Here is a 57671-nt window from a genome sequence, read left to right as displayed (position 1 = left end):
CTTTACCTCAATTTTCTCCTGAGTGGGGTTCTCGTTGACGTTTGCCTCACTCTTCTGCTCCTTGTTTCCACAGGCGGCTATGAGCAGTGCGCCTGTCAGCACGAGGGCTGATGATTTCATAAATTTCTTCATACCTTTATTCTTTTATTTCTTGTATTTTTCGATCATAGCCCGCAGGGTGGCACCATGATGGCCTTCCTGTTTGGCAAAGACCTCCATCTCATCGGCAGCCTCGTTCATGCCTGCAGCCCGGAATGCCTGGGCAAACTGGTTTACCTGTTCCTCTCCCTTTTCCTCTCCGGCTGCAAAGTTCTCTGCAATCTGCCAGATGTCGGCATTATACTTGCCGGTGAGCGTAGCATAGAATCCTGCATGGACGGCCTCCTGATTGGCCATCTCTATGAAGGTCTTTGAGACCTCTTCGGGATAGCCTTGCTCCTTTGCCATACGTGCCAGGGCATAGTACGTCATCACTCCTGCGGCTTCAGCCTTGGCGGCTCCGTCGCATAATTTCTCAAAATCTGTTCCTTTTGTAAGTCCGTAAATCATATTGTACTGTCTTATTTATTGCTTTCTGAATTTATTCCGTAGCCGTTTATAGCCTTCAACGCCTAGGATCGTCAGACCTCCATACTGGCAGGTCTTGGCCAGTCCGAAGAGCACAGCCCAAAGCACACCTTTTGCTGTTGTACTGATGGGCAGTAGCATCTGGGCGAAGGACAGGATATAGAAGGGTATGCAGCACATCAGGACGATGACACCAGTCCTGAATGAAAGGGATTGCAGCCACTCTTTGATCTTCATACCCATTCGAAGTTACTATTTTCTCCAGATGTTACAGAGTTTCTTGCAATACTTCCAGCCACCTGTTGACCAAAGGGCGAGGAAGATGAGTACCGGTTGCAGGGGAAGCCGATGATGACGAGCCCCTTGTCCTTATACTTCTGGTTCAGCTCCTCCAGTCCTGCAAACTGAGGGGTGAATCCACACTTGCTGGCTGTGTTAACAATCAGCAATACCTTACCCTGAAACTGTGAGAAATCAATCTCCTTACCTTTGCTTGAAAAAGCCTTGAAATCATAAATCTTTTGCATACATTACTTATATTTATTAATATTGAATCCCTGCATTCTTGCGTCCCGATGGTAGCAAGCGTCACCCTGCGGGATGCCGAGCGATAGCCGTCCCTTATCAAGGGACTCTAAATATTTCTGTCGTTTGCGATGCAAAGGTAAGGATAATAGTTTGTATCGCAAGCGATTTATCTGAAACTTTAAGAGAGTTTAACAAAATATCGCGAACGATATGTCTTCTGTCTATTGAAAAAAGATGCATTATTTCAAATTCTTCTTGTTTTTCTTGCAATTTTTTCCTAATTTTGCAGCGGTGTAAAACTATAAACCAAAATGTTATGAGCGAGAAGTTTCCATACGGCTATGATTTGAATGCCTATATCGACAAGGCGTTCGAGCAGATGAAGGCAGATTTCCCTTGGGCAACAAGGGACATGATAGCGGAGCACACCTGTTACGGTATCGAGAAAGTGGGGGATGACTATCAGTATGTCAGGTATTACTCGTTTTGTAGTCCAGACATTCTCAATGTGGGCTGTGAAGAGTTTATCCGTAGGCTGACCAAAGACCATGACTGGGAACTGGAAAAAGCCAATCCCGTGAAGGAACGCATCGATGTGGAAGCCTCCAACCGATGCAGCGGCGACTGGTTTCTGGAGTGCTATCAGATTCAGAAGCATGAGAAGGGCGGCTATTCGGTTTATGTAACGGCTGGCAACCGCTCGGCAGGCGGGTCAAAGACGGTATTTATTCCTGCCTCCTATTTCAAGCTGAGTTGGGAAGAGTTTCTTGACAAGTATCTCGATCTGGCTACCCCCGGCTCTTTCTACGTGGGCAGGGCAGATCTTGAGCGTGACCCTCGCATTAAAGAGTTCTTGGGCTTCTGAGGAGAATAATTGTAATGTTCTGGTACGGTCATCAAGGTCTGCGCCACTAATCCAAAGGCGGAAGCTCTGTGGAATAAGATGAGTGGCAAGGATGCCGATGGTGTTAGTGTCGCTCTTACTCAGATCGCAGCTGCCGATAAGGCCATGATAGCCCCAGGTGATGTGAGCAAGGTGATTGTTGAAGGCTGTCCCGACGGGCGCAATATCTGGACTTACATCATCGATCCCTATCAAGGTACGGCTATACAACTGCCTTCTACAGAGGGCGTGATGAGTCTTGACTGGGAAAAGAAGGAAATCGTGGCAGCTTCCTATGGTTACGACGATGATGGCCGCTATTCGGTGAACAAGGCCTATTCCCTCGATGGAAAGTTCCTCCGTGAGGTTGGAGGGAAGGTAAGAGAATAATCCAAGTAAGAGTGGAAAGATCTGCTCAACCCCGAGGTCCATCCTGAAGACCAGACCGTCACAGCCAACTATCGCAGCGATGCCAACGAGAGGACGTACGATACCTATAAGTGGACTGACGGCAACAAGCTTGAACTTATCAAGACCCGTAAAGGAGCATTCTTTGGTGACGATCCTATGGAAGATTAAAAGTTATCATATGAAAAGACTATCATTAACAATCATTTTTGCCTGTTGTACGCTGGCCATAGTGGCACAGGAAGATGGCTTCCGTGTAAACTATCAGGGAGCGAAACCTACTATCAAAGACTTTGCCTTGGCCTATATCACCTCTCTCATTTCTGAGGCTGAAGAGTGTGATGAAGAGGGAATGTCTCTGTACGAGAACTTGCAAGACGCCATCAAGTGTCAAGCCAAGGGATTGCCACTCGAAGCAAACAGAACACTTACCATCGACCAGAAGAACGGCTTCCTCGTCTATGAGCATAAATATATTGAACACCTCGGCAGGATAGAGATGTGCTACTGGAACGAAGCCGACGGAAAACACAAATTGTTTGCCTGTAACAGATGGAGTTTCGAGAATGGAAAACCTATGATGGGGCAATACGACGTTCTCAGCTTTTATCGCTACGATAATGCCACGAAGAAGATGAGCTGGTGTGAATCGCCTGGCTTCGACGTGGAATATTTCAATAAATCCTATGCCCTGCCTCGTACGGGGAAGGACATCATCGTCACGACGTGGCATGAAGATGGCAAGAAGACACAGAAGACGCTGAAGTGGAACGGTCACGGATTCAGCTACTGAACGTTTGCAATCTTTTCGGCAGAACCCTGAGTGATGTGTATGTGCGTTTATGCTATGAATTGGCCGATTCGTTGAATAGTTTTGGCAGAATAAAGGTATCTCCGTACCTTTGCTCCGCAAATTCAAAAAAACAAGTATGATGAAACAGACAAGAAAGATGTTGCTGCTATTGGCCCTGCTGATTCCGGCAGGAGCAATGGCACAGGATAATGAGCAGGCAACCCAGATGAGCAGACCTGCAAAAGTACAACGTATGACGTATGAACAGATGACGGAGAAGATGGTCAGCGAACTGCAGCTGGACGAGAAACAGGCGAAGAAGGTGACGAAGCTGAACAAGAAGTACAAGACGTTGATTGAGGGACAGCAAATGGAACGTCCGCAAGGGCAGCGTCCGCAAAATGGCAATCACCCAACTGGCCGACCCAGCGGAGGCGGTGGTATGCCTGGTGGTATGGGTGGCCGTGGAGGTGGCTTCGGTGGAGGCATGCCTGGAGGCGGCATGGGAGGCCATGGCGTTGGTATGCAAGGTGGGCCGCGTGGTGGTATGCCTCAGGGTGCTCCTAAAGAGCAGAACAGCTACGACTACGACAAGCAACAGGCGAAATATGATGAGAAGATTAAGAAGATACTCTCCGATGAACAGTACGAAGGATATCTGAAATTGAAACCCCAGTTTGCTTCACAACGCCGGATCCGAGAATTCTTGCTTGGTGCAAGCGGCGGAGCCGAGCATCTGATGGGAGGGCAGCAGGACTTACTGAGTGACCAAGGTGCTCCTAACGGTATGGGCAGACCTGGAGGGCCTGGCTCTCGCAATACGAACATCACCTATAAAGGAGCCACGGAGCTGAAGACTGGCTCAACAGAGGACAGCCATACTTATCAGAGCAGCAAGACCGATGAGAATGCGCTGCTGATATCCACCAAGGAGGCAGTGGCCCTCTCTCAACCCACCATCAGCAAGACAGGCAGTTCCGATGGTGGCGACAATTGCAGCTTCTATGGCGTGAATGCAGCCATGCTTGTAAAAGGTGGCAGTGTAACTACCATCAAGGGCGGCAAGATAACCAGCAATGCCACGGGTGCAAACGGTGTCTTCTCTTATGGAGGAAATGGTGGCAGAAACGGCGCTCAGGGCGATGGCACGACAGTCATCATCGAAGATACAGAGATTATCACTACTGGCGATGGTTCTGGCGGCATCATGACCACAGGCGGTGGCGTGACAAAGGCCAAGAACCTGTCAGTCTGTACCAGCGGAAGGTCTTCAGCTCCCATTCGTACAGATCGTGGTGGCGGCATAGTCACCGTTGATGGCGGCAGCTACACCAGCAACGGACTTGGCTCCCCCGTTATCTATTCCACAGCCGATGTGACGGTATCGGATGCCACACTCACCTCTAACAAGTCAGAAGGTGTCTGCATCGAGGGCAAGAACAGCATCACACTGAACAACTGCCAGATGACCGTCAGCAACACGCAGCGCAATGGTCATGCTCAGTTCCTCGATGCCATCATGATCTATCAGTCGTTCTCAGGCGATGCCGACAGCGGCAACTCCCACTTCACGATGAACGGCGGTTCGCTGACAAACAAGCAAGGTCATCTGTTCCATGTGACCAATACCAATGCCATCATCACCCTGAATGGTGTCACACTGAAGAATGAAGATGCGGCAAATGTGCTGTTGTCAGTTTGTGCCGACGGCTGGCAGGGAGCCGGCAACAAGGCAACCCTCACCGCAAGCCATCAACAGTTAGACGGTACCATCCTTGTAGGCAGCGACTCCGAGTTGACTCTGACATTATCCGACGGTTCCACTTTTATCGGCTGCATCTGCGGCAACATCACCAACGCAGCTGGCAAAATCGTATCAACAGAAACGGGGAAGGTGAATGTCATTCTGGGCGATGACTGCACATGGACACTGACTGCCGACACCTATATTACCTCATTCAAAGGTGAAGCTTCACATATTAAAACCAACGGCCATCGATTGTTCGTGGATGGCAAGGAAATGAAAATATCCCAATAAGACAATTATAATGTATAGGGACTATTCCCCTTATTCAATCTTTCCTGCCAACCACATGCAGTTTCCTCATCTTAATACACATTCTACATTACTCTTTATACTCCAAGGCAAGTCCACCTTCGCTTGTCTCCTTGTAAAGCGAGGGCAAGTCGTGGATGGTAATCACCAATTAGGTGGCAACACAATATTTTCTACCTCGTGTGCCTCTTCAAACAGCGGAGAGATTTCATCATCAGTAAATCCGGCTATGCCGCAACCGATGCGGGTCACGAGGAAGGTCAGTTCGGGGTGCTCCTTGGCAAACCAGATGAATTCGTCCACATACGGACGAATAGTTTCTACTCCGCCCTGCATGGTTGGGATGGCATAGCTTTGGCCTTGCAGACCAACGCCCTGTCCCATGATGGCTCCGAACTTGCGGTAGGCGATATAGGCCGCACCACCGCCGTGCATACCTTTAAGATTGCTGCCGAACACAAATATCTCGTTCGGCTCCAACGATGTAATAAACTCTGGTGTTGTTCTTTTCTCCATAACCTCTTCTTTTATGAAATCCATATCCTCGCACGACCTTGGTGCATACATATCTGCCAAAGAGCCTGGCATTGTGGGTGCTGGCATTGAAGCCTCTCCCATCATAGCCTCGCGACTGAGAATTGCCCTCTCGTCCATCACCTCCACCATATCCAAGTCCATGTCGAAATTCTTCTTGAAATATGGTATGATGATTTCTTCCTTCAGTTTCTTGTATTTCTGCGAGATGGCCGATGGAGTCATCCCCATTTGAGCTGCAATCTCTTTTCCCTTGAAGCCACGTAACAGCAGCATGTCGATAAGTAGTCTCTCCTGTCTGTCAAGTGGCGCATGGTCGCAGACATCTTCCACCATCCGATTGAACTGCAGCCGCAAATCGCTCGTCACGTCAAACGATCGCAGATAATCCTCAAACGTGATGCTGCCATACTCTTTCTTGTACCATTTCAGCGCGTCGAGCACCACATATCGGAACCCGTTGATGAGCCAGGTCTTCAGACTGACATTCGGTGAGTGATCCTCCAGCGGCTTCCAGTCATGCTCCATCAAGTATATGGCATACTGATGAGCCAGTGACATAAAATCCAGATTCTCCTTCTCACTCAGCTGATAACGCTGGTCAAAGATATAATAGCCAGCCTGACAATATCCGTAGAAATACTCACGGATAATGTCGGCATCGCCCTCGCGGAAACCGCTCAGAATCTCTTCGTCTGACAGTCGCTGATAGTACATAACTCGATAATTTTTGGCAAAATTACAAAAAAATCGCTTCATCGCTTAATTTTTCTGCAAATTCTTCTTTAAAGAGATAAAGACTAGTCAAAAAAGAAGTATTCACCATTTAAAATGTGACGATTATGCAAACGAATGATGTTAAGACTAAGAGAGTCCACAACCTGATTATTGTCGATGAGAGCGGTTCTATGGAAGTTATCCGCAAGCAAGCCTTTGTAGGCATGAACGAGACCCTGCAGACTGTCCGCAAGATGCAGGAGAAATTCCCCGATCAGGAGCAGTATGTTACCCTGCTTACCTTCGACAGCGGCCACACCACCTGGCATTACGACAACCTGCCCGCTGCACAGACTAAGGATTTGGACTGGAAAGCCTACTGCCCAGGTGGCGGCACACCTCTTTACGATGCCATCGGCAAGGGTATTTCCAAGACCAATGCCCAAATTGAAGACGGCGACCACGTACTCGTCACCATCATTACCGACGGCGAGGAGAACAGCAGCGAGGAATGGACGCTGAAGATGATCCGCACGATGATTGAGAAGCTGAAGAAGCAGAGTTGGACCTTCACGCTCATCGGTACCGACAACCTTGACGTAGAGACCATGGCCCATTCCTTCGCCATCGACGAGCACTTGGAGTTCCAACAGGACGAAGCCGGCACCAAGGCCATGTTCGCTCGCGAACGTCGCAGCCGCGAACGTTACAACTGCTGTGTTGCCGAAGATGCCACCATGCCTGTAGGCTCGTTCTTCAATGAAGAATCATGATTTCCTCCTTGTTCTGTCTGCTTCTGTTTATCCGCAGGAGCGGACAGAAAACGTTTTTCAAAAATAAGAAACGGCAGAATTTAGAAGTTTTGCCGTTTCTTTTGTAATTTTGCAGCCGATTTCAGCAATTGTGATTTAGGATGATGATGACAGAAGAAAGAATTAATGAGTTTCGCAATGTGGTGCCGCTTCAGATACGTTTCAACGACGTTGACAAGTTCGGACACGTGAACAATACCATATATTTTCAGTTCTATGACTCTGGTAAGACTGACTATGTCTCTACCGTGTGTAAAGGCTTTGACTGGAATCAGTATGCTATTTTCGTGGTGAAAATCGAGGTGGAGTTTTTTGCCCAGATAAAAGGTGAGGACAGGATTGCCGTTCGCACTCGTACAGTACACCTAGGCAACAAGAGTTTCCGTCTGGAACAGGAAATCTTTGACATTGACACGCAGGAAGTAAAGAGCCGATGCCTGTCGATATTGGTACTGTATGACCTGAAGCAAAAGCAGTCCATACCGTTTCCCGATGAATGGCGCCAAGCCATCAGAGACTATGATGGTATTCTATAGAAGTATATTACACTTTTTCCAATGACTTTATTGCTTCTTAGTGAAATTGCTGCACAAATCCTGTACGTGGGCACATTGCTCACGTATCTGTTTGGATAGCTCATGCATTCTTTCCTTCTGCTCCTTAAACCGGTCATGCTGTGTTTTCTCACTTTCTTCCACAACCTGAGCATAAAGCCTGATAGCATCCTGCATGATGTCATAATGGTCGAATGCTAGATGGGGCCGCTCGGCTATGCCGCTTGGCTTGTCCAAGAAGTCCGACAGTGGCCACCATTCAGCTTTGGCGGCATCATCCTGACCAGTGACAGCAATAGGCTCATCGATGATGGCCAGATAAGCAACAGTAATGGTTCTTCCCCTTGGGTCACGATCAACCTTGGAATATGCTCCAATCTGATGCACATCCGATACTCGAAGCCCTGTCTCTTCCTCTAGCTCTCTAATGGCGCACAGCTCTGTAGTCTCGTCCATATTCATAAAACCACCTGGAAATGCCCAGCCGCCCTTGAAAGGTTCATCCCCTCTCTGAATCAGTAGCACCTTCGGCTCTGCCTCCCTCGTTATCACGATGCAGTCTGCTGTAACTGCAGGTCTTGGATATTTATATGTGTATGCCATATTTTACAAGTTTATCTACTAACTCCTTACAGTTGCTTTATTCGTTACCATTCTCTCGTTCTTTCAAAAACCGCTTCAGCAGGAAGGTGAGGAAATACGGGAAAGTGTAAAACTGCCCGTTCCACCCGATGTTCTTGTAGCCCAGTTTGATGCCGTACTTCACGTCGGAATAGGAATCCCACTTAATGAGATTGTTCAGCGAGGCCGTGGCGTTGTCCTTTGCCTTCACCTCCACCGGTATCAACGAATTGGCATCACGAACAAAAAAGTCCATTTCCAGTGCGGGATTCTCGCGCTTGTAGAAATACAACTGCTCGTAGCCCGACTTGCGCAGCATCTCACCGACAATGTTTTCGTATATTGCCCCCTTGTAGGTACCGAAGTTCTTGTTGGCACGCAGGTCTTCCTGTGCCTCCTCGTCTAATGATGCTATGAGCAGGCCCGTGTCGTGATAATACAACTTGTAGTAGTCGGCCATGTAGTTGCCCTTCAGCGGCAGCTCCACGTTGTTCAGACAGTAGCACACATTGATGACACCCGCTTCCTTCAGCCAATCGACGGCACCCACATATTCCCGGTTCCTCGCGCCCTTGGCAATCTTCGTGATCTGGTACTTCTTGTTGTCTTTCGCCAGGAAGGTGGAGATGTGGCTATAGACGGCCAACAGCTTTGCTTTGTCCGTCTGCTTGGCGTACTTCGTGATGTCCTCCTCGTAGTCCTTCAGCAGTTGCCGTTGCAGTTCCAAGGTGCCTCCGAAGTGGCCGTTGTCGATGTACATCTTCACCACTTCCGGCATCCCGCCCAGGCTCATATAGTCGCGGAACACATCCATAATGGTGTCCATCTCCAGTTGTGAAAATGGCTTCAGCTCCACCATGTGGCGGTACATATCTTCAATCTGTTTTGGCTGATAGCCCTTGGCCCAAAGAAACTCCTCGAAGTCCATCGAGAACATGTCGAAGTCATCCTTAAAGCCCACAGCGTTGCTTTCTATTTCCTCATAATAGATGCCCATCAGCGAGCCACTACAGATGACGTCGTACCTTCCGTCCTGGCAGAACGACTTCAACGAGGTGGCGCAATCGGGACACTTCTGCAGTTCGTCGAAGAATATCAGCGTCTTCTGTGGGATAAACCGCCACGTTGGCTCCATCAGCGAGATGTTCTTGATGATGGTCTCTACCTCGTAGCCAGCGTCAAAGATAGCCCTGAATTTCTTCTGTAGCACAAAGTTAATCTCGATGACCGACTCGTAGTTGGCCTTTGCGAATGCCCTGATGCTCTCCGTCTTGCCAATCTGTCGGGCACCCTTCACTATCAGCGGCTTCCTTTTTGGGTTGTTTTTCCAATCCAAAAGATATCTGTCAATCTTTCTTTTAAGCAATTTCATATCGCAAAATCACATTTTCGACTGCAAATTTAAGAAATAAATCACATTTTTCGACTATTTCTTAAAAGAAAAATCACATTTTTAGTATTTCTTTACGTATTAGGCATACCTTAGTTCCAACCTTCTTCGTCATTATTCTCAATTCGCCATGCAGGTGAATCACCTCAGTAGAGCCAGCGCGTTCATGCAGATTATCCACATTCTGCGTGATGACCGTTACTTTATGCTCTTTTTCCAATTCTGCAATCATCTTGTGAGCCTCATTCGGCTCTACTTCTGACAGTTGCTTTCGCCTCCAGTTATAGAAGTCGAGACACTTCTGCGTTTCATTATAGAGTGCATCCGTACTTGCCAAGTGAACCCACTCTTCGTTAGTCCACATACCATCCTTGCCACGGAATGTACTCAATCCGCTTTCAGCACTAACGCCCGCACCTGTCAGAAATACTATATGTTGTCTTACCATAGTCCATCCTTGATATAACGACTATAAAAACGTGTTACCACTTCCTTCATATCTGACGGAAGATATTCCAATGCTTGCAGCTTCATTTCTCTGGGTATTCCCCAAATTGCTTCAGCGATGCTTCCAACAATGGCTCCCAAGGTATCGGCATCAGCACCAAGAGCAACAGCTTTTCTGACAGCATCCTCAAACGATGTGCTTTGTCCTATAATCCATAGAGCCACAGGAACAGTTCCCTGGCATGTCTCATCAAACTTGTTGATGACATTCTCCTTCTTGATATTAATGTTATACTTGGCAAACTCTGCGCATTCTGTCAGGATCTCCTTAATATGTTGCGAAGCCTCACTGCCGAATTGCAGCGCACGGAAGATAGCAAGTACGACTGTCTGAGCACCTTTGATGCCTTCATCATGATTATGTGATGGCTTGGCTGTTTCGGCAGCAGCAGCAAGTACCTCGTCAATATACTTATACGAGTATGCCACAGGGCTGGGACGCATTGCCGCGCCGTTACCGAATGAGTTATACGGCTGGGGGGTATCACTGCGAACCCATTGGGCAAATCTGCCACCATAACCTCCCATGGGATGAGGGTAGCGGTTACACCAATCATGAATTGATTCACCAAAATCTCGCCCATTTAGCAAAGCATCAGCTACGGCCACCGTACAAATAGTGTCATCGGTAAAGCCATTTTGATCTGACAGCCACTCAAAGTTATAGTCGTTGGTTGAGTTAAATTCCCAACGGCTACCTACAATATCACCAATTATTGCTCCTAACATCTCAATTACCAATTAGGTGGCAACACAATGTTTTCTACCTCATGTGCCTTTCCAAATAGTGGAGAGATTTCATCATCGGTAAATCCTGCTATGCCGCAGCCAATGCGAGTCACGAGGAAGGTGAGGGTAGGGTGCTCCTTGGCGAACTGGATAAACTCGTCCACATACGGACGAATAGTTTCTACTCCGCCCTGCATTGTGGGGATGGCATAGCTTTGGCCTTGCAGACCAACGCCCTGACCCATGATGGCTCCGAACTTGCGGTGGGCAATATATGCAGCACCGCCTCCGTGCATACCTCTCAAATTGCTGCCGAAAACAAAGATCTCGTTCGGCTCCAACGATGTAATAAACTCTGGTGTTGTTCTTTTCTGTTCCATAACCTCTTCTTTTATGAAATCCATACCCTCGCACGACCTTGGTGCATACTTTCTGCAAAAATACAAAAAAAATCTCATTTCAACTTAATTTTTTCCGAAAATCTTCTTCAAAAAAACTGGCAGCGACTTCTTTGAGTGCTGCCAGCCTTTTCGTTAGTAAGTGCGTATCATTGTCAGAGTATAATTGGGCCGTGACCCATGCACGAGGTAGTGCCGAGGGCAGTCAAGGCTGCCGTGAGGATGCTGACGATGACCTGCAGGACGGTCTTCCAAGTTTCTTTCTTCATGGTGCTATAAGTGTTAAGGTGTTAGTAACTTGGGGCTCACCTCGCTATCGAAGCGAGCCCCGTTAGGTTAAGGCTCGTTGGTTGGGCTGTCGCCAGAGTCAGAATTACCGCTGCCATTCTCGTCCTCGGTCTTCAGGAGGCTGTCCACGTTGATGAACTCGGCCTTCTTGATGAACTCACGGCTGGAGATGTTCTCCTCGGTGGTCTGCTCGGGCAGGAATCGGATGTGCAGCGCCTTCATGTGCTTGTTGGGATTGTACTCCTCCTTCTTGCTGGCACCGTTCTTCTGGTTCTCGAGCGTGGTGTAGAAAGTGCCGAGGCCCTCAATCTTCACCTTCTTCGACTCTAGGAGCATCTCCACCAGACAGCTGCGGAACTTCTCAAGCACGCCATAGACCACGTCGGGGGTGTAGATTGAGCCGTGCTCAGAGATGTGGTTGGCCAACTTTCGGGTGTTCAGCGTCTCCAGTGCCCTCACCTTTGCGTACCACTGGCCGTAGCCTGCATTGTACTGGTTCTGGTTCTGTTTTACTTCATACAAAATCTTTGCCATAGTATTAAATTTTTATTTACCCTGCATTATAGCCGTCCCTTATTAAGGGACTCTAAAGGTATTAGACTTAATTTCGGCCAGCTACATCGGGTGGCCGAATCCCGCTTTTGTCATTAGATCTTTTGACACTGCAAGGGTGGTGCAAGGCGAACGCAGAGCCGAGCTCGCTCGAGCTATGCTGAGCCGCAGCCCACACTCGCAGAGCATTTCCCTAATGCTCTGCAAAGGTACAACATTTTTCGTGCGATTCCAAATTTCGGGCATCTATTTGACATCATTTTCAGCACAAAATCGCTGAATTGAAACGAACCGTAATATCGAGGCCTCGAAGCCGTAAATATCGGCCCTCGAAGATTACTTTTCGCCGCTTTCGTACAGGGCACAATGTGTGTATGTCACAATGTAACAATGTAACTTTGTAACATTAAGCTCATGCCGATGTACAGACCACTAATTAATAAATATATAATAATTATAATTATTATATATTCTTATATCCCTACATTCGCAATTTGAAAATCCTTAATGTTACATTGTTACAAAGTTACAATGTGACGTTTGAAAAAATAGTTGGCCAAAATGGTACACAATTCAAAATTATTTGTATCTTTGCCCCCAAGAAATCAAAGATATCTCCTTATTACCGCTGCGACATCACAGACAGGATACACAGGTGCCTGACCCCTTTGTGTCTTGTTACCTTTAGAATTTTTAACTACAGATTATTTCCCGTTCATGTAGGATTGAGCGGGATTTTTAGTACCTTTGCGACTCTAAACAAAAAAGAGATGACAGAATACGAAGTAACAGGAATAACACATCGGATAGGCCGCGGGCTGCCAAGAGAGGAGGCAAAGACTGCGGCACATGAGTTTATAACTGCATTGAAGCCTGGCACACCTTTGATACTGATGGCTGAGCCTAGCAATACTCACGACGAAAATGCCATCGCCGTGTATTTGGACTATACCAAGCATATCGGATATATCAAAAGTTCAAGATGTCTGGAACTGAAGGCTCTGCTCGATGAGAATGGGCAGTGTGATGCTGTGGTTTCGGGCAACGACGGTTGGATAACCATGTTTATCACCATTCCTGACGCTCCTGAATCATTAGCCACAAGCATCAAGCGGGAACGTGTTCTGCCTCCGAATCCGCTTGAAAAAGAGTTGAGAATGGACTTCACTGATGAGGAAAAGGCACTGCAGGTGATTGCTCTAAGAATCATAAAGACGAAGGTAACTGAAGAAAACATCGTGGCGTTTCTAACGATGGTTGAGCATTATCTCCCCTTTGCCACATATTCAATCTGCTATGATGACTGTGTTTGGCGTGCTCAAATATTGGGCATATTGAGGTCTGCATGCCAGCTTGACGTAACCCCTGAGACAAAACGACATTTGGAAGCGTTGAGAGACCAACTGCATGAAATCGAAGGTGACATGACCGACAGGCATTGTCGCAGAAAACTGAGGCTGATGGAGCAGCAGCTGCAGCAGCTGCAAGGATTGGCTGAGGCAGAGGACGGCCTTTTTGTTGATTTCGAATGCCACATTGCCAATAGCGGTCATGGGTTAAAAGAAGAATTGAACAAACTGGATGGTTGGTTTAAGTTGATGCCCCACTTGAATCTTCGAGATTACAAGATACACGAAAAGTTGGTTGAAGGCTTAGGCTATCAACGTGTATCGCGAAAAGAACTATATGAGGTTTATGCTTCCTTGTTAATATTAAGTAGGTACGCACGTGAGGCTGATGCCATCGATACGGACTTTTCGGACATAAAGGAATATGTTGGCAGAGTGAAGGGTCTGCTTTCTGCCGATTGGAAAGAAAAAACATACGATGAACTATGGGATGCTATTCTGGCATTGCCCGCAGTCAAAGCGATAGCAAAGAAAACAGGTAAGCAACAAAACACTACCTTCAACCGCAATCTGATAGCCCACATCCTGCATTTGATGATGAATAAGGGTGTATTTGGCACTAAGACTACTAATCAGGCGATGGCTGAGGCCTTAGAGGGTAATAAAGACCATTCCGTCAGAGATGCTGTAAGCAAGAGTATGGAAGATAGAGTGATGAAATCCGCCATCGATAATCTGATAGAAGAAAAAAGAAAATAATTCACATAAGACATAATTGGCTGAATTTCAGCAATGTAAGAAGAAAGAAAGTTGTACGGACTTTCTTTCTTTTTTTCTATATCCGAATCTTCCGACCTTTGCATCGTCTTCCGAGATATGCAGCCGATAAGTGAGCGGGCTATCCTTAGAGAAGCGGGAGCAAAGACAATTGATATGTATAAGAGAATGATTGACAAAGACAGGTATTGTGCAGACATGGCCAAGATGGCCCGACGTCAGTTGGCGCTGATCAACCAGTGCAGGATGCGCAAACAAGGAGGAGGCAAAGGAGTAGCGGACCAGCCTTTCTACGTAACATTTCTTAACCGCTAACAAACATTATTAATCTGAGACGACAGCAGGATGCGGGAAGTCTCGCGAGTGAAAAGGATCCAATTTCAGCACTTGCCGAATCTCGCTAAAGTTTCAGAAAACAATGAACACAACAAGATTCCAAGAACAGATTTTGAACAACGCAGTCCAGATGGACGCGAGTGTTAACTTCCAGTTGAACGGCAACATGCTGATAGTGCCGTGCCCGTGGGAGGATGAGAAGCAGGTGACTAACGGTGAGCGTGTACGTTATCGTGGTGGCATCGAGGTGGATGCCGACGGTCGCACCAGAGTGAAGCGTTACAAGGATGGCAGCAAGGGACCACTCCACGAGACTCTTTACGAGACAGCCCATGGAGCGGTGAAGATGACTCGTCCGCAGATACGTCCTTACAACGGTCGACGCCGTATTGACGAGGAATACGTCTATGTCACCTTCAAGTTCCCTAAGAAATATGGGCTGGCACTGACCAAGGCGCTCTATGAGGAGGAGGCCGACGAGATTATGTCTTACTTTAAAACACGCAAGGAGGAAACGATATGGAAATGATTTTGGAGCGATTGATAGCACTCAACACACGTCAGACCAAGGAGCAGACAAGGGCATTCATCAAGGAATGCCCGCTCCGAGACTACGACGAACTGACTCGGTCGCCTCGGCTGAAACAGATGGCAGAACGTATCAATTCGACTACCGATGATGAGGAGCAGAGGAAGTTGAAGTCGTGGTTGCCGTTCCGCTGTCCGCACTATACCCAGTTCCGTGATGACTACCGTGATCGTGAGCACATCGTGGCTGAGAGTTTCACTTGGCAGACTTGCATTGATATTGATGACCCAGAGTTGGTGGAGAAGGCCAACGAGATGTCTGAACGGCTCGATATCGAGGCTGGTGGCCAGTGGCAGGGGCTGATGCTGCACAAGGATTATTCCATCCGTCGCAAGCTGCACATCGATATCCGACTGCCGATAGGTATGACGGTTCCCGAGGCTCAGCGTGAATATTGTAAGGCGCTTGGAGTGGAGTGTGACACTTCGTGCTTCACGCCTGAGAGGTTCATCTATATTTCGCCAGCCGATTTTGAAATCTATCGTGCCGATGGTTGGTATCAGCAGCTTTCGGAGGATGAGATTGCACTGCGTCGCAAGGCTTATACAGATAGAGGACTCTCGATTGATGGCCGTACGGAGGATGGAAGCTATTATGATCCCGAGGGCGACACATGTGTCGCTGAGGCCACCGAAGGCCGTTACCCAGGCGAGTTCAAGGGCGTGGCTTATACCTCTCTTATCAGCGAATTTTGGCGCAGGACGGGCGGCGAACCTGCTGAGGGCGAGCGTAATAAAAGGCTGCACCAACTGGCTGCTAATCTTCGAGCCATCTGTGATAATTCAGAGGAGTGGTTGCTGGAGGTGATGCCTCGATTCGGACTGTCGGAAGCAGAAATGAAGAGCATTATCCATTCAGCCTGCAAAGAGCCAACCAAGGGTTCACGACTGATAGACCAGATAGTGAATGCGCTCGAAATGGGTATTTCCTCAGATGAAATTGAGGATGCCGAGGCTGTGGCTGCTGAGACTGGCGTAAAAGTTAATGTCAAAGCCCTGCCAATCGGTTTGAAAGAATCGCTGGCAGGTGTGCCAGTGTCGATGCACATGCCTGTGCTCTGCGGGGTTCTGCCGATAGCAGCGGCTTATGCCGACCAAGTGCAGATTCAGTATTGTGACGGCAATTTGCAGCACCTTGGCCTCATGTCTATCATCCGAGGTGAGCAGGCTTCAAACAAGTCGGTTGTCAAAAATGCCGTTGATGTCTGGAAACGCCAGTTCGACGAGGAAGATGCCCTGGCACGCAAACGTGAAGAGGAATGGAAGGAGCGCAAGAAAGGCCGCAAGGCCAACGAAAAAGCTCCTGAAGACCCGAAGGTATTGATAAGAATGGTGCCAGTGACGGTCAGTTGTTCAACCCTCTTGAAGCGTTTCAAGAATGCCCAGGGGCACACCATCTACTCGTTTGGTGAGGAACTCGATACGCTCCGAAAAACGAACGGTGCCGGCTCATGGAGTTCGAAATATGACATCTATCGCCTGAGCTTTGACAAAGGTGAATGGGGTCAGGATTACAACTCGGATGCCGCAGAGTCGGGAGTGGTGAAAGTAGCTTACAACTGGACGATGCTCGGCACGAACGGGGCCATGCGGAAGTGCTTCAAGTCGGATAATATCGAGAACGGTCTTTCTAGCCGAATTCTCGTGGCTGAGATGCCAGACAGCAGCTTCTCGAAGATGCCCAAGTTTGGCCGTCGTTCGACAGAAGATGAGGCTCGAATCCAAGAGGCAGTCACTCGTTTGCGATCGTATTCGGGTTTGGTTGACACCCCTCGTTTGCGCAAAGCCATCGAAGAGTGGGTAGAGCAGAAACGCATAGAGGCAGCAAAGGACATCGACCATGTAAAGGATACTTATCGTAAGCGTGCTGCTGTCATCGGCTTCCGTTGTGGAGTCATCTTCCATCTGTTATCGGGTAGGGATAAGGAAACGAAGGCCTGTCTGGAGTTTGCACTGATGATGGCCGATTACTGCCTTTCTCAGCAGATAAAAGCATTCGGCGAGGCATTACAGAATCAATATGTTGATGCTCATGAAGAGTGCCAGCGATATGGAGCCAATCACTCTGTGTTTGACCAGCTTGCACCAACCTTCACTATCGATGACCTCCGAGCCTTGAAGCGCGGCTACTGCTCAGAAACAGCCATGCGCGTGATCATCTCTCGTTGGATGCGTGACGGATGGATTAGCAAGACCGACCGCCACCACTGGACAAAAAACGTAACAAAGTAACTTTGTAACATTAAGCACATTCAAGATTATGGAACTGATATTAGAACGTATAGCAAAACGTAAGACCTATACGATAGGGCATTTGTATATTGCAAAAGAACCCGATGGGAATAACCCTGGCTTAGGCCAGCCCCTTACCAAGGGGCTTCAAATCTGCGACACACTGGAACCCACTTGGCGCGACTATGCCAACGGTGCCTACAAGGTGAAAGGCCGTTCGGCCATCCCCGAAGGCCGCTACGCAGTGGTGATCTCATTCTCGCCCAAGTTCAAACAGTGGCTTCCCATCTTGCTCGGAGTGCCAAAATTCGAGGGCATCCGCATCCATGCGGGCAACACGTCAGAAGACACAGAAGGTTGCATCCTCGTAGGTCGCAACCTGATAGTAGGCCAAGTCGTCGACAGCCGCATCTGGGTTCATCGGCTGAAGCAGAAGATCGTTGAGGCTAAGGGTAGGGGTGAAGCCGTGTGGATCACCATCCGTTAACTCTCAATTTCTTTTCAATTGCCCGGATATGACTCGTCTCGTGTCCGGGCTTTTTCAACCGTATCAGAAACTGGAATGACTATCAGGCCATCGATGGGGCAGGGAACGTCATCCATATCTTCAAAGAACCGCATAAAACGTAAACGGTTAAATGAGAAAAGATGCAATATTTCCGATTCTTCTTGCATTTCTCGTATATTTTTCCTATTTTTGCAGCGGTATAAAACTATAAACCCAAATGAAGAAGATTATTTATACGTTAATTCCCATGATTCTGATGCTTGCCTTTTTGGCAATAGCATCCTGTGGTAACAAGACAAACAGTGCGGCTTCTGATGCCGATAGCACTGTAGTAAATGAAGTGCCTGACACGCTGAACACTGTTGAGGCTGTTGAGAAGCAAGTGGATGCTGTCTACGCCTACTGGAATGAGTTGCGGCAGCATTATGATGAGAATAAACCATCGTTAGACGAACGCTTCGGCAGCAAGGAGTGGCAGCGGGTACGTAATGAAGTGGCGGCCATCGACCGCGAGTGTGAGTGTGGCGGCTTCTTCGATTTCGGTGAGGAGGGACCGTTGGATCCTTGGACATATGACTGCTATGAAGGAGCTGTCAGTGCTAATGATATTCAGGTTAAGCTGCAACCAAATGGCACGGCTGAGGTCAGGTTCCTGGTGAAGGATGCCGTCACCATTGAGGGCATCCCCATGCGCTGGCTGATGCGGGTGGAGGATGGCCAATGGCGAGTTGCTAACATCTTTTTCGAGAAGGATGACAATTTCGACATCCTGACGAATATGCGTGCCTATGCAGATGACGGGAAGTCCAACAAGAACTCTGACATGCCCAAGACTGAAGAAGAGGCTCCTGCTGAAGATATAAACCTCTCAATTTACGCAGAGTGATATTGTCAGATGTCGCTCATAACGGGTGGGCTTGACCTGATAGCCTGGTAGGACATAGCAGGCTGTGCAGCCTACACCTGTGGTGTTGTAGTCCAGGTTCAGGGTGATGCCGTCCTGCTTTTGCAGCTGGTAGGTATATACCGCCTTCGTCAGGTTTTCTGTGCTGTAGTGGTAGGCGTTGAAGTTGAACGGCTCGTCCATCGCGAAGCGCAGTCCTTGTCCTTTGCCGTTGCTCATGTTCAGCCAGCGATTGTCGCACCGCAGTCCGCAGTCCTGTGGAATGAGGTAGGGTTCGAACATATCGTCCACACTGTTCTCATAGATGCCGATGGCATAGCCGGTCTTGCGGTCTGGATAGTTCTCCTCCGGTCCACGGCCGTACCACTTCACCTGTTGCAATGGGTCGATGAGCGTCATGGTCAGTCCGATGCGGGGCAGGAGAGCAGGCATCGGACCTTCGGGTTCAAGGATGTGATGCAGTGCGATGGTTCCGTCGCCGTTGATGCGGTATTCATAGACCTCAGAGAAGCCTGAATAGCGCAGGCCGGTGATATAGGCATCGAGCGATGTGTTGACGGGTGCCCCGAATTGTGAGAAACAGCGTACGTTGATATACACCTGACCGTTGGCTTCGAAGGCCTGACAAGAGATGGGGATGCGGGTGATGGCATCCAGGTTGTTGCTGTAGAACTCGTTGGCTATCTGCCCGCCGTTCCAGGGATTGCGGTTGTTGTAGGTGATGTTCCACTGGTCCCAGCCGTCGAGCTCGAGAGCTAGCGGAGCGCGCCACACGTTCATCTGGAGCGGCGACTTGAGCAGTTCCTTGCCAGATTGCTTGATGCTGAATAGCTGGCCGTCGGGGGTGAATGAGTAAGAGAATCCGTCGCCGCTGACCATAATGGTGTCGTTGGTCTGGATGAGCACGGCCTTTCCAACGGTCTTGTCAGAAGGCATGGCCAACTGTCGCCAGGGGAGTTCCAACTGGTCCCAGGCAGCCACGTGACCCTTCTGCGCCCATATCTCGTCGGCCTTCAGCGCGCTGGTTATCATCAGTCGGTATTCGCAGCCGGGGTTGAGGACGGGACGGCTGTAGGGTATGGTGATGACCTTCTTGGCCAATGGCTCCACATCAGGATTGAGTGTTCCCTGCTGCAGACAGACGCCATCCTCATAAAGTTCCCATTTCATGTCGTAATAAGAGGTATTGAGGAAATGGTTCCTGTTCCAGATCTCTACCGTACCATTGTCGGCACTCAGCAACCGGCATGATACGGGCTGGGCCGATTTCTTCATCTGATAGATTTCCGGCTGTACGGTTCTGTCGGGCCATATCGTACCGTAGGTGCGGGCGCCGATGCCGTAGCTGAAATAAGTACCCTCCTGCTGCTCTGTCTCGAAGTCGAGATTCAACAACTGGCCCGAATTGTCGGCAATGACGACATTATCCATCAGCGCATCGCAGATATACACATGGGTGTCCTGTCCATGGGTCTGTTCGTTGCGGCCGATGTTTACAGGGAACGGGGCGTTGATGATGTTGCCCTGTGCCTCCATCTGTGCCACCTCTGTGTTGTCGATGCTTACTGTCATCTTCTTACCGTCGTAGCAGGCTTCCACATGGTGCCATTTGTTCTCCCAGTCGGCGGGCAGTGGTGCCGATAGTTCGTACTTATGGTTGGTGGCCGCAGGTCTTCTACCGAAGGGGAATGCCTTGGGCTCGCCTTCTGAGGCTGGTGCCTTGTCGGTGTTGATGTAGAACACCAGCTGCTCCTTACCGTTCTGCTGAACGCCGAACTGCCATTCACCCTTGGTCACGAATGAGCCGCAGGAACTGATGAGCTTGCGGGGATAGACATCGAAATGGACGTTCAGGGTGTTGCCGGTCAGTTCCAGACAGTCATCTCGATACACCTCCACCCACTCATCGTGGCCGCTCAGGTCAATCACATGATTTTTACGGTTACGGCTGTCGGCCACCAATTTGGCATTGCCCATGATATGCGCCATGACATCGTGGCCTGATTTGTCCTTAAGCCTACGTGCAGGCTGGGTAAGTCCAGGCGACACGAAGTCCCAGACGGCACCGCCGATGCAGCGCTCGTGCGTATAAATAGCGCGCCACATCTCGTCGAACATACCGCCACTGTTACCGGCCACCGAGATATACTCATCCATGAACGACGGGCGCACGTCACCGTCACCGTGTTTTCCCACCCTGAGGTCAAGAGCCAGGGCAGTAGGGTAGCGTGGACCGATGATATCCTCTGCGGGATGACTGTAGGCATTGCCACCGTACATCCACCAGCGGGTGTGGTCGTATTTGCGCCCTTCGGCAATCACCTCGCCGATGTTAGGCCCCTCGCCGCTCTCGTTGCCAGCGCTCCAGAAGAGTACCGCAGGCTGGTTTCTGTCACGCAGCACCATGCGGCGCACACGTTCACGATACATCGGTATAAATCGTTTGTCGCCAGAAACCCATTCGGTGGCATGCGCCTCTACGCCTGCCTCGTCGATGATGTAAAGTCCATAGCGGGCGGCATATTCCAGATAGCGCGGTACGGGGGGATAGTGGCTGGTGCGCACACCGTTGAAGCCAAACTGCTTCAGGATGGTCATATCCTTCTTGACCAGTTCGTCGTTCACGGCATGGCCGTTGTCGGGATCCTGCATATGTGAACACTGGGCATTCACCTTCAGCGGCTTACCGTTGAGATAGAACACGTTGTTGCGCATCTCAGTCTCCTTGAAGCCCACGTCCTGACGGGCATCCTCGGGCGTGTTTTCTGATAGCCGCTTGCCGGTGGCAGCATCCACGAGGTACATCTTGAGGTTATACAGATTCGGTGTCTCTGCCGTCCATTTCAAGGGGTTGCTGATATGCTTGCTCATGTTCAGCGTCAATGTGCTGCTGCCGTTGGCGAATGTTGCCGCCTGACTTTCCAGTCGTGCCACCTCTTTTCCATTGGCACCGGTCAGCACGGCCTGCACCTTAAGGGGAGTCGTAATTGGCTGCTTGTCATAGCTTCTGACGCTTACCTCGATGTTCAGGTCGGCATCTCGGTAATCCTTGTCCAGATCGGTGGTCACATACCAGTCGAACAGACGGGTCTTGGGCGTGGCATAGAGATAAACATCGTCGAAGATGCCCGCTAGGCGCCAGTAATCCTGCCCCTCGAGATAAAAGCCGTCGCTGTATTTGATGACCTTCATAGCCAGCGTGTTACGGCCTTTCTTCAGATACTTTGTAATATTGTACTCGGCAGGCTCCTGAGCTCCCTCGTTGTAGCCCACTTCCTGACCGTTGATCCACAGAAACGATGCCGATGCCACCTTCTCAAAACGCAAAAAGATCTCCTCTCCATTCCAGTCGGAGGGAATAGTAAAGGTGGTGCGGTAGGCACCTGTTGGGTTGTAGTCGCGTGGTGTCTTGGGTGGGTCGGCCTTGAATGGCGCCGACACGTTGCGGAACAGCGGGTCGCCGTAACCCCTCATCTCCCAGTTTGAAGGCACATCGATGGTGCCCCACTTGGCATCTGGGAATTTCTCCTCGAAGAAGTTGCCTGGTATCTCCTGAGGTGTATTGCCGTAAAAGAACTTCCACTTGCCGTTGAGCAGAACGTGATGTCCCGGGATGTAATAGGCACGCGATTCTTCCTGTCCGTATTCAAACACGTCAAGGTTTTCAATGTAATAATACAGGTCGTCAAAGCCTCTTGTCTTTTCTGTCTGTGCCATTACTGCCACCATGGCAGGTATCATCAGTAATGTCGTGAATAGTTTTCTCATAAGTTGTTAATATTTTTATATCGTTAATGTTTCGTGCTAACAGGAACTACCAACCGTAATCCTGCCATCGGATGACGTCGTTCCACTGGAAACTTCGGATTTCGGTATTCCAGTTTCCATTCGTTGACTTGAAGATGGGGTTCGGGAAAAACATGCTGACCATACCGCATTCGTCTTCCTTCATGTTGTATTTGTCCATGTTGTTTTTCAGCCATGGAAAGATGGTTAGCCATTTTTGTGAAAAATGACGGTGTGGCACAGCCCTTAAAAAGGCGGACTTCCAGTTGTTGAAATCGCTCTCTGCTGTGTTCAGGCTAAAGAGGTGAAACATGTCGATGTGATACTTGACGTCCCACTGACAGCCATATGCCAATGCGTCGGAACTATTGAGGGAACCTTCGGGTGTCAGCTTGTCGTAAATGGTGCCGAGCAGACGGGCTGTTTCTTGGGCGAGATTGTCGAGTTCGGCACTTTTGATAACGGAAAGAGGCACGCTATAGCCTGCTAAATCGCCAGGAGTATCATTGTAGTAATAGCCGGGATGCGCAATGAATTCTTCGCTGTAAAAATCGTAATACGTATTGATAACCGACTCATAGAAGGTTTCACTGGTATTGAACAAGGTGGGTACGATGAGTTGATAGGGTGCGCCAGGATCGGGAATCTCAGCAGGAGAGCCTATCAGGTAGTCGGTCACGTTGCGCAGCTCATAGGCCGATTCAATACAAGCGAAGTTACAACAGTCGGCAAAGATAAAGCGCAACTTGTCGTTGCCCATGCCGTTGGCAATGGCGCGTGCCATCGATGGGATGTTCATCCAGTAACTCTTGCTTTGGCCATCATCCTGTCCGTAGGCTCTGGATCTCGCATAGGTCACAGTGTCTTTGACCATGACCCAGCCATTAGAATGGCCCCAGAGGCCGAGTCCGTAACTCTTGGCGGGATATGTCTCACGTATGTAGCGGAGCATCTCCTCCAGTATGGCAGGATCAGCAGCGTTTATTCCCGTCATGGAAGTGGAGTCAAGCAGCACCCCATCCTTGATGCGGGCGATATAGGATAACGTCGTGTTTGCCAAATCAACAAAGACAATAAGGTTTTGCTGTTTGCTGAGCTTCTTGGATCCTTCCTTCAGTTCTTCTAAGTCTAGGTCTGCAAGCGGCGAGAGGTTATTGTCTGCAGCTATATAGATGAGCACGGTGCGATCTGCCTCCTTTGGAATCTCATCATTGTCGTCATTGCTTCCACAGGCTCCGAAAAGAAGTGCGGTCGCTAACAGAATCATTAATTTCTTCATTTTATTTTCGCATTTTGATATTGAGAATGTTTTGATGGTCGGTACGCTGGTAGCTGAGGTCATCGCTCATCTTTCGCATATACATGATGCCCAATCCTCCGGGCTCCCTATCTTCAACGGGCATATCCAGATCGGGTTCTGGTGCTGCCAGCGGGTTGAATGGCTTACCGTTGTCGGTGATGGTTATGCTCAGCAGACCATTGCTGATGTCAGCACTCAAGGTCATTTCCGTAGCACCGCTGTAGTCGATGATGTTGCCTACGGCCTCTTCCACCGCCAGTCGTAGTCTGTTGGCATGATGGTCGTCGAAATGGGCCTTGTCGGTGGTAGCCAGCAGATACTCCTTCATTCTGGGATAGGCCGATTCAGAGACTTTCAGTGTGATGGTGTCAGGCATCAGCCGTTTGATGGCCAGCATCGTCAGGTCGTCGCTCTGCACAGCGTCTCCCACGAAGCCTTCCACGGCCTCTGTCATCCTTTGTATCAATGATTCCGGCGACACGTTGCCTTCGGCCATCGCATCATGTATCACATCGATGATGCGCTCCTTGTTGAACATCTGCTTAAACTCGTCCTCCGCTTCGTTCAGACCATCGGTGAAGAGGAACAACAAATCGTTAGGCTTGATCCAGATTTCCTTATTCTTGTAGATAGTATCGTCGAATGTCCCCACAGGGAAGGCGGGTTCATAGGGTAGGGGGAAAACGTCTTTGTTGACCAGTATTGGTGGCTCATGACCTGCCGAACAGTATTGCAGCCGCCCGGACGGTAGATGGAGCACACCCACAAACATGGTCACAAACATCTGCGCATCGTTGCTCTCACTCATCGTCTCGTTGATGTGCGTGACGATAATCTCTGGACTGTCTTCATTGGTGGTATAGGCGCGGAAGAGGCTTTTGGTTACCGTCATCAGCATGGCGGCTGAGACCCCTTTGCCCACCACATCGCCGATACAAAAGAAGAGCTTTTCATCGCGGATAAAGAAATCGAACAGGTCACCGCCCACAGCTTTGGCGGGTTTCACACTGCCATAGATGCTCAAGTCGTCGCGCTGAGGGAAGTTGCTGGGCAACATCGACATCTGGATGCCGTTGGCGAAGTTGAGCTCACTTTCTATCTGCATCTTCTCAGCGGCAGCTATCTTCAATTGTCTGATGGTAATGCGGCAGATGAGATAGACCAAGAACAATCCCAGACTCATCATCACCAGTATCATCACACTCATCAGAACGGCTGGCAGTTTCCTCACCGTCTTTGGCACCACGAAGCCCAAGGTCCATCCAGTCTTCTTCACTGGGGCATAGAATACATAGGCCTCTTGGCCGCGTACCTTCAGTTTTTTGTAGCCTACCTGCTTGGCTGCTATCTCCTCCATCAGCAGATCGTCTTCCATGTCTTTGGTCTGCTTCACGTCATCGAAGAAGTTCCGGTTCAGGACAAAACTCCTGTTAGGGTGGGAGATATAGTTTCCCTTTTGGCCGATGACAAAGGTGTAGGATCCTTCTTTGGTGGCCTTCTCAAAATCCAGGCCAATGAGTTCCTGGTTGGTCTCGAGATCTATCTTACGCAGCTTCCGGTGCAGCCATTCAAGCGACACGTCGGCACCAAAGACACCCACTCTGTTACCTTGCTTGTCGAAGAACGGCTGCACATAGGTACATAGTGTCTCCTGTGCGCCATCCTTGTCATGATAGGGCTCCGACCAATAGCCTGTCTTGGCTTTGATACCCTCCTGATACCATTCGCTTTTCAGATAGTCGTGTTGGGCCGATCCCACCTGCATCTTCTCTATTTTTCCGTTGCGCCACACGGCATAAGGCTCAAACCAGCGGCCCTTGTCAGGAAAGAAGTCGGGCTCGAAGGCCACAAAGAATCCCCTGATTTTCGGATTTGTCGACAATACATTGGCCAAGGCTTCGGAAATCTCCTCTGGATCCTCTATCTTCGTTTCCACCTCTCCAATGCTGTTTGCTGTGACAGTCTCTACATCTTTGAGCAGCATCCTCAGCGACTGACTCTCCACCTCCAGCATACTGCGGAAGGTGTTTTCGATTAAATGGCTCATGGCGGCATCTACTATGTAATAGATGCCGCCATTGATGACCACCAGCATCAGTGCCAGGGCTATCAAGATGCGCCGAGTCAGTTTTTGAGAGAGCGAGGTGGTCTTTCTTTTTCTCATTCTATCTCTTCGTAGATATTCAGGAATCCGCCAATCTCGAGAGCCTCCTTTACATTTTTGTTCATCTTACAAATAAAAGCCTTGTGCCCTGTATCGCGAATGTGCTTATAGAGCGTTACGAGCAATCGGAGGCCCTTTGAGGATATATACCTCAGATCGGTGCAGTCCAACAGGATATCGTACTCATCCTGCATAAACACGCGCGTCAGTTTCTTTTCCACCTCTGGTGCTGCCTCGTTGTCAAGGTCACCACAGAAAGCAATGGTAAGCCTTTCTGCCTGTTCTGTAAATCTTAATTCCATTGTATGTATCAGTTGATGATTATTCCTTATTCATTATTCATCCGCATGCTTGTCAAGGTGTTGGTTCCCATGGCATCCTCCTGCTCCATGCGGGCAATCTCCTGCTGTCCCATCTTACCGAGCCACTTGTTGTAGGCCTCGTCGATTTCCTCAATCTTTTGTTGGTAAATGGCCTCACGTTTCGACTCCCAGTCTTCCGAGAGTTGCTCAAAGGCATCCTTCACTTCGTTGGTCTCGTCTTCAGTCATGCCGGCCAGCACCCCTCCCACTTCACCAGTAGCCTTGACCTTGGCAGTTTCCATACGTATCTTACAGTCATCGTAGATCAGGTCGGTGGTCTCCTTCAGAAGGTCGTAGCGGTCGTCGTTCACCTCAGGCATTGTCAGCTGAATAAAGGGCACGTTTCTCATGACCTTTTCCTGTTTCTGGTTAAACGATTCCACCTCCCATTTGTCAAAGGTCTGCTTAAACTCGGGATGCATCATGGCTATACTCTGTGCTATATTGTCCATGTCGTCGGTATAGTTGGGCACAACGATAAACTCGTAGTCGTTTTTCTTGGCCAGGGTAGCCACATCCTCCAGATTGGCCAACGAACCGTCCACATCAACCTTGATGGGCAGTAAGGATGCCTCCTCAGCCTTGATACACAGGTTCATCAAGCGGTAGTTCAGCTGGTTTACAAATCCTGAATATTTCTCTTCTAACGTTGTGTACGCGTTAACGATAGCTCTTTTCATAACTTCTAATCTTTAATTTTTAATGATCACGCCACATCTTCGGCTTTCAGTTTCGCACTCAGCTTGCCAGCAGCGCCAGCACCGGGAACGGCAATGCCGTCGCTGATGTTCGTCGACTTGAACGACGACTTGGCCTCGATATTGTCGATGACGGCCTTCGGTGCCTTCAGGTCGCCCTTCATCTCGGTCTTGCCGTTGATGGTCGTATCGCCGAAGACGCCCGTTTTGCTGCCACCCACATTGGCGTTGCCGCCATCGAGCTGGAGTGCTGCCTTGCCGTCGCCCTGTTGGGCCTCGAAGGTCTTGTCGGCAAAGAGTCCCATCTCTTCGCTGACAGCCTGCAGTTTCTTGCTCTTCACGTCCTTCGACTTCGCGCCCACGTACATCTTCTCTGATACGAGGGTCATCGAACTGCCTGCGGCCAGCTTGTCGTCGGTGAGTTTCTCCTTGTCTACATCCATCGACTTCACGGCGATGGCCTTGGCGTTCATCGATATTGAGCCTGTGGCCTTGCCTTCGGTGTCGGCGGCCAGGAAGTCCATCTTTTCCGAGCGTACGGCAATCTTGCTGTCCTTGGCCAGTGCCTTGGTCTCGAGTTTGCCGTCCTTCACCTCGTAGTCGAGGCTTTCCACGGTCATGTTCTTCGTCTTGATGATCACGTCGCCCTCGGCCTTATATTCGCCACCTGTCAGCTTACCCTGGTCGTCGACCTTGATGTTCGAAGGTCCGGCTGTCGATACCTCTACGGTCTTGGCGGTGATGCTCACCTTGCCGTCGGCCGTCAGCTGTTTCTCTGTGTAGGGCTTGCCGTCGCCTTCGGTCTCGTAGTCTATGGATGCTAATGAGATGTCCTTCGAGAAGAAGGAAACACTGCCGGTGGCAGGATACTGTTTGCCATCGTCCGAGGGTTTGATGGTGCTAAACGAAACGTTTTCCGTATTGACGTTGAGGGCACTGCCTTCCACGAGTGCTCCCTTGTCGTCGAACATACTCACACCCATATACGGTGTTCTCACGCTGATACCGGCATCCTCGTTGGTGTGCAGGTTGCCGTCGCCATCAGTGGTGGAAAGGCTGATGCTTTCTGCGGCAATCGTCATCGAGGCACCTGTGGTGTTATTAATAAAGTCGTCGCCCGTCTTGATGGCATCCTTCTCTTTCTCTAATGCACCCTTCTTGCGGTTGGCTTCTGCCAGGCACGATACGGCATGGATAAAGTTCGATGTGGCCTGATAGAGTGCGGGTAGCAGATGGTCCATATCCTCGTTTATACCCAGGAGTTCATCGGCAACCAGACGCCCTGTGAAGGCACTTGACTCGTTGATCTTGTCTTTAGCCTCCAGCAGTGCCTGCATGTTGTCAAAGAATTTGTCAACAACCTTTTTCTGGGTGTCTACCTCCTTCTCTAAGTCACCGATCTGCTTCTCCAGCAGACTCACTGATTCTTCTATCTCTTCTTTGCGTTGTTCAGCAGATACGGCCGCCTCTAACTGCATGCTGTTGGTGGCATGAATACGGATGCCGCCACGTCCTGCTGGAGCCGGAGTCTGTGAGAATACATCGGTGGCATCGTCGCTCTGCAGCACGATGTCGCAAGCCTGAGATACTATCTCTGAGGTCTCACAAACCACATTCTCATGTCCGTCGCAGCCCGGATCAACGGCTATCTGTCGGATGCTGGGAGCGCGAGTGATAATGGCGCCCTGACTACCGGCAGCTTCAAGATCCACCTCGCTGCCTTTTACGACGACCTTGCCCTTAAAGCCCAACAGGTCGCCGCTGTAATCCACATTGCCTATAATAATCTCCGGGGCGGAGATGACGATGCGCTGATCGTCACGATAATAACAACCACCTTCCAGTTTATTAAAGATGTCTGTCTTGATCTGCTGAACCTCAGCCTTCTGCTTGTGAATCTCCTCCAAGTCTTTCTGAACACTCTGCCGGAATTCGTCCAGCGTCTGTTTCCATTCACTAAAAATATAATCAGCCATAATTATTCCTCCTCACCATTATTAATTATTATCGTTATTACCATCGTTACCTCCAGCACCTCCAGCAGCACCATTGTTAGCGTTAGGATTTTCGTCATTGACGGCGTTAGCCTGTTGGACCACATTTCCGAGACCAGCCAGAGCATCACGTATAGGGGTCATGAAATCACTAATCTTCTGTTCTATGTTTTCAGCCGCGAAATCTTCTTTTTTTAACTTGCCTCCGGAATATTTCGTCTCCACGACTTTATTCATCTCTCCTCCTAATTGATAGGTGGTCTTGTCAGAGAACAGAATCTTACCATCCTTAGCATTGCCCCAGCTGAAATACTCCCTACGGGGCCTGTCGAAATCGATGGCTCTTGGTATACTAGATAAGACATCCTTAACGAAACCAGTGTCTCCCTCGATGATCTTACCATCTGTCGTCAAGCCTTGGAGAAGTCTAGTCCAATAAACTCCAAGTAGTTGTTCTTGCGTCAATAGCTTTTTTTCTGCGGGATTAGCACCATTGACTGGTGCATTGGCTTGAACTGGGGCTTGGGCATTGGCTTGGGCATTGGCTTGGGCATTGGCTTGGGCATTGGCTTGTGCAGCGCCTTGCTGTGCAGCGCCTTGCTGTGCATCGCCTTGTGCAGCGCCTTGTGCAGCTTGGAGAGGGGCGTTGTTCCCCTGTTGATTATTGGCGGCTACTGGTTCGGACGCCTTGATACCCCATCCTTCCAACAGATTCAAAGCCACTTGGCGCTTAAACGCCAGAATGTTATTTTCACTGTCGACTAAATTATTGAGGGCATTTGCATTCAGTTGCTTAACAGCATCGTTATTTCCGGGATCAAACAGTGGACTGAAGATATTGATGTTCTTGAGCTTTTCTGGGTCAAAGCACTTGGTAAGTAATTCAACATAGTCCTTGGGCACGAATTTGCTAAACGAGCTTTTAAAGAAATAAATATCCTGGAACGACTGATAGTTCTTCAACCGCAAGTGGCGCAGATCATCGATGCTCTTCAATAGGGCATTGGCCTTCTCTACGACTTTCTTCCTGCCCTCCTTCCGCCTCTTGAGGACGAGATTTCTGATTTCCTCTTCACTAGCTACATAATTCTTGGGACCGAATGGATGATCATGCATAAAATTAAGTCTATTACGAGCTCTTTCCTTGCAATGTAGATCTATCTCAGAATCATTAGCTATACCTACCTTATCCTCATTGAACTTTAAGTCTGATTCCTTAATCTCCTTTGTGTCCTTATTCCATAATAATTGTATTATTCCATTGTGGCCTATGTAATAATCTTTACCGTTCGAAGCATCCTTCAAATAATCCAATGCGAGCTGTAATTCATGCTTCTTTTTAAGACATACATTATAGAGCTCCCTGTAATTCTTGATCATATGGTCTACACAGGGGGAGATACTGTGGATCATCTGTACGATAGCTGACTTCATCTTAAATGTGCCGGCCACTTTCTCCTTAAATTCTTTCTCCAGACTCTTGGTGCTACTATAAGATGTCAGTGGATAGCCAGCCTTGGCACCGCCGGCTTCGAGTTTCAGGAATCGGTTCGACTGTATCTCCAGCAGTCCCTCCTGCGGTCTGAATCCCACTTCGAGAATGCTTCGAACCAGCGACAGGTCGATGACTCTCAAAACCAGTTCTTGCATCTTTTTGCCCACAATCAGCGAAACATCAGCCAGTACCGATGCACCTACCTCCTTCCAGTCGCCGTTGCCGCGGCTGATGAACTTGTTCTTGATGTTCGTTCCTGAAATCAGTTTCAGGTTGTTGCCGGCCTCGATGGTCACGTTCTTACCCTGAATCTTGATATCGCCGTTTGGCGCACTCACGGAAATGCCCGTAAAGGCGTTGATCTTCACATCGCCCCAGGGCGACTTAATAGAGATGTTACGGCCGTCGGTAGAACCCTTGATGCTGTAGATACCGTAATAGTCGCAAATCTCTGTGCTACCCTCGAAGCGCTTGCTCTCCTTCTTTTCTTCATCATTCAGATTGAAAAGATTGCCTACGGGATCCCTGCCGGGGAACATGCTCTGCAGCATTTTTATACCTGGCGTGATGCTGGCCAGGAAGGCCGTATAGCCGGCACCTGTACCGTCGGTGACGCGCATGCCATTACCTCCAGGACTCATCATCGTGATGCTGCCTGTTCTCAGTGGCGTTGGCGTCTTCTTGTAAACGGCTCCAATCACGTATGGACGCTCGATGTTACCGTTGATGAAGTCCACCAGTACTTTCTCTTGACTATAGTGTCGGCCGTGTACACCAGCACCGTCTGTGGCTGCACTTTGGGCAAACACGAGCCATGGAGAAGCATCATCGTCATCGCCCTGCCACTCAAACTTCACTCTGACACGGTTGGCGCGCAGCGGGTCGTCGGCGTCTGTCACCACAGCGTGCTGTAGCTCCGTTTTTCTCACATGTCCCGTTTCCAGCAGTGGTGGGAAGAAACCTTTATACGTGATGGTCTCTATATTCTTTTTCTTGTCCTCTTTCGTATAGCTCATCATTGCCTTCGATATGCAGGTCGCCTCGTAGTAGGTCGTTAATTCTTTGGGCTGATAGCCCCTGAGCTCTACCACGAGATAGTCTTCGCCAGCCACCTGGATCTGTTGTCCCAGCTTCAGGTTGGGGTAGGTGGTCTGGAAGTTGATGACCATGGCGTCGCGACCGGCTGTCAGCTCCATCTTCAGCAAGTTGGCATAATCCGTAGCATCGAGCAGCGGTTTGAATTCGGAAAACTGGTTGAGCTTGGTCTTGTCGCCATTATATTGGTTTTCGGCTACATCAATTACATTCTTGTCCTTGCTTTCGGACTCGTTATTTTCTTCATTATTCTTGTCAGTGGTTTCAGGGACTACGCTCTTGAAATACTTGTTATTGTACATGTCGTTCTTACCCTTAGACCTTTTTTCTGCCATGCCCCATGCCACGAGGTCGTCGATCACCGTGTTGATGGCCCAGGTGCCCAGCGGCTTGCCGTTGCCGAAGAAGGAGCTGATCTTGCTCATGATATACTTGCTCTGGTTCAGATCGTCGTCACCGAGCGAGTTGATAAGGCCCTTTGCTATGTCAAATTTGTCCTTTGTCATCGGATTATTCAGCATGTTCTCGTCGGCAGTGGCCTGTGGATGAAACTTGCTGCCATCCGATTTTGTCATGGAAGCGTCGATGGCGCAATAGGTGCGGCTGTAGTAATCGTCCACTATTGTCGGCTTGGCGTCGCTGTCGTAGCCTATCTGCAACTGTCCGTCCTCGTAATAGAGAAACTCGCCCCAGCGGTTGGTAGTACGTTTCAGGAAATCGTAGTAGCTCTCGTTATACTGCACCAGATAGGGGAAGATGTGCTCCTTCCCGCCTTTTACGATATGTTGCAGTCTTGGGGAATCAGGTTCCAGATTAATGGCCACTTTTGCCCCATTGTTGTATGGCAGGACATAGTTGTCCTTTTGAGTCGATATGATCTTACTCAGTGTTTTGGCCACAAATGCTTTGCAGTCCTTTTCGATGGTCAACTGGTAGTCTGGGCTATAGATGGTCAGCTTCAGGTAGAGCTCTGTCTTCAGGTAGAGGGGCTCAATTCTCTCTATGTAGTAGTCGTTACATACCGAGAGATTAGTGTCCTTGTTGGCAAAAAGCTCCACTCTCTTGTTCAAAAACGCTCTTTCCACCACCGCCTTCGAGGGCGGCTCTTCTTTGGCCGTCTGCGTGGTCTTCTCTGTGATATGCAACGTAGTGGTAATGACATTCGGGCTATACATCTTTTTGTGAAAGCCGATGTCCTTGATGCTCACCTTGTAATTCTTAGTAGTCGTCTCTTTGCCATCCGTCGCCTCACAACTGATATAGCCCTCCTCACCAGGGGAGCCACTCGTCATTGTCAGGGAGTTTATGCTATTACCATCTTTGTCTACGGGCATTAAGTCCTTATCCCCTATTGGGATAAAGAGTCTTAGTGAAATACTGCTATCTGCCATACCGTTTTATGTTTTAGGATTGTTTTGTGTTATTTTCTTACTATCACGCTGCCGCTGGCCTGATGGGTGGCGAGGATGAGCACCTCGGCTATCTGGACGTGGGCGGGGGCATTGGCAGCGTATACGGCCACGTCGGCGATGTCGTCGCCCGTGAGGGGCTGGATGCCCTGATAGACGGTGGCTGCACGATCTGTATCTCCGTGGAAGCGGATATTGCTGAAGTTGGTCTCCACAAGGCCGGGCTTGAGGTTGGTGACGCGGATAGCCGTCTCGGCCACGTCGATGCGCAGTCCGTCGGAGAGCGCCTTGACGGCTGCCTTGGTGGCGCAGTAGACATTTCCGCCCTTATAGGCCGCATCGCCAGCCACGGAGCCGACGTTGATGATATGGCCGCTGTTACGGCTCACCATGCCGGGCACCACGAGGCGCGTCATTGTGAGCAGACCCTTTATGTTGGTGTCGATCATCGTCTCCCAGTCGTCGAGGTCGCCTTCGTATTCGGCTTCAAGGCCCAGGGCGAGACCGGCATTGTTGACCAGGACGTCGATCTGCTGCCAGGCTTCGGGCAGACTGTCGAGACTGGCCTTGGCCTGCTCGCGGTTGCGTACGTCAAACTCGAGGGTGATGACCTCTGTACCTTTGGCTTTCAGCTCGTCGCTGATAGATGCAAGCCTGGCTGCGTTTCTGCCAGTGAGAATCAGTTTGTCGCCATTGTCGGCAAACTTTCTGGCACAAGCCTCTCCAATGCCACTGGTGGCTCCTGTGATAAGAATGGTCTTATTCATTTTTAGTCAGTTTTTAGTTCTTGAACTTAAATCCTTTGCAAAAATACTAAAAAAAAAGTGTAATCAGCAAAAAAAATAGGAAAATCTTTGGTGTAGTGGGTAAAATAATATAATTTTGCACAGAGAAATCGCGAAAATATTTGTTTAACGTTAAATTTTAAGCTAATGAAGCATCAAAATGCAAGCTTTCTTAAAGCTCTTTTATGTGGCGTGATGTGGCTCGCCGCAAGTGTTCAGTGTGAGAAGATGAATATCTCTGGTGACGCAGACGACGCCAATGTGGTGTTGAGGGTCATGAGTTTCGAACAGACGCCGTTCGCCGCCACGACGCGAGCGGATGTGACTCAGGTGTGTAATCGTCTCAATTTTGTAGTCTTCAGCGAGGAGGGTGAGCGCGTGGAACAGGTCAACCAGGAGCTGGGCGACGCTGGTTTCGGCGCTGGGTATTTCAACTTGGCAGAAGGCTCCTATCAGCTGGCCATCGTGGCCCATAGCTCGGATGGCAATCCCACCGTAAACAAACGTACGGCCAGCAAGCATGAGTCGATAGCGTTTACGAATGCCAAGGGCTATACAGACACCTTCTTCTTCACCCAAAAGCTGGAGGTGGGCGAGGAGCCGATAGACCTGTCTGTAAACCTGAAACGCGTGGTGGCAAAGGTGAGGTTTGTCAATGAGGATGCCATCCCGGAAAAGACCGACAGCATCCGGTTCCACTATACGGGCGGCTCGGGGTCGATCGACGCGCTGACGAGTTATGGCAATGTCCGCTCCGAGCAGTATGCGTGGCGTCATAGGGCGGATTCTCCCTATGAGATATACACCATCCCCTGGCAGGACAACGACTATCTGGACGTGACGATAGAGGCCTTTCACGGGAGCGACCGTCTGACGTCGTCGGTGGTGAACGACATCCCCATCCGAAGGAACTGCATCACAACGTGTCGTGGGCAGCTTTTCAACGGGAAGGTAGGGAAGGTGTCCTTTACCATCTCGGTGGATGACAACTGGGGCACGCCCATCGACTACGAGATTCCCAAATTGGGCTCGCTGAATTGATTCCATAATTGGGCTCGCTGAAATTCCATAAGAAAAGGGGCGCCTGAACTTAATCAGACGCCCCCTTTCCCCTTTGTCATCTCGAGCGCACCCCTTCCTTTGTCATTCCGAGCGCACCCCTTCCTTTGTCATCTCGAGCGTAGTCGAGAGATCTCTACAACCCCATGCACGAGGTGGCACCCAGTGCCGTGAGTACGGCCGAAATCACCGACGCTATGATCTGCAGCGTCCACTTCAGAGTTTCTCTCTTTGACATAAATTCCTCCTTTCCGTCTTTTAGGTTCTACATTGGTGTCATCTCGAGCGCCCTTTTGTCATCTCGACTAAGCGTTAGCGCATGGAGAGATCTCTCGACTTCGCTCGAGATGACAGGGGGAGGGTGTCGAGATGACAGACTCGCTCACTCGCCTGTTCCAGGCGATGCGGTGGCGACTGCGAACGAGCTGATGGGAATCTTCTCCTGGTAGGTTCGCTCCTTGCCGTCGATGACCTTCTTCTTCGACTCCACCACGTAGGCGGCCTTAAACGTACACTCGTCCTTCAGCGCACGACTGGTCAACTTCTCGCCCTTTGAGTTCTCGGGGGTAAAGCGCAGGTGTACGCCTCCAATCAGGTTGTCGAGTCCGAGCGCCAACGACTGTTCTACGGTGTCCTGGGCCTTTCGGTCCGCGGTCTCAATGGTGGGGGCGAACGTTCCGAAGCCATCAAGCTTCACGGGCTGACCCTGGATTATCATCTCCTTCAGACACGCCACGATGTTCTGCAATACGAGCACTGCCATCGGATAGTCCACGAGCTTTCCGTGCTCTGCGAGATGTTTTGCGAAACCCTTCAGGTTCAGGGATTCCTTACTGTCTACCTCAGGGAAATACTTCCCGTAAGAAGAGCTGTACTGATTCTTGTTCTTCCGGAGATTCACCGGAAATGCAATTACTTCACTTGCCATAGTCTTTAATCTTTAAGTTTTAATCTTTTAGCTTTAAGCATTAATCTTGTCATCTCGACTAAGCGTAGCGCATGGAGAGATCTCAGGAGATGTCTCGACTACGCTCGACATGACAGGGAATGTTTAAGTTTTAATGTTAATTACTCTCTCTGCAACTTTCCGAGCCTCCCGCCTGCGCACTGCGATCATCTCTTCTTGTTTGCGAGTACAAAGGTACAACAATATATACCCTTTTCCAAATTTCACCCCCTTACGCGAGTACTTATGTGAACTTATGTGAACTTATGAGTACTTACGTCCGATAAATGCCCATTTTTCTTGCAAAACGCTCCTTTATTTTGTATCTTTGTAGTGCGTTTAATCAATACTATTTATCAATTATGTTTATCTCTAATCATTACGATCAAAACACAAATCAATCGTCGGCCATCGGTCGCATGGAGCTCGCCCAGAGTTACTTTCCCTTCCTTCTGCCTCGCTCTGCCTGGCAAAAGTTCAAGAGACTCTTACGCGAAAATCCAGACCTCTCAGGCTTCGCTAAGCAGCGTCGACGAACGTTTCTTCCTTCAGAGGTAGACACTATCTACCACCACCTGGGGCGCCCATAAAGCGCCCCTTTATTTTACTCCGACTAAACTCGGACTTTACTCCGAGTAAACCGAGACTTTACTCCGACTAAAACTCCGCTCCCCCCTTAGAGCTACTCACAACTCACAAACTCACAAATACTTTTTCGATTCACCAATCTCTCTCTTAATAATTATATATATATTAATTATATTATAATATAATTAATATATATATAATTTAATAAATAGATTAAATTATCTCTACCTCCAATTCTCTCCACCACCACCCTCACCCTCCATAATCACTTTTTCAGAACCATTTGTGAATTTGTGAGTTGTGAGTCTACAGAACTGTAGGAGTTTTCAAGTGTGTTCTTTAATTAAGTATTTGAAATAAATAATAATAGAACGAGTAAACGTGATATTTTTAAAAGACTCTTATCAGGAAGTTATTTTTATAAACTTCTCCGCCTCGGAGCCAGAGCAGACGGCTTGGGGCGGAGTATACTTTATATATAATAGGATTAACCGATTTGGTTTTAGGATTAACCTATAGGAATCAACTTATTCGTTTGTATGTCGTAGTAGACTTTGTGCTTGAAACTTAGTCACAATAAAAGTTCTTAGCCTAATTCATAAAGGCACACAAAAAGAAGCATTTTTCTTTGTCATCTCGACAAAAAGAGTACCTTTGAAGATAGGCTGCCTTATCCCCGATGACAGGAAGAAGGAGTTCATCCATCACACTTACATGGAGATGGTCAGCCAGCGTAACAGTTAGCGCTCGCAGGGATTGCGGGCGCTAATTGCATAAATAGCTATTTATGTGCTTTTATCTTGCCCAACAGGGAAGAGAGTTTCCTGATTCTTCAATATCTCACGGAAGCTTTCTTGATTCTCTCAGCCAGATAATCGCGCACATACTGGGGCGATAAAACCTCTACTTCCTCGCCATACGAGAGCAACTCCTGACAGAAATCATAAGACGGACGTACTCTCACCTCGAAGATGCAGCAATCCTCATGCTGTTCTATCTCGTGCTGTGATGGGTGAAGTGGCAGATGGCGCAGATAATCGTCACGATGATTCTCGCAGAAAACCTTAATCCGGATGGTCTCTACAGGACATTCCTCAGGATCGACAATCACGCCAAAGGCATCCTTGAAATAGATTTCTGCTGAGAAATCCTTGGGCAAGCGAAACTTTTTATCTGTCGTTTCGATTGATAGGAATCTATCAAGTGCCCAGCGCCAAATAGCCTTCTCGCCTTTAGCCTTACCCACCAGATACCATCGCTGGCGGAACACTTTGACGCAGTAAGGTTCAATCAGCAGCGTTTTGATACCCTTCTCGAAGAAGTTGTCATATTCCACTTTGACGACCTTATCCTCCTGCATCGCCTTGACAACCTCCAACAGATAGTCGTTGCCTGAAGGTATATCCTCATAGATAATCCTCTCACTGAGTCGACGACTGCCTTGAAGGATATTGTTCACGGCAAATGAACTAAGCAGCCAATGCTTGATACGATCACTCGAGAGGCTACGGGCATTGTCTATCCTGTACTGATAGCCTCGCGACGCATCACAGATGATGTCAATATCAAAAGTCTCCTCGATGGCACGACGATAGTCATCGAAGGTTCGCTTGGCCAATGTGGTCTTACGATGGTTCAGCGACGAGTACTTCCATCGCTCTGCTATTTCCTTGAATGTAATGCCATTCGTGCTCAACAGCAGATCGAGAATCCAAAGATATTTCTTAAACTGATCCTTCATACATTATTATAACGCATCATCGCTCCCTTTTATTGCGATATTCCACCTCGATTTTCGACTTATACGACTTCACGTTGATCAGATCCTGAAGCGTCCAGTGGCAATGGTCTATCATGTTGTGAACGCCATAGATGATGTTCAGATTTGCCGTCTTCTCGCGATCCATATGTTCATTCCAATTCTCAGGCAGTTCTGCCATATAGAGCATATTCATCTCTGTGTTATTCTCGTTTATTCCGTAAGGCCTGTCTGCTGATTCGAATATCACTTCATGGGCCACACCGTATCTATAAAGACCAGAGTACTCAGGCGTCTGAAGAATCTCAGAAAGGTAGTCACTCATATGGCTACCACACTCCCATCCCTCCATCTCCATATCATCGACAAAGAGCATACCAGTCACATCGAACTCTTTATCGTCAGGACAATTAGCCAACAAATGATTATACGTATCGAATGTCAGATTTCGCATATCGATAAGCGCCTGTTTCATCTTCTCGTTCATGGCCACCAACTTCGTAATGAATTCATCATCCCAGACGATGCTTCGATGCATCAGCTTCCATCGCTCCATCAGCAGAGATTCTATTTCGTCTGAGGTCTTATCATCGTTTGCTCCCTTTTCGTATAGCTTAACGATACGTTCTTCCAATTTTCTAACATCCATATTCCAATCATTCTATCTTATCAGATGCAAAATTAGACCTCAGATACGCAGAAACCCTGCGCACCTAATGAAAAAACCGCGCAACTAAGCAAATAAGATGTTGCAGGAAATTAATCATCCTCATCAGCGACCTCTTTGCCGTTGATGAGTTTCAGCATTTTCGAGACATAACCCTTGTGAGCATAGAGTTGTTTGAATCGATGGATATTATTTGGTACAAATTCTATTCTTTCATCATCAGTTTCATGGATTGCTAAGTCTAATAGTCCAATAATACTCCCTGCCTGTGTTTCCTTAATATTGTAACGTTCTGCAAATGCCTTTCTACCAATACTATAAGTTGTTTGACGTATATGCCACGCGCAGACATTATCGTATGAAACTGCGGACCATTTATTACTAATTATTGAGATAAGAGAATCTACATTAGGAAGTTTTATGTCAAATCCAGGCCATGCTATCATGCTAAAATCTACGTGCCCATTTATGGCTTTTTGAGGAAAAGATGTAGATGAGAAATGAGATATATCTTCCAATATATATTGTTTGGATAACTTATTGATTCTTTTTCTTTCCAATTTATCTTGCAAATGTTGAGGTATAGGATTAAGACATATATCAATAATGGTCCTTTTTTCATTATTGATACCGCCATTTCCATATGGAACAATTTTTCCTATCATATTTTTTGAGACAAAGATAATAATTGCTCACTAATAACAAGAAATAAAGTTGGTATAAAAACAAATATTTGATTATTATTAACAGTTTATCTTCTAAATGTTATTATTTACTAATAAAGAAATCGCTAGTGAATGTTCTTATTAACAACTTGCGCTGGGCCTTGAAGATTCAACTTGCCTGTGTATAATTCATGTTTAATTTCCATCAAAGAGGCAATAAGATCGGCTTTACTCTTCGAATCCTTTATTTTACTATATACATATTTTGAGTAAGCTTCGGTATGACTTGTAATGTGCCGGCTTCCTTTGTAAATACTATTTTTACCATCAGGAAGAAAAATACCATTTTCTGGAGCATTAATATTGATTCCAAATTTATTCAAAATTACTCTTGAGCCCATTGCAGCTTTATCAGAACCTTCGATGACATGATGAGCTGCAGCTCCACCAAATCCTTTGTTAATATTTACCGATTTGCTATCCATAACTGATAACATATTTTTTCGTAGTACATCAGCATTTGGAATTTCTTTTATAATGAGTTTCTTTGGATTATAAGATTTTAATTGAGACATTGTTGGAAATTGGTCGTATGGAGAAATTGCAGCTCGCCTTGTTTTTAGAAGTGCTTCATTTACTGCCTTGGAATATAAAATAGAGTGTTCATTAAGATTATTAATTACAGGCACAATTCTTCCATTTTTGTCCCTTGTCACATCAAGGGCTTTTCTTCCTTTAGGTAGATCTTTTACAGTGAGTTTTGCAGTTTGTTTTGCAGCGAATTTTGCGCCCTTTTTGGAAGAAGCTTTTGTCGTATTTTTTACTATTGCTTTTGAAACCCTTTTTGCTCCACTATTAGCAGCTTCTTTACAACCGACTAAGAAAAAAGGTAAAATTAGCAACATTAGTTTAGTTCTCATAATTTACAATGTTTGAGTTATTTTGTTAAGATCTGTAAGAATCCAAATATCTAAACCATTCATAAAGTCATAAATTTGTTCATGTATGATTTCTTGTGTATTCTCGTATGGCTCGTCTGATGATACTTTATTTATTATCGTATTTATGACTCCATCTATAATAACAGAAATAAAATTAATGTCAACCTTGTCGATTGAGTCAAGAACTGTTTCGGATAAAAAAGAATCTTCACTTTCTTCATCCAAATCAACACGTGCATTGTGATTTCCTATGATGAGTTTTATTGGAGGAATATTTTCTTTGTGGCCATACAGAAAAAGATGTTCAGAGACTAGCATATTAACGTATGCATTGATTCGCTTTTGCAAATAATCAGATATATTCACAGATAGAAATTGTTCTTGGATCTCATCTTTAAATTCTTTTACAAATGTTTCTTTACTGCTGAACATGTATCCCCATCCTGTTTTTATTTTCCCCCAAAATGACGATCGCTCATTTAATATTCTATCGACTTTCTTATTGTAAAGACGTTCCCCTAGTATATGTAACTCTTCTTGGAATTTTTCATTGTTAAGATATTCTTGCTCTTTATACTTTTCTTTTGGAAAAGATTTACCTTTGATTTGTTTATTTATCTCAAACTTATGCCCATCAAGTAAATCAACAATGTCAGATTCTTTATCTTTGTCATATGAATATTTCAAATCTCTAAGGTAATCAGTCAAATCTTCGTTTTCCTCAATAATACCATATTTCATATAAACCAATTCTTTCGGACTGATATTCGTAGATTGGCTGATTGTTTCTAAATCGACATACTCTATAACAAGGGATGTTAATAATTCTGGAAAAGACATCGAATCATAAGATTCTCTATCTTTATCGTTACAAGAAGATAAAAAGAATATGGATAATAACAATATGGAGAGATTTCTAATCATATTGCGTTTAGTAGAAAAAAAATTAGTACGTCTTCAGTAAATCCTCAATGGCGGTCTTCAAGGGAATAAGATCATCATTAATCACAGAGACGATAATGTCTTCGTCGATGTTAGCATACTCGTGAGAAATGATGTTACGGAGTCCATAAATGGCCTGCCAAGGGATTTGGGGATAGGCTGCCAGAGGATTCGCGTCGTTCTTGAGCAATTTGCCTACATGCTCGCCAATCACCTGGAATCTCATCACACACGCATTAAAAGCCATCACACCAGTGGATGAACTCATGAAATCATCGACGCTGGTGCGTCCCTTACTCCATTCTTGGATGAGGTTAATAGACTCCAGGATGTCTTCGAGTCTGTCGTGTATGGTGAGTTGATTGTCAGACATAGATCACGTCTTTTTGGATGTTTGACTTAAAAAGAGGTCTGAGAGAATCGCGGAATCTGACGAGATCGACTTCGCAACCAAAAAGTTGTTTCAAGGCTTCTCTCAATTCGTACATCAGTTGAAGCGATGGTTTCTGCACTTCCACGACTATATCAATATCGCTATTCTCGGTATTCTCGTTTCTGGCAACAGAACCAAAAATACCAAGTTTCAGGATTCCAAACCTCTGTGCAAATGCCACTTTGAAGTCGGAAAGTTTCTGGATGCAGTCTTGAAGTACCAGCATATCTATCCGTTTTATTTGCAAATATAGCAATTCTGCTTGAACCAACCAAACTTTTTGGCTGATTTCTGCAATTTTTCTTATACTATTATCGCTTTTAACGGAAAAGGCAATTAGAAATCAGGTCGGAGAGGTGCGTTACCTAACTCGCCGATTTTTTCGACAAGACTCAAGATCTCTTCTTTCTGTTTAGGGCTTAGTTCACATTGGTCAGCCTCTTTGCTTGCTTCCATCCAGCGTAACATAAAGTCGGCAGCCTCTTCTTTGGTACATGTCAGAGCGATCGACTGAAGTTCCTCCCAGAGGTCACGCATCGTCTGAACGCTCTGTGCAGCCCTCAGCAGTTTCTCTGCATCAGTAACAATCTTGTCAAGTCGCTGTTGCTCATCGTTGGTCAGGTCACCACAATCCGTCAGGTCATCGTGAAGGTCGTTGGGTCGCTCATGTGCAGACTCCCAGTCATCATAGGTGTAAGTATCGACATTTTGTTGCATCGCAGCCACTTCCTTCTCCATCTGGTCGAGGATGTCCTGTTTTGAATCACATGATACCGTTGCCATCATCATCAAGCCGATGGCGAGCCATAATAATTTCTGTTTCATATTGCTACATATTTAATTAAGGTGAATAATCATTGCTCGTTGCTAAAGAAACTACAGATGAACTCACTCAGATAACGACTGCCCTTCAGCAACAGTTTCAGACAGATGATGGGAAGAACGATCATAATGAGAAGCGTATACCAGTGGAAATCCACCAAGTTATAGTTTGACGTGTCTTCGCCACAGATCATTGGTACCCATGCTGCATCAAACACCACAATACCGATACCGAATGTACCGATATTCAACAAGAAAATAATTGTAGTAAGACAACCTTTCATAACTTTACTGCGCTAATATTACGTTTTATGGCGCAAAATTAGCACCTTGCTGCGCAGAAATCCTGCGCAGCTGATTATTTTTGAGTACGCGTCTTTGTATTCGGCATACCCTCAAGGTAAGCATGGCGGCTGAAGAAAGACAAGCCCTTACACCTTTACATTTACCTATTACATTTATTCAGGCGTAGCGGACATACGGGGGCGTTTGTCCCTTCGACTACCAATAAAGGTGTGCCGATGGAGGGCACACCATATAAAAATTATACTGCTGGTTCTATACGCGAACTCTTACGCGGATTCCCAAAACCTGCTCGATGAGATTCTCCAAATAATTTGGAATATCTTTCAGTGCTTTGGTATGAGGCTGCTATAACTCAAATACTGTCCCCAAGGCTCGACGGCGATACTGACAGCGATGGGAACGACCTCTTGTATGGGGTATTAGACGAGAAAAGCGTTCTGGAAAGTGATTTTCCAGAACGCTTTGTATTTAGTCTTTATGTTGTGATGGGGTGTTACTTTTTTTAGGGCCGAATTTGCCACGACCTCCAATAAAACCACCATTTACATGCTCCATCTCTTCCATTGTCAGAGCGCGGGCGCTCATTTCATTCTGCTGTTTCATGATCTAAAATCACGGTGACAGGTCATTGATCTGTTCCCCAAAGATGAGAAATAAAGAACGAGGCTTGCATCCCTGCAGGCCTCGTTCTAGTTTTAATAAACAAATCAACAATGAAAAAGAAATTACTAACCTAAATAACTAAAAACCAAAATCAATATGAACAAATTTTCTGGTGCAAAGGTAAGGGGATTTTGGGCTAATCCCAAAGGATTAACCGATTTCTTGGTTCGTTTGTTGCGACAGGGTGGGTGATTTGCGACAAAAGGGCAGATTGGCCTTTAATTTTGTCCTAAAGAATCTTAAAATCGAAGATTTGGTCGATATTAGTTGGGGGGCTGCTCGATTTGCACTACCTTTGCACCCGGTTAAGCGAAAATCGACGTACTGGGAAAAGCGCATCTCAGTTATAATAGAAATAGTCTGCCCCTCCTAGGGAAGCTAAAATAGATTTTTTAATGGTTAAGGTTAATGGTTGTTGCCCATCGTGATGATGCGCCGGTATTTATTATGGGAAGAAAGGGCTTATGCCCTTCTTCTTTAAATAGATCATTTGATTTTAAGTTTTGGTTCCTCTACCACTGTGAAGCGGTGGGGGAATTTTTTTTATAATATATAGATAAGGTGTGGATATAAAAAAAGGGCTCCGCTGAGTCCCCAAACCTTTGTTAACCTTAAATCTAATACTATGAAAAACACGATGCAAAGGTATAATATATTTTTGAAACTACCAAACATTTCGCTAAACTTTAACACATTTTAATCGGACTGAAATTTTTTGCTGTATTCTTTTGGTTATTTCCCAGATATTTTATACCTTTGCAAACTGAAAAATGTTCGTTGCCGAGAATCTAGTATTAGGCAATACTATAATTTAATTAAATAATAATAGGAGAAATGAAAAATTCCGTTTTAACCGTTACCCATTATAAGGTGACGTTTTCTGAGAACTGTAATGGTGGCAGTAACAAACCACAAGTAGACCCTAAGAAGGCCTTGGCTCAGTTGTTTATAGATGATATCACTGAGTTTCAAAAGGGTAAAGAGGGTAAGGAGTTTGATGAAGCAAAGAGGCTGAAACCAACATATCCTGAGAACAAATATCATCTGTGTCACATTTATTATCAGGAGCCAGACTATGATCAGGCTAGATTCAGATACCTTTATGTGAATAATGAAGCAGAAATAAAACCCTCAACCACAAAATTCGAGCCAGAGAAACTCGGGATGGTATATTTCAATCTTGATATGAGTGGCGAGGATCCCAGTCTGGATATTTTCAGTATGTCCGAATTCTCAACTGAGGAAGTATTTGATAAGATGAAACACATCTTTATTAATATGGTTGGCAAACAATTATGTGATATGGGTTTCATTATCCAAATGGAAGGCCAATCTAGGGATGATGCTGATATCGACCTCATGACCATTGAGACTATGATTACCCAACCTGGGCCAATTATGGAGAAAGTATTAAGTAAAAATGCAAATTAATACATAGAAAATTTGGGTGGCATGGATAATTTTATTATCTTTGCACACAGAAAATAGCAGAGCTAGGAGCTTTAAGTCCCCAACGAAATCGGCAAAATTTCAACTTAGACACTAGTGAAAAGCGATGCTACCTACTCATACCTCGGCAGAGGCGTGAGCAAGGTTCTATTCCGGCTTTTCACTGGGCGTTTGCCGATGCCTGTTGGGGTTTGATGTGTTACTACGCGATCGCCTCTGCTATTTTTCTACTTCTGCTATCTTTCTGCTTTTGCCCGCTTGTTTGTCTGCTACTTATGTGGTAAAAGTATCTTTAATCTTTTATTTAATAACGAATTGAAAAAGTGGAAAAATTTACGTATACTTCGAAATTGTACAAAATCCGTTTGGCTAAAACTGAGCGTGATATTTTTGGTAATCCCATACCTACGGACAAATGGGATGTGTTGGTAAAGGCACTGGATGATGACCTTCGTAAAAAGAAGGAGTTCAAGTTCATACACCCAAGAAGTAAGAAGACGTTTTACCGGCATTATAAAGACAGTCCTGCCAATGGCGTCACAAGGCTGGTGATTGGCCAGTTTAATGACAGGGTGCATTTTGCCTATGTCAGGATTCTCCTGAATTCTTATTTGTATAAGGAGCCCTATCTGGTCATTGAGCGATACGACACCATCGTCCGAAATCCTGATTATCTGGCAGAGATGGTGACAAGAGCTTTTAACTGGGCTCTCGAGGGATCAGGTCAGGAGGTGATGCTGGAGCCATGGGAAAGCCCTGACGAAACAATCACGTGGAGTTGGGATTATACGCTTTCGTATGATTATCAACTTCGACAGATAAAGGGAGCCAACCTGATAAAGGCAGGCTTTGAGGATTCGCTGGAAGAACATCATAAGATGAAGGAGAGGGCAAAGACTAGGGGAAGCAAGAAGTCGGATAATATCAAGTTCTATATTAAGATAAATAGGAGGGATCATATCGTCAATTGGCTTCACCGTGTCTTAAAGGGATTGACTTCGCAAAAGGAATTGTCCATGCCTTTCAGGGTGCTATATGATAGCAAGATGACTGATCATATCCCCTATAAGGCAGTCATCAAGGAGTTTTCTGAGCTGAAAGGGATCCTGAAAGAGAATCGGTATAATGACTGGACCAACAGTCAAAGAACCAGTTGTAAGGACGAGTTCCTGTATCTGAAGCTGAATGAAGATTTTGAAAATAGTATACTATACATAGAAGATCAAGAGTCTGCCTGAATAGGAGATTTGCAGGTTTTATAAGGTTTTATAAGGTGGGAAAAGGTATTATCAGGTTTTATGGATAATACCTTTTCTTTTTGTCTTTTCTTTGAAAAACATCGTGTATTTTTGCAGCGCATTAAAATAATGCTTGTAAAAACAAAAATAATCTAAGAGTAAAGAGAGGCCTTTCTGCACTCGTAACGCAAAAAAGGATATGAGTCAGAAATTCAATGAGAATGAAAAGGAGTACGTCTGGCATGATGGTGTCAGAATCAGTGATGAACAGTTGGTCAGCATGGCAAGGAATGCTGGGAGCTATGCCTTGGCGGAGCACTATCTGACTTCGCTATTGGCCCATGGCACCATGTATGGGCTCACCTATTATATCAATAAGGTGAACGAGGTGAGAGCCCAGTATGGCGTGATGCCCATCCCTACACCCAAGCAGACTGACGAGGAGGGGTGTGACAACAACCGTAACACCCACCACAGCCTCGAAGACCAGGCTCGAATGAAGTATAGGGCTATGAGTATAGAGGGCAGAGTGGCTTTGTTCAGGGATTGTCTGATGATTCTGAGAGTGAACTATCCCAAGCTCTTCCGATTTAAGAACCAGTGGCAGGGTGTCTACCTGGTGGTAAGAGACCGATTGGACAATGGCCTCTCGCAGAGCGATTTCCTCAGCTTTGCAAAATCTGCCATACCCAAGGACTGGCCAGCGCGACTTTGGATCAATGAGAATGTGATTAAGAACTTCAGTCGTGATATGCAATACGATGATGATGACGAGGCATACTACGAGATGGATTATAATCCTTTTGGTCTTTTGTGTGACACGTTTTGGGAGATACTTAAACAGCAGATTTGACGGAAAAATGACGGACTTTTCTCTGATTTGACGGAAAAAAGACGGAAAAAAGACGGAATGACGGGATTTACCCCCGTCATTTTTTTTGTGTTGTAATTTTGCCAACGCAAACAAGCAAGTAAGCGAAAGTCCGGACCGCTGAAAGCTGGTAAAGTTTTAAAAAGTAAAAAGGTAAAAATGAAAAAAGCATTTTATGCAGAATTGAACTGCCATTACATTGCCATCAAGAAGTGCTGCGCTTCGTGCCAGCATAGATTCGTCACTGACGAGGGGTTTCGCATTTGCAGAAAACACAGAAAATATGTCTACAAGACTAACTGTTGCGAGTGTTGGAAAATGAACAGCAGACTCAACAGATCTGGAGCCAGATGGGGTCAGATGAAGAGCAACGATTATCTGAAGTATGTGTCAAGGATTCGAGCCCTCGAGAACCAGCGAATCGAAGAAGCAGAGGCAAAGGGATATCCCCTCGCCATGCTGAAGAACGAGACTATCCAGAAGCGATACAAGAGGCTGTATGGAGAGATTATTATGGATTTCTAGAGAAAAAATGAAAGAATGAAAGATTGAAAAGGTAAAGAGGTAAGAAAGTAAAAAGGTAAAAAATGATTCAGTATTTATCAAAAGAAAAGATAGCAGAGTTTGTCAAGGAGACCCTGGAATCTCCAGAGAACGTCATCAAGATGTTGCAAAAGTATGGGAGGCATGCACTCTTCAGAATTGATCACTGCCAGTTGCATCTGGATTTTGACAACAGAGAGAACAGTCCCTGGAATCATGACATCATCAACCTTTTCCCCACGGATCATCCTGTAGAGATGACCAGTTGGAAGGGTGTCATCTATGTACATTATCTGGATGAAGAGCCTGTAGACTGTAACTGTAAGGGCACTCGTGAGATTATGGAAATGATTGTTACCAAATGTGGTGATGAGGCAAAAATCAGAGAAATAATTAAAGGTAAAAAGGTAAAGAATGAATATTAAGAAGTATATTTTTATTCCGGATTTTATTCTGGAGCGCCTTGTAGAAGGCAAACATGTAGAGGGTTCGATGTATCGGGATGCTTTTACGGGGTGTATCACTTTCAACGCGTATAATCGCAAGTCGCGAGAACCAGGCTACGAGCCTCCCAAGGACCGCCTGATCTGTGCTCTGGAGACAGGGTGGCTGAAGGAGAGTGCCCGACGCATCAAGTTCTTCAGTTCGGTGAAGAAGGAACTGGGTCGCAGATGGATTAGCGTATTGATGCATCGTGACCTGAAGCAGGCGATGGACGTCATGGAAGTGGAAGAAATACTTGATAGAGTATGATTTAAAGGTAAATAAGTAAAAAGGTAAAAAAAATGGAGAAGTTAGTAACAATCGTTGAGGTGGGCGCATACTCTGAGCGCCAGTATCAGAAGCAGGACGGCAGCTCTGAATACTTCAAGAGCCGTGGTGTGGTGATGAAGCGTGGTGGCGACGTGATCTATGGTGAGATGACGGGCGAACTGGCCTCGAAGAATCGTGACACGCAGTTCTTTCAGAACCAACCCTACATCGTGAAAGGTTTCTGGAAACATCGTACATGGGAAGACCAGAACCATCAGACGCGTCATGAGAATGCTTTCTACATCACGGACTTACAAAGCTTGTAGCCGATGATAACATTCCAAGAGAATACTCACTTTTCCCAGGCTCTTCCTTGCACAAAGGAAGAGTTCTGGGCCCAGGTCAGGAAGAGTAGTACTGGCTGGAGGATTGACGCACGACGCGCTATATTGGCAGCTGTGGAGGCATCGAAGACCCTGGGCGTGGCAGCCCTCCAGACATGGCTCGACAATGCGGATTATCAGAAGTTTCTGCTGAAGAAGCAGAATCTGAAGAAGAAAACAGCCAAAGAGGCATGGGCCAAAAAGACGGATGCTGATAAGCTGCTGGCCTTTGCACAGGAGTTGAAGGAGAATCTGCCCGCTTTCATCTTTTCATGCAGGGAGTTTGATGCGACGAAGACGGGAAAGGGAAAACCTTTCTGTCATCGACGACTGGCGGATTGTCACTTGAACGGACTCTTTATGCTCGACATTGACCATGTGGAGAATCCCATGCAGATATGGTATAAGCTGAGAGAGGACGAGGAGCTGATGAAAAAGATCGTGCTGGTACATATCACCAGCAGTTCGTTCGGTATCCGTATCGTTGGAGAAGCGGATGTGAATATAGGCAACCTTGCTGATAATCAGATTATTATGGCAAGTAGGTTGGGGTACAAGGCTGACGATAGCTGCATCGATGCGACTCGAAATTCGTTCGCTCCGAAGGAGGAGGATATATTGTACATTAATGAAGAAAAACTGTTTGATTATTATGATGAAGAATTTGACAAGAGGTTCACACCTCTTTATAGAGAGAAGAAAACTCAGCCGTTACATCATCAATTCGCTGCTGATGATCGTGCTGATGGTGGTGTTCGTGCTAAGACTGCTGCTGTGGCCTCTAAGGATGCTCAACAAGGGGCTGGGAATGAGCGGACGGTGGATGTTCAGTCATCTCGACTAAGCGAAGCGCATGGAGAGATCTCTCCACTCACTACGTTCGGTCGAGATGACAAGGGGGAGGAAACGCATGGAATGACAAGATGGCGTGGTTATGATTTACAGAGTATTATTGATGCTAGGTATGCTGATAAGCTACCCTGCAAGGCAGACTCCAACCGACATACAGAGTCGCTTAAACTGGCCACAGACCTCATGCTTATGCTCGATGGAGATAAGGCCACAGTACAACGAATCGTCGAAGCCCAATCGTGGGTGCAGGAGATCATCGAAGAGCGCAATGAGAACGTGGAGCAGACCGTGGAATCAGCTGCGGGCTGCATCAAGGAGAAGGAAAAAAAGTATGCGGGAACGCTACCATCCAAGGCCATGCTGGAGGCGGTAAAAACCGCTACGGGATTGACGTATCAGGAGATTGTAAAAGGAGTCAAGGAAACAGGGAGATTGGGGCCGCATGACATTACATCGAGCCTTGAAAAGTGGGGCGCAGAGATTGAAGCGATGTTTGAGGATTATCCCATGTTGAGGGATGTGTGTACGGGGTTGAAACGTAGCCAGTATCCTGCGGCGATGTTTGTGGCTGGCGGGTGTATGATGACCTTGATGACACGCTGCTGGTACCGCTTCTACCACCGTCCGCAGAATGAGCGCAGACTGAATTGTTCGCTCTACATCATTGGTCATCCAGCCTCGAATAAGTCGATGGCAGATGATATCTGCGAGGTGTTGATGACGCCTGTGGTGGATGCGGATAAGGCCGGTAAGGCTGCACTGAACCGCTATAAGAAGGACACCAAGAAGAAGGCTGCCAACAAGGAGGGTAAGGATAAGCCCCAAGTGATTATCCGAGAACACCCTTCAAGAACAAGTAATGGCCAGATGATTGAGGACATGCTCAACGCCAAGGAGATTGTGGATGGTAAGGAGGTGCAGCTCCACATGTTCACATTCGACACGGAGCTCGATAATTCGATAACACTCCAGAGTGGCGGTTCATGGATCAACAAGCAGGCTATGGAACTGAAGGCTTTTCATAATGAAAAAGATGGACAGATGTACCAGAATTCGGATTCGCCTGTAGATGAGTTCCGAGTGACGTGGAATTACATCTATACCGGAACGCCCATTGCGCTGAAGAAAAAGGTGAATGAGAAGAATTTCGGTTCAGGATTGTCTACCCGCCTCACCGTGATTCCCATGCCTAAGACGAATTTCGAGATGATAGATTTCGAAGAGAAGACCACCATCGACTGGCAGCGCCTGGAGCGCATGAAGACGTGGGCCTTTAAGCTCGACACCCGGGCAGGAGAGTTGCCCCTGTGGCCACTCGTGAAGCAGCTCTATCAGTGGACGAAGAACCGCATGGCGGACTGTGCGGAGGATGAATCGGAGGCCAACGAGCTGATGTTGAAACGCGTGCCATACCATGCCCTGAACTTCGCTGCGCCCTTCATCGATATGCGCCACTGGGAACACATTCACCAGCAGGGTAAGTATTGGGAAGGAGAGTATGAGGTGGACGAGACCGACTGGAAGCTCTGTGAGCTGATAGCCCGCATCCAGTATGCCACGCAGCAGCATTTCTTCGGGGTGTTGGCCGAGAAGTACTTCGACGACATGAACAACGATGTGCAGATTTCGGGCAAGCGACATCAACAGAAGTCAGTGGATGGTTTTAATCGACTGCCAGACGTGTTTACTAAAGAAGATGTCATCAGGTGTTTTGGCTATAAACCAGAAAGCACGGCCTGTTTCATGAAAATAAAGCGAATGATTGAAGATAATTTCGCAGAGAAGATTGAAGAGGGAGATGATACAGGAAAGTATCGTAAACTTAATCAAATGCTTATTTAACTCACAAACTCACAAACTCACAAAATGGAAAAAGTAAGTATTAACAAAGACATGCACCTCTCCGAGCACTTTCAGCTCGGGGAGGTTACGAAGACGAGTGTGAAAACGGCTGACGGAAATATTCCCAGCCATGTGGCCATAGAGAATCTGAAGAATCTCTGTGAGAATTGGTTGGAGGATTTAAGGTATTCTTATAATACGTTGTATCCTACCAGTCATCTCGAGCGGAGTCGAGAGATCTCTCCTTTTCCTGTCATTCCGAGCGTAGTCGAGGAATCTCATGAGATCTCTCCATGCGCTTCGCTTAGTCGAGATGACAAAGAGGGTGGTCGAGATGACAAAGAGGGGGATGCTCGAGATGACAATCCCATCATCATCACGAGCGGCTATAGGTCGCTGGAGGTAAATAAGGCTGTGGGCGGGTCGCCGACGAGCAATCATCTGACGGGGTGCGCGGTGGATATCCGATGCGAGGGCTTTGAGCAGGCACTGCGCTATGCGAACATCCTCATGGACATCTCTGATGGCACGAAGCAAGATTACGATGAGCTGTTCATCGAGCGCAGCAAGCAGGGCCGCTACTGGATTCACTTCGCGGTTCGTCCAAAGGACAATCGCAGAAAGACAGCGTTTATACAAACGTAAGTCAGCGAGCTTCATCTCAAAAATATCCCAATAAATTTGGTATTTTATTCGAATTATACTACCTTTGCCGACGATATGGACAAAACGAAGATGAACGACACGCTGCGCAGGAATGTGGCGCTGCTGTCGAAACAGACAGAACAAGAGGTGGGAATGATGCCCGCCACAGTGGCTCCGCTGCCCTCGGTGGAGCAGGTGAAGCAGATTGTGAAGCTGGTGAAGAGCATCATCTTCCCCGACTACTTCAATAAGCGGCAGCCCGACGAGGCTATCCGCTCCTACTATATCGGCGTACATATGGACGAGTTGGCCACGTTGCTGACGAAGCAGATTGCCCATGGGCTCCAGTTCTGTGAGGACTGTGAGAAGATGCGCACGAAGGACCAGGTGTATGGTGAGGCGGAGCGGAAGGCACTGGAGTTCATCGATGCACTGCCCGAGATCAAGCGGTTGCTATATACCGACGTCCAGGCGATGTTTGACAACGACCCGGCAGTATCGAACTATGGAGAGGTGATATTCTGCTACCCCGTGATGAACGCGATGACTCACTACCGCATGGCTCACAAACTGCATGAGCTGAAGGTGCCCGTGATTCCCAGAATCATGACAGAGCTGGCCCATTCAAAGACGGGTATCGATATCCACCCGGGAGCTCAGATAGGCGAATATTTCTCGATAGACCACGGTACGGGCGTGGTGATCGGTGAGACCACGATTATCGGCAACCATGTGAGTCTGTATCAGGGTGTGACGCTGGGAGCCAAGAGCTTCAAATACGATGAGAACGGTAACATGCTGAACGTGCCGCGCCACCCGATCATCGAGGACCACGTGACGGTCTACTCGAATGCCTCGATCTTAGGGCGCATCACGATTGGCCACGACTCCGTGATTGGCGGTAACATCTGGCTGACACACAGTGTTCCGCCATATTCGCGCATCCTGCAGTCGAAGGCCATCGATGCTGGATTCCAGGATGGTGCGGGGATATAAATAAAGGCTTCCAATCGGAAGCCTTTATTTATGCTTTCTTTTTACCAAATTCTGGATCTATTTTGAGGAGAGCCGAGACGATGTATGTCATGACGCAGGCGGCGACAACGATGAGGAAGAAGGTCTGATAACCGACACTTTCCTGCAAGGCTCCGGCAAAGAGACCGGGGATCATCATCGAGAGGGCCATAAAGGCCGTACAGAGGGCATAGTGGGCCGTCTTGTGCTCGCCCTGGCTGTAGTAGATCAGGTAGAGCATATAAGCCGAGAATCCAAAGCCGTAGCCGAACTGCTCAAGGAAGATGCAGATGTTGATGATGACAAGGCTCGTGGGAAGGGCGTAGGAGAGATAGACGTAGACGAGGTCGGGGATGGTGATGGCCATCACCATGGGCCACAGCCAGCGTTTCAGTCCATCGCGGCTGGCACAGATGCCACCGAGGATGCCACCGAGGGTAAGGCCGATAACACCTACCGTGCCTTGTACGAGACCGAACTCTCCATCGGAGAGGCCGAGACCGCCGTTTTTCGCACTGTCGACGAGGAAGAGGGCCGACACCTTGGCAAGCAGTCCTTCCGGCATACGGTAGAAGAGCATGAAGCAGATGCCTACCCACACCTGAGGCTTCTTGAAGAAGGTGACGAGCGTCTGCCAGAACTCGTTGAGGATGTCGCCTGCAGTCTTCTGCGTGCGCTCATTGTCTTCATCGGGGCGCGGCAAGGCCCAGCTGTGGTAGAGCCACAGGGCGATGAAAAGGCCTGAGATAAGGTAGAAGACCAGGCTCCAGGAGAAACTAATGCTGCGGGTGAGCACCTGCAGGGCACCTGCAAGGCCTACGAGCAATCCCGAGGAGAAGATCGTGGCGATGCGGTAGAATGTGGAGCGGATACCTACGAAGTAGGCTTGTTGGTGCTGGTCGAGACCGAGCATATAGAAACCGTCGGCAGCGATGTCGTGGGTGGCACTGGAAAAGGCCATCAGCCAGAAGAAAGCGAGGGAGCCCTGTAGCCAGAAGGGTCCGGGGATGGTAAAGGCAATGCCGGCCAGGGCAGCGGCGATGAGGATCTGCATGGTGAGGATCCACCAGCGCTTGGTGCGCAGCATGTCGATAAAGGGGCTCCACAGGGGTTTGATGACCCAAGGCAGGTAGAGCCATGAGGTGTAGAGGGTGATGTCGGTGTTGGACAGTCCGAGTCGTTTGTAGATGATGACGGAGATGGTCATGACGGCTACGTAGGGGACGCCTTCAGCGAAGTAGAGGGTGGGCACCCAGGCCCAGGGGGAATGCTTTTTCATAATTGAAAATTGAAAATTGAATATTGAAAATTATTCGTAGAGGCGATGGATTTGGGCGTTGCGATAGTAGAAGAGCAGGATCTCATCGTAGGTCTTACCCTGGGCTCCCATGACGGCAGCACCAATCTGGCACAGGCCGACACCATGTCCCCAGCCTTTACCATTCAAGACAAATACATCATTGTTTTTAACGACATCGAAAGCCGAGCTTAGGAGATGCGTCTCGCTGAGGGCACGGCGGATCTCAAGCTCTTTGCCGATGGTGAAGGTCTTCTTCGTACCCACAATCTTGAGTTTCCAGATGCGGCCGCTCTTGCCTCGCTCCAAGGGGATGAGGTCGGTGATGAGGCCGAAGTCGGTATTGAGCTTACGATTGATGAGCTCGGAGAGTTCTTCCTGTGTGTATTCCACCGTCCAGCGATAGAAGTCGGGGGTCTCCTGATCGAAGTCGTTGAGCACCTGTGAGAGAATCTGCTTGTCGGAGGTGTTGCACCAGGGATCCTGAATGCTGACGAGGTAGGGCTTGGGCGTGTCTTCCCAGCAGTACTGGAACTCCTCGGTCTCGCCACCACAGCACTTGTGGAAGCGGGCGTCGCAAATCTCGTTGTCATAGAAGAGCACCTGGCCACGCGTCTCACTGATGGCCTCCTCGACATGGGGACTGGTGGCCTTGGTGATGCCCTGATAACGCTGGCAGTGGTCGTCGGCGCAGACATCGAAGATGGTATGGTCTTCGCGGTCGTACCAGCGGATGAGCTCATCGTCCTTCCTCGTGAAAGAGAAGAAACCGTCGGTGCCTTCCTGATGCTTTTTGCGCTTGGCCATCTGAGCCAGGAGCCATGAACGTGAGATGACGGCATGAGCCTTCAGGAACTCAGGCGAAGAGGTGGCCGACATCTCACTGGAGATGACGCTGGTGAGGTAGCGCTCTACGGGCAACTCGTTGATGGCCACAATCTTATCGGCCTCGACCACGATGCGCAGAGTGCCCTCAAAGGTCTGGGTCTCCTGACGCTCCCAATGGAAATTCACGCCGATGGTGACATCCTTCAGTGAGAAGGAGGCATCGTCGGCCTGTGGTCGGAAGGTGAGGTAACGATAGAGCGTGCCGCGCCACAGGATGCCACCCTCGGAGAACTCTACCGTCTGCTCGCCTGTGATCTCCTCGCCCTTGGCCATGTAGGGGCTGTTGAGCGAGAAGGCAATCTTCTGTCCGGAGACAATGCCTACGGAGACGAGGGGCTCTTTCGAGTTGAGAGATGAGAGTTGGGAGGCGAGGGATGAAGGGGCGCTGGTGGCCTTGAGGCGGGTGATGGCCTGCTGGAGGTCGTCGCCAGTGAGCGACACCTCACGAAGGATGCCTAAGGCTATCTCGGGCGTGATATGTTCGAAGTCCTCCTGACGGGGCGTGATGATAAGGCCTGCCATATCGAGGGCTCCCGGAGAGATGATGAACTGTGAGCTGCCCTCGGCATAATAACAGTCGGGACGATGCTTGGCACGGGGGAAGACAACGGAGAAGAACTCCTCGTCGCTGCGCCAGCTGATGATGTTCATCATTGGCTCGGTCTCGTCTTCGCGCTGGGGCAGAGCCTCATAGAGACGGCGGAACAGCTGCTCGTCGCCATTCTGTGAACGGCTGCGGATGAGCAGGGCCGTACAGGGATATTCCTCGATGAGGGAGATATCTTCTTTGTCGTTGAGACTGATGATGGGCGTGAGGTTGTGGCTCAGGCGCTTCCACGATTTCTGCAGGGGGAGTACGCCGCTGGTGCCTGCCTGGAAATGGGCATGGTCGGGAGCCGAGGCACCACACTTCGGACCGTTATAGAAAACCATCATGCCGGGATATTCCTCAAGCAGCTTGTGAATCTCTCCATAAGCCTCGCGGATGAGCTGCGGCTCATGGTTCACGCTGGGAATGGTGAAATGGATAGGCAGGATGGGGTAGGGATTGACGAGCAGGTCGTAATGACTGTCGACGGGTTTCTTGATCTGCTCCTTGGGGCGGTTCTGCTCACAGAGGAAACAGGGGCGCTCGGCAATGGCCTTCTTGTCGATGCTGGCACCTGTAGAGACGATGCGGGCGGGATTCCACTGCACCTGGATGCTGGAAGCTCCCACGACGAGCTCACGGGTCTTGGCACTGCGCAACTCATGATAACGGCGACGGGCATCGTCCCATTTCTCGAGCTGGTGGTTGAAGAACCGCAGGAGGGGTGAGTCGTTGGTAAGATCCTGTTTGCCCTGCAGCATCTGTTGGCGGGCAAGGATCTCAAGGGTGCGCAAACGGTCTTTATAGAGGTTGTTGGCATTGATCTTGTCGATGCTCAGGGCTGCGTCGCTGTTGCCTCCCCAACGGCGGCAGAGATAGAGTTCGGAGAAGATACGTCCAATGCGATAGTTGCGTGAGAAAATGAGTCCTAACGCATAGTCCTCACCATAGGATGTGTTAGGGAATCCTATTTGTCTTAGCAGGGGCGTGAAGAAGGCACGTGGGGCGCCGAGGCCATTGATGCGGAGGGCATTGTTAGGACCGTTTTCATCGGTCCACTCGTGATGGTCGATGAGGCCCGGTGGCAGGGTGTTGAGCTCAAAGTCGCACATGCGGTAGGAGCCAATCACCATCGCGGCATTCTGCTTGTAGAAAGCGTCGACCACCTGCTGGAGGGTCTTGGGTGAGGAGTAGAGGTCGTCGGAGTCGAGTTGTACGGCAAAGCGTCCGCAGCGGTCATCGTTGATGGCCTGATTCCAGCAGCCTCCGATACCGAGATCGGTGCGCTCGGGGATGATATGGACAAGGCGCTCATCGTGGAAGCCTTGCAACAGTTCTGTGGTACGGTCGGTGGAGTGGTTGTCTACCACGATGACATTGAACTTGAAGCTGGCTTT

The 57671-nt window shown here is 48.0% G+C and carries 58 protein-coding genes (2 of these 58 cut by a window edge); 24 read left to right on the top strand and 34 right to left on the bottom strand.

Annotation, left to right across the window (positions count from 1 at the left end; all coding sequences use genetic code 11):
• The 4 genes in view from BMY16_RS10455 to BMY16_RS10440 are tightly spaced (at most 15 nt apart) and all read right to left on the bottom strand, a layout consistent with a single transcriptional unit that may run on beyond the window.
• On the bottom strand, window positions 1-132 hold the 5' portion of the coding sequence (locus BMY16_RS10455; RefSeq protein ID WP_244513028.1) for a flavin reductase family protein. Its footprint begins 591 nt before the window's first position; only the first 132 of its 723 coding nucleotides appear in the window; the start codon lies at window positions 130-132; its stop codon lies beyond the left edge, outside the window.
• Between the two features lie 12 nt (window positions 133-144).
• On the bottom strand, window positions 145-549 hold the full coding sequence (locus tag BMY16_RS10450; protein ID WP_091842259.1) for a ferritin family protein: 405 nt from the start codon (window positions 547-549) through the stop codon (window positions 145-147).
• A 15-nt stretch (window positions 550-564) separates the two neighbouring features.
• The gene (locus BMY16_RS10445) at window positions 565-804 is read right to left on the bottom strand and encodes a hypothetical protein (protein WP_028903413.1); all 240 of its coding nucleotides are present in this window, start codon (window positions 802-804) and stop codon (window positions 565-567) included.
• Window positions 801-1094 carry a redoxin domain-containing protein gene (locus tag BMY16_RS10440; RefSeq protein WP_244513027.1) on the bottom strand — a complete coding sequence of 98 codons (294 nt, stop codon included), beginning with the start codon at window positions 1092-1094 and terminating at the stop codon, window positions 801-803. Before BMY16_RS10440 ends, BMY16_RS10445 begins: the two co-directional genes overlap by 4 nt.
• A 317-nt stretch (window positions 1095-1411) precedes the next feature.
• On the opposite strand from BMY16_RS10440, the gene BMY16_RS10435 reads away from it, so the two are divergent.
• The 4 genes from BMY16_RS10435 to BMY16_RS10420 all read left to right on the top strand — a co-directional run bounded on the left by BMY16_RS10435 (window position 1412) and on the right by BMY16_RS10420 (window position 5217).
• Entirely contained in the window at window positions 1412-1960 is a 549-nt protein-coding gene (locus tag BMY16_RS10435; protein ID WP_091842258.1) for a hypothetical protein, read from the top strand.
• A gap of 78 nt (window positions 1961-2038) precedes the next feature.
• A complete protein-coding gene (locus BMY16_RS10430) occupies window positions 2039-2368 on the top strand; it encodes a hypothetical protein (protein WP_091842256.1) in 330 nt (109 codons plus the stop codon).
• A gap of 199 nt (window positions 2369-2567) precedes the next feature.
• Window positions 2568-3179: a hypothetical protein gene (locus tag BMY16_RS10425; RefSeq protein WP_139207205.1), complete on the top strand. Its 612-nt coding sequence runs from the start codon at window positions 2568-2570 to the stop codon at window positions 3177-3179.
• A gap of 136 nt (window positions 3180-3315) precedes the next feature.
• A complete protein-coding gene (locus BMY16_RS10420) occupies window positions 3316-5217 on the top strand; it encodes a hypothetical protein (protein ID WP_244513026.1) in 1902 nt (633 codons plus the stop codon).
• A 162-nt stretch (window positions 5218-5379) separates the two neighbouring features.
• Here BMY16_RS10420 and BMY16_RS10415 read toward each other — a convergent pair whose 3' ends face one another.
• Window positions 5380-5751, bottom strand: a complete 372-nt coding sequence (locus tag BMY16_RS10415; RefSeq protein WP_091842463.1) for an A1S_2505 family phage non-structural protein — start codon at window positions 5749-5751, stop codon at window positions 5380-5382.
• An 860-nt stretch (window positions 5752-6611) separates the two neighbouring features.
• On the opposite strand from BMY16_RS10415, the gene BMY16_RS10410 reads away from it, so the two are divergent.
• Together BMY16_RS10410 and BMY16_RS10405 are read left to right on the top strand one after the other, a co-directional pair.
• A complete protein-coding gene (locus BMY16_RS10410) occupies window positions 6612-7259 on the top strand; it encodes a vWA domain-containing protein (RefSeq protein ID WP_091842253.1) in 648 nt (215 codons plus the stop codon).
• Window positions 7260-7405: 146 nt separating this feature from the next.
• Entirely contained in the window at window positions 7406-7834 is a 429-nt protein-coding gene (locus tag BMY16_RS10405; protein ID WP_091842461.1) for an acyl-CoA thioesterase, read from the top strand.
• Window positions 7835-7861: 27 nt separating this feature from the next.
• On the opposite strand, the gene BMY16_RS10400 is transcribed toward BMY16_RS10405, so the two are convergent.
• The 7 genes from BMY16_RS10400 to BMY16_RS10375 form a co-directional block, all read right to left on the bottom strand.
• Entirely contained in the window at window positions 7862-8455 is a 594-nt protein-coding gene (locus tag BMY16_RS10400; RefSeq protein WP_091842251.1) for an NUDIX domain-containing protein, read from the bottom strand.
• A 37-nt stretch (window positions 8456-8492) separates the two neighbouring features.
• Window positions 8493-9845 (bottom strand): ATP-binding protein, encoded by a 1353-nt coding sequence (locus BMY16_RS10395; RefSeq protein ID WP_091842250.1) that lies wholly within the window; start codon window positions 9843-9845, stop codon window positions 8493-8495.
• Between the two features lie 73 nt (window positions 9846-9918).
• Window positions 9919-10311, bottom strand: a complete 393-nt coding sequence (locus tag BMY16_RS10390) for a Sir2 family NAD-dependent protein deacetylase (RefSeq protein WP_091842248.1) — start codon at window positions 10309-10311, stop codon at window positions 9919-9921.
• The gene (locus BMY16_RS10385) at window positions 10305-11099 is read right to left on the bottom strand and encodes an ADP-ribosylglycohydrolase family protein (protein WP_091842247.1); all 795 of its coding nucleotides are present in this window, start codon (window positions 11097-11099) and stop codon (window positions 10305-10307) included. Before BMY16_RS10385 ends, BMY16_RS10390 begins: the two co-directional genes overlap by 7 nt.
• Window positions 11100-11104: 5 nt before the next feature.
• Complete coding sequence (locus BMY16_RS10380; RefSeq protein ID WP_091842460.1) at window positions 11105-11479, bottom strand: A1S_2505 family phage non-structural protein; 375 nt, start codon at window positions 11477-11479, stop codon at window positions 11105-11107.
• Window positions 11480-11652: 173 nt separating this feature from the next.
• Window positions 11653-11766 carry a smalltalk protein gene (locus BMY16_RS15545; RefSeq protein WP_170836056.1) on the bottom strand — a complete coding sequence of 38 codons (114 nt, stop codon included), beginning with the start codon at window positions 11764-11766 and terminating at the stop codon, window positions 11653-11655.
• A gap of 67 nt (window positions 11767-11833) precedes the next feature.
• A complete protein-coding gene (locus BMY16_RS10375; RefSeq protein WP_139207204.1) occupies window positions 11834-12319 on the bottom strand; it encodes an HU family DNA-binding protein in 486 nt (161 codons plus the stop codon).
• Window positions 12320-12831: 512 nt separating this feature from the next.
• Between BMY16_RS10375 and BMY16_RS10370 the strand changes: the two genes are divergently transcribed.
• From BMY16_RS10370 to BMY16_RS10345, 6 genes are all read left to right on the top strand, one after another.
• Window positions 12832-14445, top strand: coding sequence for an HIRAN domain-containing protein (locus BMY16_RS10370; RefSeq protein WP_139207203.1), 1614 nt, complete (start codon window positions 12832-12834; stop codon window positions 14443-14445).
• A gap of 117 nt (window positions 14446-14562) precedes the next feature.
• On the top strand, window positions 14563-14778 hold the full coding sequence (locus BMY16_RS10365; RefSeq protein ID WP_091842244.1) for a hypothetical protein: 216 nt from the start codon (window positions 14563-14565) through the stop codon (window positions 14776-14778).
• Window positions 14779-14881: 103 nt separating this feature from the next.
• Complete coding sequence (locus BMY16_RS10360) at window positions 14882-15328, top strand: hypothetical protein (protein ID WP_139207202.1); 447 nt, start codon at window positions 14882-14884, stop codon at window positions 15326-15328.
• Complete coding sequence (locus BMY16_RS10355) at window positions 15319-17619, top strand: YfjI family protein (protein WP_091842241.1); 2301 nt, start codon at window positions 15319-15321, stop codon at window positions 17617-17619. Before BMY16_RS10360 ends, BMY16_RS10355 begins: the two co-directional genes overlap by 10 nt.
• A gap of 28 nt (window positions 17620-17647) precedes the next feature.
• Window positions 17648-18106 (top strand): DUF5675 family protein, encoded by a 459-nt coding sequence (locus BMY16_RS10350; protein ID WP_091842239.1) that lies wholly within the window; start codon window positions 17648-17650, stop codon window positions 18104-18106.
• Window positions 18107-18344: 238 nt separating this feature from the next.
• Window positions 18345-19013 (top strand): hypothetical protein, encoded by a 669-nt coding sequence (locus BMY16_RS10345; protein ID WP_091842238.1) that lies wholly within the window; start codon window positions 18345-18347, stop codon window positions 19011-19013.
• On the opposite strand, the gene BMY16_RS10340 is transcribed toward BMY16_RS10345, so the two are convergent.
• The 8 genes from BMY16_RS10340 to BMY16_RS10305 are packed head-to-tail and all read right to left on the bottom strand — an operon-like array spanning window position 18996 to window position 34101.
• Window positions 18996-22799 (bottom strand): beta-galactosidase small subunit-related protein, encoded by a 3804-nt coding sequence (locus tag BMY16_RS10340; RefSeq protein WP_091842236.1) that lies wholly within the window; start codon window positions 22797-22799, stop codon window positions 18996-18998. The two genes, BMY16_RS10345 and BMY16_RS10340, sit on opposite strands and share 18 nt — an antisense overlap.
• Window positions 22800-22845: 46 nt before the next feature.
• On the bottom strand, window positions 22846-24096 hold the full coding sequence (locus BMY16_RS10335; RefSeq protein WP_170836085.1) for a clostripain-related cysteine peptidase: 1251 nt from the start codon (window positions 24094-24096) through the stop codon (window positions 22846-22848).
• Between the two features lies 1 nt (window position 24097).
• Window positions 24098-26281, bottom strand: a complete 2184-nt coding sequence (locus BMY16_RS10330) for a SpoIIE family protein phosphatase (protein WP_091842233.1) — start codon at window positions 26279-26281, stop codon at window positions 24098-24100.
• Complete coding sequence (locus tag BMY16_RS10325) at window positions 26278-26583, bottom strand: STAS domain-containing protein (protein WP_091842231.1); 306 nt, start codon at window positions 26581-26583, stop codon at window positions 26278-26280. The genes BMY16_RS10330 and BMY16_RS10325 overlap by 4 nt, the downstream gene beginning before the upstream one ends.
• Before the next feature lie 26 nt (window positions 26584-26609).
• Window positions 26610-27323 carry a ribosome recycling factor gene (locus BMY16_RS10320; RefSeq protein WP_091842229.1) on the bottom strand — a complete coding sequence of 238 codons (714 nt, stop codon included), beginning with the start codon at window positions 27321-27323 and terminating at the stop codon, window positions 26610-26612.
• 26 nt (window positions 27324-27349) lie between these two features.
• Window positions 27350-29317 (bottom strand): hypothetical protein, encoded by a 1968-nt coding sequence (locus tag BMY16_RS10315; RefSeq protein WP_091842227.1) that lies wholly within the window; start codon window positions 29315-29317, stop codon window positions 27350-27352.
• A 21-nt stretch (window positions 29318-29338) separates the two neighbouring features.
• Complete coding sequence (locus tag BMY16_RS10310; protein WP_139207201.1) at window positions 29339-33316, bottom strand: phage baseplate assembly protein V; 3978 nt, start codon at window positions 33314-33316, stop codon at window positions 29339-29341.
• 29 nt (window positions 33317-33345) lie between these two features.
• Window positions 33346-34101, bottom strand: coding sequence for an SDR family oxidoreductase (locus tag BMY16_RS10305; protein WP_091842224.1), 756 nt, complete (start codon window positions 34099-34101; stop codon window positions 33346-33348).
• Between the two features lie 165 nt (window positions 34102-34266).
• Here BMY16_RS10305 and BMY16_RS10300 point away from each other — a divergent pair, with 165 nt between their 5' ends.
• The gene (locus BMY16_RS10300; protein ID WP_091842223.1) at window positions 34267-35160 is read left to right on the top strand and encodes a FimB/Mfa2 family fimbrial subunit; all 894 of its coding nucleotides are present in this window, start codon (window positions 34267-34269) and stop codon (window positions 35158-35160) included.
• Between the two features lie 154 nt (window positions 35161-35314).
• On the opposite strand, the gene BMY16_RS15540 is transcribed toward BMY16_RS10300, so the two are convergent.
• The gene (locus BMY16_RS15540) at window positions 35315-35416 is read right to left on the bottom strand and encodes a smalltalk protein (RefSeq protein WP_170836084.1); all 102 of its coding nucleotides are present in this window, start codon (window positions 35414-35416) and stop codon (window positions 35315-35317) included.
• A 144-nt stretch (window positions 35417-35560) separates the two neighbouring features.
• Window positions 35561-36106: an HU family DNA-binding protein gene (locus tag BMY16_RS10295; RefSeq protein ID WP_139207200.1), complete on the bottom strand. Its 546-nt coding sequence runs from the start codon at window positions 36104-36106 to the stop codon at window positions 35561-35563.
• 380 nt (window positions 36107-36486) lie between these two features.
• On the opposite strand from BMY16_RS10295, the gene BMY16_RS10290 reads away from it, so the two are divergent.
• Entirely contained in the window at window positions 36487-36714 is a 228-nt protein-coding gene (locus BMY16_RS10290) for a DUF4248 domain-containing protein (RefSeq protein WP_170836083.1), read from the top strand.
• An 830-nt stretch (window positions 36715-37544) separates the two neighbouring features.
• Here the strand turns inward: BMY16_RS10290 and BMY16_RS10285 are convergent.
• The 10 genes from BMY16_RS10285 to BMY16_RS15940 form a co-directional block, all read right to left on the bottom strand.
• Window positions 37545-38453, bottom strand: coding sequence for a helix-turn-helix transcriptional regulator (locus BMY16_RS10285; protein ID WP_091842217.1), 909 nt, complete (start codon window positions 38451-38453; stop codon window positions 37545-37547).
• Window positions 38454-38469: 16 nt separating this feature from the next.
• On the bottom strand, window positions 38470-39120 hold the full coding sequence (locus BMY16_RS10280; RefSeq protein WP_091842216.1) for a hypothetical protein: 651 nt from the start codon (window positions 39118-39120) through the stop codon (window positions 38470-38472).
• A gap of 110 nt (window positions 39121-39230) precedes the next feature.
• A complete protein-coding gene (locus BMY16_RS10275; protein WP_091842214.1) occupies window positions 39231-39803 on the bottom strand; it encodes a hypothetical protein in 573 nt (190 codons plus the stop codon).
• 125 nt (window positions 39804-39928) lie between these two features.
• Window positions 39929-40723: an AHH domain-containing protein gene (locus BMY16_RS10270; protein ID WP_091842213.1), complete on the bottom strand. Its 795-nt coding sequence runs from the start codon at window positions 40721-40723 to the stop codon at window positions 39929-39931.
• Window positions 40724-40726: 3 nt separating this feature from the next.
• A complete protein-coding gene (locus BMY16_RS10265; protein WP_139207199.1) occupies window positions 40727-41668 on the bottom strand; it encodes a hypothetical protein in 942 nt (313 codons plus the stop codon).
• 22 nt (window positions 41669-41690) lie between these two features.
• Window positions 41691-42059, bottom strand: coding sequence for a HepT-like ribonuclease domain-containing protein (locus BMY16_RS10260; protein ID WP_091842210.1), 369 nt, complete (start codon window positions 42057-42059; stop codon window positions 41691-41693).
• Window positions 42052-42345 carry a nucleotidyltransferase family protein gene (locus BMY16_RS10255; RefSeq protein WP_091842208.1) on the bottom strand — a complete coding sequence of 98 codons (294 nt, stop codon included), beginning with the start codon at window positions 42343-42345 and terminating at the stop codon, window positions 42052-42054. Before BMY16_RS10255 ends, BMY16_RS10260 begins: the two co-directional genes overlap by 8 nt.
• Window positions 42346-42455: 110 nt before the next feature.
• Window positions 42456-42944 carry a hypothetical protein gene (locus tag BMY16_RS10250; protein ID WP_091842206.1) on the bottom strand — a complete coding sequence of 163 codons (489 nt, stop codon included), beginning with the start codon at window positions 42942-42944 and terminating at the stop codon, window positions 42456-42458.
• A 29-nt stretch (window positions 42945-42973) separates the two neighbouring features.
• Window positions 42974-43225, bottom strand: coding sequence for a hypothetical protein (locus BMY16_RS10245; protein WP_091842205.1), 252 nt, complete (start codon window positions 43223-43225; stop codon window positions 42974-42976).
• A 490-nt stretch (window positions 43226-43715) separates the two neighbouring features.
• Window positions 43716-43850, bottom strand: a complete 135-nt coding sequence (locus BMY16_RS15940) for a hypothetical protein (protein WP_262987328.1) — start codon at window positions 43848-43850, stop codon at window positions 43716-43718.
• 894 nt (window positions 43851-44744) lie between these two features.
• Between BMY16_RS15940 and BMY16_RS10240 the strand changes: the two genes are divergently transcribed.
• From BMY16_RS10240 to BMY16_RS10195, 10 genes are all read left to right on the top strand, one after another.
• Window positions 44745-45341: a tetratricopeptide repeat protein gene (locus BMY16_RS10240; protein WP_091842203.1), complete on the top strand. Its 597-nt coding sequence runs from the start codon at window positions 44745-44747 to the stop codon at window positions 45339-45341.
• Window positions 45342-45724: 383 nt separating this feature from the next.
• Window positions 45725-46597 (top strand): hypothetical protein, encoded by an 873-nt coding sequence (locus tag BMY16_RS10235; RefSeq protein WP_139207198.1) that lies wholly within the window; start codon window positions 45725-45727, stop codon window positions 46595-46597.
• A 199-nt stretch (window positions 46598-46796) separates the two neighbouring features.
• A complete protein-coding gene (locus BMY16_RS10230; RefSeq protein ID WP_091842200.1) occupies window positions 46797-47450 on the top strand; it encodes a hypothetical protein in 654 nt (217 codons plus the stop codon).
• Window positions 47451-47627: 177 nt separating this feature from the next.
• On the top strand, window positions 47628-47993 hold the full coding sequence (locus BMY16_RS15340; RefSeq protein WP_139207197.1) for a hypothetical protein: 366 nt from the start codon (window positions 47628-47630) through the stop codon (window positions 47991-47993).
• Between the two features lie 62 nt (window positions 47994-48055).
• Window positions 48056-48436 carry a hypothetical protein gene (locus BMY16_RS10220; RefSeq protein WP_091842196.1) on the top strand — a complete coding sequence of 127 codons (381 nt, stop codon included), beginning with the start codon at window positions 48056-48058 and terminating at the stop codon, window positions 48434-48436.
• Entirely contained in the window at window positions 48426-48764 is a 339-nt protein-coding gene (locus BMY16_RS10215) for a hypothetical protein (protein WP_091842195.1), read from the top strand. Before BMY16_RS10220 ends, BMY16_RS10215 begins: the two co-directional genes overlap by 11 nt.
• A gap of 32 nt (window positions 48765-48796) precedes the next feature.
• The gene (locus tag BMY16_RS10210; RefSeq protein WP_091842193.1) at window positions 48797-49090 is read left to right on the top strand and encodes a hypothetical protein; all 294 of its coding nucleotides are present in this window, start codon (window positions 48797-48799) and stop codon (window positions 49088-49090) included.
• 3 nt (window positions 49091-49093) lie between these two features.
• On the top strand, window positions 49094-51841 hold the full coding sequence (locus tag BMY16_RS10205) for a BT4734/BF3469 family protein (RefSeq protein ID WP_139207196.1): 2748 nt from the start codon (window positions 49094-49096) through the stop codon (window positions 51839-51841).
• A gap of 24 nt (window positions 51842-51865) precedes the next feature.
• A complete protein-coding gene (locus BMY16_RS10200; RefSeq protein WP_244513025.1) occupies window positions 51866-52486 on the top strand; it encodes a D-Ala-D-Ala carboxypeptidase family metallohydrolase in 621 nt (206 codons plus the stop codon).
• Between the two features lie 75 nt (window positions 52487-52561).
• Window positions 52562-53482, top strand: a complete 921-nt coding sequence (locus BMY16_RS10195; protein ID WP_091842190.1) for a serine O-acetyltransferase — start codon at window positions 52562-52564, stop codon at window positions 53480-53482.
• Between the two features lie 28 nt (window positions 53483-53510).
• On the opposite strand, the gene BMY16_RS10190 is transcribed toward BMY16_RS10195, so the two are convergent.
• Complete coding sequence (locus tag BMY16_RS10190; protein ID WP_091842188.1) at window positions 53511-54779, bottom strand: MFS transporter; 1269 nt, start codon at window positions 54777-54779, stop codon at window positions 53511-53513.
• A 30-nt stretch (window positions 54780-54809) separates the two neighbouring features.
• A protein-coding gene (locus tag BMY16_RS10185; RefSeq protein ID WP_091842186.1) for a DUF4922 domain-containing protein crosses the window boundary here: on the bottom strand, window positions 54810-57671 show its 3' portion. It continues 825 nt past the right edge of the window; the window shows 2862 of its 3687 coding nt (coding positions 826-3687); the start codon falls outside the window, past its right edge; its stop codon occupies window positions 54810-54812.

This window comes from Prevotella sp. ne3005, from assembly GCF_900110085.1.
Classification (GTDB): Bacteria; Bacteroidota; Bacteroidia; order Bacteroidales; family Bacteroidaceae; genus Prevotella.
Note: the sequence above shows the minus strand (reverse complement) of the source record. Positions and strands in the feature narration are given on the sequence as shown.

Excerpts from the sequence above, each read along its gene's own strand:
- BMY16_RS10450 (WP_091842259.1), bottom strand. The coding sequence starts at position 549 with ATGATTTACGGACTTACAAAAGGAACAGATTTTGAGAAATTATGCGAC.
- BMY16_RS10445 (WP_028903413.1), bottom strand. The coding sequence starts at position 804 with ATGAAGATCAAAGAGTGGCTGCAATCCCTTTCATTCAGGACTGGTGTC.
- BMY16_RS10440 (WP_244513027.1), bottom strand. The coding sequence starts at position 1,094 with ATGCAAAAGATTTATGATTTCAAGGCTTTTTCAAGCAAAGGTAAGGAG.
- BMY16_RS10435 (WP_091842258.1), top strand. The coding sequence starts at position 1,412 with ATGAGCGAGAAGTTTCCATACGGCTATGATTTGAATGCCTATATCGAC.
- BMY16_RS10430 (WP_091842256.1), top strand. The coding sequence starts at position 2,039 with ATGAGTGGCAAGGATGCCGATGGTGTTAGTGTCGCTCTTACTCAGATC.
- BMY16_RS10425 (WP_139207205.1), top strand. The coding sequence starts at position 2,568 with ATGAAAAGACTATCATTAACAATCATTTTTGCCTGTTGTACGCTGGCC.
- BMY16_RS10420 (WP_244513026.1), top strand. The coding sequence starts at position 3,316 with ATGATGAAACAGACAAGAAAGATGTTGCTGCTATTGGCCCTGCTGATT.
- BMY16_RS10415 (WP_091842463.1), bottom strand. The coding sequence starts at position 5,751 with ATGGAGAAAAGAACAACACCAGAGTTTATTACATCGTTGGAGCCGAAC.
- BMY16_RS10410 (WP_091842253.1), top strand. The coding sequence starts at position 6,612 with ATGCAAACGAATGATGTTAAGACTAAGAGAGTCCACAACCTGATTATT.
- BMY16_RS10405 (WP_091842461.1), top strand. The coding sequence starts at position 7,406 with ATGACAGAAGAAAGAATTAATGAGTTTCGCAATGTGGTGCCGCTTCAG.
- BMY16_RS10400 (WP_091842251.1), bottom strand. The coding sequence starts at position 8,455 with ATGGCATACACATATAAATATCCAAGACCTGCAGTTACAGCAGACTGC.
- BMY16_RS10395 (WP_091842250.1), bottom strand. The coding sequence starts at position 9,845 with ATGAAATTGCTTAAAAGAAAGATTGACAGATATCTTTTGGATTGGAAA.
- BMY16_RS10390 (WP_091842248.1), bottom strand. The coding sequence starts at position 10,311 with ATGGTAAGACAACATATAGTATTTCTGACAGGTGCGGGCGTTAGTGCT.
- BMY16_RS10385 (WP_091842247.1), bottom strand. The coding sequence starts at position 11,099 with ATGTTAGGAGCAATAATTGGTGATATTGTAGGTAGCCGTTGGGAATTT.
- BMY16_RS10380 (WP_091842460.1), bottom strand. The coding sequence starts at position 11,479 with ATGGAACAGAAAAGAACAACACCAGAGTTTATTACATCGTTGGAGCCG.
- BMY16_RS15545 (WP_170836056.1), bottom strand. The coding sequence starts at position 11,766 with ATGAAGAAAGAAACTTGGAAGACCGTCCTGCAGGTCATCGTCAGCATC.
- BMY16_RS10375 (WP_139207204.1), bottom strand. The coding sequence starts at position 12,319 with ATGGCAAAGATTTTGTATGAAGTAAAACAGAACCAGAACCAGTACAAT.
- BMY16_RS10365 (WP_091842244.1), top strand. The coding sequence starts at position 14,563 with ATGCAGCCGATAAGTGAGCGGGCTATCCTTAGAGAAGCGGGAGCAAAG.
- BMY16_RS10360 (WP_139207202.1), top strand. The coding sequence starts at position 14,882 with ATGAACACAACAAGATTCCAAGAACAGATTTTGAACAACGCAGTCCAG.
- BMY16_RS10355 (WP_091842241.1), top strand. The coding sequence starts at position 15,319 with ATGGAAATGATTTTGGAGCGATTGATAGCACTCAACACACGTCAGACC.
- BMY16_RS10350 (WP_091842239.1), top strand. The coding sequence starts at position 17,648 with ATGGAACTGATATTAGAACGTATAGCAAAACGTAAGACCTATACGATA.
- BMY16_RS10345 (WP_091842238.1), top strand. The coding sequence starts at position 18,345 with ATGAAGAAGATTATTTATACGTTAATTCCCATGATTCTGATGCTTGCC.
- BMY16_RS10340 (WP_091842236.1), bottom strand. The coding sequence starts at position 22,799 with ATGAGAAAACTATTCACGACATTACTGATGATACCTGCCATGGTGGCA.
- BMY16_RS10335 (WP_170836085.1), bottom strand. The coding sequence starts at position 24,096 with ATGAAGAAATTAATGATTCTGTTAGCGACCGCACTTCTTTTCGGAGCC.
- BMY16_RS10330 (WP_091842233.1), bottom strand. The coding sequence starts at position 26,281 with ATGAGAAAAAGAAAGACCACCTCGCTCTCTCAAAAACTGACTCGGCGC.
- BMY16_RS10325 (WP_091842231.1), bottom strand. The coding sequence starts at position 26,583 with ATGGAATTAAGATTTACAGAACAGGCAGAAAGGCTTACCATTGCTTTC.
- BMY16_RS10320 (WP_091842229.1), bottom strand. The coding sequence starts at position 27,323 with ATGAAAAGAGCTATCGTTAACGCGTACACAACGTTAGAAGAGAAATAT.
- BMY16_RS10315 (WP_091842227.1), bottom strand. The coding sequence starts at position 29,317 with ATGGCTGATTATATTTTTAGTGAATGGAAACAGACGCTGGACGAATTC.
- BMY16_RS10310 (WP_139207201.1), bottom strand. The coding sequence starts at position 33,316 with ATGGCAGATAGCAGTATTTCACTAAGACTCTTTATCCCAATAGGGGAT.
- BMY16_RS10305 (WP_091842224.1), bottom strand. The coding sequence starts at position 34,101 with ATGAATAAGACCATTCTTATCACAGGAGCCACCAGTGGCATTGGAGAG.
- BMY16_RS10300 (WP_091842223.1), top strand. The coding sequence starts at position 34,267 with ATGAAGCATCAAAATGCAAGCTTTCTTAAAGCTCTTTTATGTGGCGTG.
- BMY16_RS15540 (WP_170836084.1), bottom strand. The coding sequence starts at position 35,416 with ATGTCAAAGAGAGAAACTCTGAAGTGGACGCTGCAGATCATAGCGTCG.
- BMY16_RS10295 (WP_139207200.1), bottom strand. The coding sequence starts at position 36,106 with ATGGCAAGTGAAGTAATTGCATTTCCGGTGAATCTCCGGAAGAACAAG.
- BMY16_RS10290 (WP_170836083.1), top strand. The coding sequence starts at position 36,487 with ATGTTTATCTCTAATCATTACGATCAAAACACAAATCAATCGTCGGCC.
- BMY16_RS10285 (WP_091842217.1), bottom strand. The coding sequence starts at position 38,453 with ATGAAGGATCAGTTTAAGAAATATCTTTGGATTCTCGATCTGCTGTTG.
- BMY16_RS10280 (WP_091842216.1), bottom strand. The coding sequence starts at position 39,120 with ATGGATGTTAGAAAATTGGAAGAACGTATCGTTAAGCTATACGAAAAG.
- BMY16_RS10275 (WP_091842214.1), bottom strand. The coding sequence starts at position 39,803 with ATGATAGGAAAAATTGTTCCATATGGAAATGGCGGTATCAATAATGAA.
- BMY16_RS10270 (WP_091842213.1), bottom strand. The coding sequence starts at position 40,723 with ATGAGAACTAAACTAATGTTGCTAATTTTACCTTTTTTCTTAGTCGGT.
- BMY16_RS10265 (WP_139207199.1), bottom strand. The coding sequence starts at position 41,668 with ATGATTAGAAATCTCTCCATATTGTTATTATCCATATTCTTTTTATCT.
- BMY16_RS10260 (WP_091842210.1), bottom strand. The coding sequence starts at position 42,059 with ATGTCTGACAATCAACTCACCATACACGACAGACTCGAAGACATCCTG.
- BMY16_RS10255 (WP_091842208.1), bottom strand. The coding sequence starts at position 42,345 with ATGCTGGTACTTCAAGACTGCATCCAGAAACTTTCCGACTTCAAAGTG.
- BMY16_RS10250 (WP_091842206.1), bottom strand. The coding sequence starts at position 42,944 with ATGAAACAGAAATTATTATGGCTCGCCATCGGCTTGATGATGATGGCA.
- BMY16_RS10245 (WP_091842205.1), bottom strand. The coding sequence starts at position 43,225 with ATGAAAGGTTGTCTTACTACAATTATTTTCTTGTTGAATATCGGTACA.
- BMY16_RS15940 (WP_262987328.1), bottom strand. The coding sequence starts at position 43,850 with ATGAAACAGCAGAATGAAATGAGCGCCCGCGCTCTGACAATGGAAGAG.
- BMY16_RS10240 (WP_091842203.1), top strand. The coding sequence starts at position 44,745 with ATGAAAAATTCCGTTTTAACCGTTACCCATTATAAGGTGACGTTTTCT.
- BMY16_RS10230 (WP_091842200.1), top strand. The coding sequence starts at position 46,797 with ATGAGTCAGAAATTCAATGAGAATGAAAAGGAGTACGTCTGGCATGAT.
- BMY16_RS15340 (WP_139207197.1), top strand. The coding sequence starts at position 47,628 with ATGAAAAAAGCATTTTATGCAGAATTGAACTGCCATTACATTGCCATC.
- BMY16_RS10220 (WP_091842196.1), top strand. The coding sequence starts at position 48,056 with ATGATTCAGTATTTATCAAAAGAAAAGATAGCAGAGTTTGTCAAGGAG.
- BMY16_RS10215 (WP_091842195.1), top strand. The coding sequence starts at position 48,426 with ATGAATATTAAGAAGTATATTTTTATTCCGGATTTTATTCTGGAGCGC.
- BMY16_RS10210 (WP_091842193.1), top strand. The coding sequence starts at position 48,797 with ATGGAGAAGTTAGTAACAATCGTTGAGGTGGGCGCATACTCTGAGCGC.
- BMY16_RS10205 (WP_139207196.1), top strand. The coding sequence starts at position 49,094 with ATGATAACATTCCAAGAGAATACTCACTTTTCCCAGGCTCTTCCTTGC.
- BMY16_RS10200 (WP_244513025.1), top strand. The coding sequence starts at position 51,866 with ATGGAAAAAGTAAGTATTAACAAAGACATGCACCTCTCCGAGCACTTT.
- BMY16_RS10195 (WP_091842190.1), top strand. The coding sequence starts at position 52,562 with ATGGACAAAACGAAGATGAACGACACGCTGCGCAGGAATGTGGCGCTG.
- BMY16_RS10190 (WP_091842188.1), bottom strand. The coding sequence starts at position 54,779 with ATGAAAAAGCATTCCCCCTGGGCCTGGGTGCCCACCCTCTACTTCGCT.